This window comes from Aminobacter anthyllidis (assembly GCF_018555685.1).
Classification (GTDB): Bacteria; Pseudomonadota; Alphaproteobacteria; order Rhizobiales; family Rhizobiaceae; genus Aminobacter; species Aminobacter anthyllidis.
Genome location: NZ_JAFLWW010000002.1, coordinates 171,235 through 227,242, shown reverse-complemented (window position 1 = coordinate 227,242; position 56,008 = coordinate 171,235). Strand labels below are relative to the sequence as shown.

The 56,008-nt window shown below is 63.5% G+C and carries 54 protein-coding genes (2 of these 54 running past the window's edge); 30 read left to right on the top strand and 24 right to left on the bottom strand.

The features are described from left to right. Positions 1 to 474 carry the 3' portion of an SOS response-associated peptidase gene (locus tag J1C56_RS06240; RefSeq protein ID WP_214387078.1) on the top strand. It extends 297 nt beyond the left edge of the window, so only the last 474 of its 771 coding nucleotides appear in the window; the start codon falls outside the window, past its left edge; it ends in the stop codon at positions 472 to 474. Between the two features lie 32 nt (positions 475 to 506). Continuing rightward, complete coding sequence (locus J1C56_RS06235; RefSeq protein ID WP_214388253.1) at positions 507 to 1,115, top strand: LysE/ArgO family amino acid transporter; 609 nt, start codon at positions 507 to 509, stop codon at positions 1,113 to 1,115. Here the strand turns inward: J1C56_RS06235 and J1C56_RS06230 are convergent. Next, on the bottom strand, positions 1,098 to 1,253 hold the full coding sequence (locus J1C56_RS06230; RefSeq protein ID WP_214387076.1) for a transcriptional regulator: 156 nt from the start codon (positions 1,251 to 1,253) through the stop codon (positions 1,098 to 1,100). The genes J1C56_RS06235 and J1C56_RS06230 overlap by 18 nt on opposite strands. 364 nt (positions 1,254 to 1,617) lie before the next feature. Between J1C56_RS06230 and cysS the strand changes: the two genes are divergently transcribed. The 9 genes from cysS (at position 1,618) to rarD (ending at position 9,175) form a co-directional block, all read left to right on the top strand. Then, positions 1,618 to 3,039, top strand: a complete 1,422-nt coding sequence (cysS, locus tag J1C56_RS06225) for a cysteine--tRNA ligase (protein ID WP_214388251.1) — start codon at positions 1,618 to 1,620, stop codon at positions 3,037 to 3,039. Between the two features lie 313 nt (positions 3,040 to 3,352). Continuing rightward, positions 3,353 to 3,742 carry an endonuclease domain-containing protein gene (locus tag J1C56_RS06220; RefSeq protein WP_214387074.1) on the top strand — a complete coding sequence of 130 codons (390 nt, stop codon included), beginning with the start codon at positions 3,353 to 3,355 and terminating at the stop codon, positions 3,740 to 3,742. Continuing rightward, on the top strand, positions 3,739 to 4,119 hold the full coding sequence (locus tag J1C56_RS06215; RefSeq protein ID WP_214387072.1) for a VOC family protein: 381 nt from the start codon (positions 3,739 to 3,741) through the stop codon (positions 4,117 to 4,119). Before J1C56_RS06220 ends, J1C56_RS06215 begins: the two co-directional genes overlap by 4 nt. Before the next feature lie 12 nt (positions 4,120 to 4,131). Beyond that, complete coding sequence (locus tag J1C56_RS06210; RefSeq protein WP_214387070.1) at positions 4,132 to 4,623, top strand: GFA family protein; 492 nt, start codon at positions 4,132 to 4,134, stop codon at positions 4,621 to 4,623. Continuing rightward, complete coding sequence (locus J1C56_RS06205) at positions 4,620 to 5,093, top strand: GFA family protein (RefSeq protein ID WP_246591191.1); 474 nt, start codon at positions 4,620 to 4,622, stop codon at positions 5,091 to 5,093. Before J1C56_RS06210 ends, J1C56_RS06205 begins: the two co-directional genes overlap by 4 nt. Continuing rightward, positions 5,090 to 5,566 (top strand): GFA family protein, encoded by a 477-nt coding sequence (locus J1C56_RS06200; RefSeq protein WP_214387066.1) that lies wholly within the window; start codon positions 5,090 to 5,092, stop codon positions 5,564 to 5,566. Before J1C56_RS06205 ends, J1C56_RS06200 begins: the two co-directional genes overlap by 4 nt. After that, entirely contained in the window at positions 5,563 to 6,519 is a 957-nt protein-coding gene (pip, locus tag J1C56_RS06195) for a prolyl aminopeptidase (protein ID WP_214387064.1), read from the top strand. The genes J1C56_RS06200 and pip overlap by 4 nt, the downstream gene beginning before the upstream one ends. Then, positions 6,516 to 8,138, top strand: coding sequence for a citramalate synthase (gene cimA, locus J1C56_RS06190; protein ID WP_214387062.1), 1,623 nt, complete (start codon positions 6,516 to 6,518; stop codon positions 8,136 to 8,138). The genes pip and cimA overlap by 4 nt, the downstream gene beginning before the upstream one ends. A 128-nt stretch (positions 8,139 to 8,266) precedes the next feature. Then, positions 8,267 to 9,175, top strand: a complete 909-nt coding sequence (rarD, locus tag J1C56_RS06185) for an EamA family transporter RarD (RefSeq protein ID WP_214387060.1) — start codon at positions 8,267 to 8,269, stop codon at positions 9,173 to 9,175. 129 nt (positions 9,176 to 9,304) lie between these two features. Here rarD and J1C56_RS06180 read toward each other — a convergent pair whose 3' ends face one another. Beyond that, the gene (locus tag J1C56_RS06180; protein ID WP_214387058.1) at positions 9,305 to 9,916 is read right to left on the bottom strand and encodes an LOG family protein; all 612 of its coding nucleotides are present in this window, start codon (positions 9,914 to 9,916) and stop codon (positions 9,305 to 9,307) included. A 110-nt stretch (positions 9,917 to 10,026) separates the two neighbouring features. Here J1C56_RS06180 and J1C56_RS06175 point away from each other — a divergent pair, with 110 nt between their 5' ends. The 5 genes from J1C56_RS06175 to pssA all read left to right on the top strand — a co-directional run bounded on the left by J1C56_RS06175 (position 10,027) and on the right by pssA (position 15,490). Then, entirely contained in the window at positions 10,027 to 11,457 is a 1,431-nt protein-coding gene (locus J1C56_RS06175; protein WP_214387056.1) for a LysM peptidoglycan-binding domain-containing protein, read from the top strand. A 68-nt stretch (positions 11,458 to 11,525) separates the two neighbouring features. Beyond that, complete coding sequence (locus J1C56_RS06170) at positions 11,526 to 11,861, top strand: ArsR/SmtB family transcription factor (RefSeq protein WP_214387054.1); 336 nt, start codon at positions 11,526 to 11,528, stop codon at positions 11,859 to 11,861. A gap of 14 nt (positions 11,862 to 11,875) precedes the next feature. Continuing rightward, the gene (locus J1C56_RS06165) at positions 11,876 to 13,774 is read left to right on the top strand and encodes an ABCB family ABC transporter ATP-binding protein/permease (protein WP_214387052.1); all 1,899 of its coding nucleotides are present in this window, start codon (positions 11,876 to 11,878) and stop codon (positions 13,772 to 13,774) included. 163 nt (positions 13,775 to 13,937) lie between these two features. Further along, entirely contained in the window at positions 13,938 to 14,636 is a 699-nt protein-coding gene (locus J1C56_RS06160) for a phosphatidylserine decarboxylase (protein WP_214387050.1), read from the top strand. A gap of 80 nt (positions 14,637 to 14,716) precedes the next feature. Continuing rightward, entirely contained in the window at positions 14,717 to 15,490 is a 774-nt protein-coding gene (gene pssA / locus J1C56_RS06155; RefSeq protein ID WP_214388249.1) for a CDP-diacylglycerol--serine O-phosphatidyltransferase, read from the top strand. Here pssA and J1C56_RS06150 read toward each other — a convergent pair. Further along, complete coding sequence (locus J1C56_RS06150; protein ID WP_214387048.1) at positions 15,487 to 17,706, bottom strand: AMP-binding protein; 2,220 nt, start codon at positions 17,704 to 17,706, stop codon at positions 15,487 to 15,489. The two genes, pssA and J1C56_RS06150, sit on opposite strands and share 4 nt — an antisense overlap. Positions 17,707 to 17,930: 224 nt before the next feature. Then, positions 17,931 to 18,845 (bottom strand): DMT family transporter, encoded by a 915-nt coding sequence (locus J1C56_RS06145; RefSeq protein WP_214387046.1) that lies wholly within the window; start codon positions 18,843 to 18,845, stop codon positions 17,931 to 17,933. A 116-nt stretch (positions 18,846 to 18,961) separates the two neighbouring features. Between J1C56_RS06145 and J1C56_RS06140 the strand changes: the two genes are divergently transcribed. After that, positions 18,962 to 19,468, top strand: a complete 507-nt coding sequence (locus J1C56_RS06140; RefSeq protein WP_214387044.1) for an OsmC family protein — start codon at positions 18,962 to 18,964, stop codon at positions 19,466 to 19,468. 10 nt (positions 19,469 to 19,478) lie between these two features. Here J1C56_RS06140 and J1C56_RS06135 read toward each other — a convergent pair whose 3' ends face one another. From J1C56_RS06135 to J1C56_RS06105, 7 genes are all read right to left on the bottom strand, one after another. Further along, positions 19,479 to 20,105 carry a hypothetical protein gene (locus J1C56_RS06135; RefSeq protein WP_214387042.1) on the bottom strand — a complete coding sequence of 209 codons (627 nt, stop codon included), beginning with the start codon at positions 20,103 to 20,105 and terminating at the stop codon, positions 19,479 to 19,481. A gap of 85 nt (positions 20,106 to 20,190) precedes the next feature. Beyond that, positions 20,191 to 21,957 carry an SLC13 family permease gene (locus tag J1C56_RS06130; protein WP_214387040.1) on the bottom strand — a complete coding sequence of 589 codons (1,767 nt, stop codon included), beginning with the start codon at positions 21,955 to 21,957 and terminating at the stop codon, positions 20,191 to 20,193. A 115-nt stretch (positions 21,958 to 22,072) separates the two neighbouring features. After that, positions 22,073 to 22,819 carry an SDR family NAD(P)-dependent oxidoreductase gene (locus J1C56_RS06125; protein ID WP_192566029.1) on the bottom strand — a complete coding sequence of 249 codons (747 nt, stop codon included), beginning with the start codon at positions 22,817 to 22,819 and terminating at the stop codon, positions 22,073 to 22,075. 211 nt (positions 22,820 to 23,030) lie between these two features. After that, positions 23,031 to 24,500, bottom strand: coding sequence for an amidophosphoribosyltransferase (purF, locus tag J1C56_RS06120; protein WP_214387038.1), 1,470 nt, complete (start codon positions 24,498 to 24,500; stop codon positions 23,031 to 23,033). 81 nt (positions 24,501 to 24,581) lie between these two features. Then, positions 24,582 to 25,184, bottom strand: coding sequence for a CvpA family protein (locus J1C56_RS06115; RefSeq protein ID WP_214387036.1), 603 nt, complete (start codon positions 25,182 to 25,184; stop codon positions 24,582 to 24,584). A 28-nt stretch (positions 25,185 to 25,212) separates the two neighbouring features. After that, positions 25,213 to 26,616, bottom strand: coding sequence for a DNA repair protein RadA (radA, locus tag J1C56_RS06110; protein ID WP_214387034.1), 1,404 nt, complete (start codon positions 26,614 to 26,616; stop codon positions 25,213 to 25,215). A gap of 247 nt (positions 26,617 to 26,863) precedes the next feature. Continuing rightward, on the bottom strand, positions 26,864 to 28,363 hold the full coding sequence (locus tag J1C56_RS06105; protein ID WP_214387032.1) for a replicative DNA helicase: 1,500 nt from the start codon (positions 28,361 to 28,363) through the stop codon (positions 26,864 to 26,866). Between the two features lie 402 nt (positions 28,364 to 28,765). Here J1C56_RS06105 and J1C56_RS06100 point away from each other — a divergent pair, with 402 nt between their 5' ends. Then, entirely contained in the window at positions 28,766 to 31,102 is a 2,337-nt protein-coding gene (locus tag J1C56_RS06100; RefSeq protein ID WP_214387030.1) for an autotransporter family protein, read from the top strand. 39 nt (positions 31,103 to 31,141) lie between these two features. On the opposite strand, the gene J1C56_RS06095 is transcribed toward J1C56_RS06100, so the two are convergent. The 6 genes from J1C56_RS06095 to J1C56_RS06070 form a co-directional block, all read right to left on the bottom strand. Further along, positions 31,142 to 31,465 (bottom strand): YnfA family protein, encoded by a 324-nt coding sequence (locus tag J1C56_RS06095; RefSeq protein WP_214387028.1) that lies wholly within the window; start codon positions 31,463 to 31,465, stop codon positions 31,142 to 31,144. A 437-nt stretch (positions 31,466 to 31,902) separates the two neighbouring features. Then, positions 31,903 to 33,201, bottom strand: coding sequence for an SAM-dependent methyltransferase (locus tag J1C56_RS06090; protein WP_214387026.1), 1,299 nt, complete (start codon positions 33,199 to 33,201; stop codon positions 31,903 to 31,905). 142 nt (positions 33,202 to 33,343) lie between these two features. Further along, entirely contained in the window at positions 33,344 to 33,922 is a 579-nt protein-coding gene (gene rplI / locus J1C56_RS06085) for a 50S ribosomal protein L9 (RefSeq protein ID WP_214387024.1), read from the bottom strand. A gap of 215 nt (positions 33,923 to 34,137) precedes the next feature. Then, entirely contained in the window at positions 34,138 to 34,386 is a 249-nt protein-coding gene (gene rpsR / locus J1C56_RS06080) for a 30S ribosomal protein S18 (RefSeq protein ID WP_018427106.1), read from the bottom strand. Further along, a complete protein-coding gene (gene rpsF / locus J1C56_RS06075) occupies positions 34,386 to 34,874 on the bottom strand; it encodes a 30S ribosomal protein S6 (RefSeq protein ID WP_184773813.1) in 489 nt (162 codons plus the stop codon). The genes rpsR and rpsF overlap by 1 nt, the downstream gene beginning before the upstream one ends. A gap of 306 nt (positions 34,875 to 35,180) precedes the next feature. Further along, on the bottom strand, positions 35,181 to 37,037 hold the full coding sequence (locus tag J1C56_RS06070; RefSeq protein WP_214388247.1) for an LTA synthase family protein: 1,857 nt from the start codon (positions 37,035 to 37,037) through the stop codon (positions 35,181 to 35,183). Between the two features lie 427 nt (positions 37,038 to 37,464). Between J1C56_RS06070 and fabD the strand changes: the two genes are divergently transcribed. From fabD to gmk, 7 genes are all read left to right on the top strand, one after another. Further along, entirely contained in the window at positions 37,465 to 38,406 is a 942-nt protein-coding gene (gene fabD / locus J1C56_RS06065; protein WP_214387022.1) for an ACP S-malonyltransferase, read from the top strand. Between the two features lie 54 nt (positions 38,407 to 38,460). After that, positions 38,461 to 39,198 (top strand): 3-oxoacyl-[acyl-carrier-protein] reductase, encoded by a 738-nt coding sequence (gene fabG, locus J1C56_RS06060; RefSeq protein ID WP_214387020.1) that lies wholly within the window; start codon positions 38,461 to 38,463, stop codon positions 39,196 to 39,198. A 197-nt stretch (positions 39,199 to 39,395) separates the two neighbouring features. Beyond that, entirely contained in the window at positions 39,396 to 39,632 is a 237-nt protein-coding gene (locus tag J1C56_RS06055) for an acyl carrier protein (RefSeq protein WP_055978681.1), read from the top strand. A 29-nt stretch (positions 39,633 to 39,661) separates the two neighbouring features. Further along, a complete protein-coding gene (gene fabF / locus J1C56_RS06050) occupies positions 39,662 to 40,924 on the top strand; it encodes a beta-ketoacyl-ACP synthase II (RefSeq protein WP_214387018.1) in 1,263 nt (420 codons plus the stop codon). Between the two features lie 107 nt (positions 40,925 to 41,031). Beyond that, entirely contained in the window at positions 41,032 to 42,228 is a 1,197-nt protein-coding gene (gene mltG, locus J1C56_RS06045) for an endolytic transglycosylase MltG (RefSeq protein ID WP_214387016.1), read from the top strand. Positions 42,229 to 42,292: 64 nt separating this feature from the next. Next, on the top strand, positions 42,293 to 43,183 hold the full coding sequence (locus J1C56_RS06040) for a YicC/YloC family endoribonuclease (protein WP_214387014.1): 891 nt from the start codon (positions 42,293 to 42,295) through the stop codon (positions 43,181 to 43,183). Between the two features lie 3 nt (positions 43,184 to 43,186). Then, on the top strand, positions 43,187 to 43,843 hold the full coding sequence (gene gmk, locus J1C56_RS06035; RefSeq protein ID WP_214387012.1) for a guanylate kinase: 657 nt from the start codon (positions 43,187 to 43,189) through the stop codon (positions 43,841 to 43,843). Between the two features lie 66 nt (positions 43,844 to 43,909). Here the strand turns inward: gmk and rsmA are convergent, their stop codons facing one another. The 6 genes from rsmA to lptF form a co-directional block, all read right to left on the bottom strand. Beyond that, positions 43,910 to 44,746, bottom strand: a complete 837-nt coding sequence (rsmA, locus tag J1C56_RS06030; protein ID WP_214387010.1) for a 16S rRNA (adenine(1518)-N(6)/adenine(1519)-N(6))-dimethyltransferase RsmA — start codon at positions 44,744 to 44,746, stop codon at positions 43,910 to 43,912. Between the two features lie 2 nt (positions 44,747 to 44,748). After that, complete coding sequence (gene pdxA, locus J1C56_RS06025) at positions 44,749 to 45,765, bottom strand: 4-hydroxythreonine-4-phosphate dehydrogenase PdxA (RefSeq protein ID WP_214387008.1); 1,017 nt, start codon at positions 45,763 to 45,765, stop codon at positions 44,749 to 44,751. Between the two features lie 3 nt (positions 45,766 to 45,768). Beyond that, positions 45,769 to 46,704, bottom strand: a complete 936-nt coding sequence (locus J1C56_RS06020; protein WP_214387006.1) for a peptidylprolyl isomerase — start codon at positions 46,702 to 46,704, stop codon at positions 45,769 to 45,771. 118 nt (positions 46,705 to 46,822) lie between these two features. Beyond that, on the bottom strand, positions 46,823 to 49,198 hold the full coding sequence (locus J1C56_RS06015; RefSeq protein WP_214387004.1) for an LPS-assembly protein LptD: 2,376 nt from the start codon (positions 49,196 to 49,198) through the stop codon (positions 46,823 to 46,825). 12 nt (positions 49,199 to 49,210) lie between these two features. Then, positions 49,211 to 50,299: an LPS export ABC transporter permease LptG gene (gene lptG, locus J1C56_RS06010; protein ID WP_214387002.1), complete on the bottom strand. Its 1,089-nt coding sequence runs from the start codon at positions 50,297 to 50,299 to the stop codon at positions 49,211 to 49,213. After that, positions 50,296 to 51,495 carry an LPS export ABC transporter permease LptF gene (gene lptF / locus J1C56_RS06005; protein WP_214387000.1) on the bottom strand — a complete coding sequence of 400 codons (1,200 nt, stop codon included), beginning with the start codon at positions 51,493 to 51,495 and terminating at the stop codon, positions 50,296 to 50,298. Before lptF ends, lptG begins: the two co-directional genes overlap by 4 nt. A gap of 304 nt (positions 51,496 to 51,799) precedes the next feature. Between lptF and J1C56_RS06000 the strand changes: the two genes are divergently transcribed. After that, a complete protein-coding gene (locus tag J1C56_RS06000) occupies positions 51,800 to 53,296 on the top strand; it encodes a leucyl aminopeptidase (RefSeq protein ID WP_214386998.1) in 1,497 nt (498 codons plus the stop codon). A gap of 155 nt (positions 53,297 to 53,451) precedes the next feature. Then, entirely contained in the window at positions 53,452 to 53,901 is a 450-nt protein-coding gene (locus J1C56_RS05995) for a DNA polymerase III subunit chi (RefSeq protein WP_214386996.1), read from the top strand. Positions 53,902 to 53,936: 35 nt separating this feature from the next. On the opposite strand, the gene J1C56_RS05990 is transcribed toward J1C56_RS05995, so the two are convergent. Continuing rightward, entirely contained in the window at positions 53,937 to 54,419 is a 483-nt protein-coding gene (locus J1C56_RS05990) for a carboxymuconolactone decarboxylase family protein (RefSeq protein WP_214386994.1), read from the bottom strand. A 91-nt stretch (positions 54,420 to 54,510) separates the two neighbouring features. Here J1C56_RS05990 and J1C56_RS05985 point away from each other — a divergent pair, with 91 nt between their 5' ends. The 3 genes from J1C56_RS05985 to J1C56_RS05975 form a co-directional block, all read left to right on the top strand. Then, entirely contained in the window at positions 54,511 to 55,182 is a 672-nt protein-coding gene (locus J1C56_RS05985) for a TetR/AcrR family transcriptional regulator (protein ID WP_214386992.1), read from the top strand. Between the two features lie 68 nt (positions 55,183 to 55,250). Continuing rightward, complete coding sequence (locus J1C56_RS05980) at positions 55,251 to 55,871, top strand: hypothetical protein (protein WP_214386991.1); 621 nt, start codon at positions 55,251 to 55,253, stop codon at positions 55,869 to 55,871. Further along, positions 55,868 to 56,008 carry the 5' portion of a 23S rRNA (adenine(2030)-N(6))-methyltransferase RlmJ gene (locus tag J1C56_RS05975; protein WP_214386989.1) on the top strand. It continues 720 nt past the right edge of the window, so only the first 141 of its 861 coding nucleotides appear in the window; it begins with the start codon at positions 55,868 to 55,870; its stop codon lies off the right edge, out of view. Before J1C56_RS05980 ends, J1C56_RS05975 begins: the two co-directional genes overlap by 4 nt.

Genomic DNA, 56,008 nt, shown 5'->3' with positions numbered 1-56,008 from the left:
AGGCGTGCGCTGATCCCTGTTTCGGGTTTCTACGAATGGAAAAAGCTGCCGGGCAACCGGCGCCAGGCCTATTGGCTGAAGCCGCGCAAGGGCGGGCTGGTGGCGCTGGCCGGGCTCATGGAGACGTGGAGCGAGCCCGGCGGCTCGGAAATGGATACGGCTGCGATCCTGACCACCGGGGCGAGTGCCGATATCCTGCACATCCACGACCGCATGCCGGTGGTGATCCAGCCCGAGGACTTTGCCCGCTGGCTCGACTGCCGTACCCAGGAGCCGCGCGACGTTGCAGCATTGATGCGGCCGGCGCAGCCCGACTTCTTCGAGCAGATCCCGGTGTCGGAACTGGTCAACAAGGTCGCCAATGTCGGACCGGAGATCCAGCAGCGGGTCGAGCCGCTGCCAGAGGCTGCGCCGGCGAAACCAAAAGTGGAAAAGCGTAAGTCCAGCGACGACGACCAGATGAAACTGTTCTGAGGTCAAGCTAGAACGGCGGCGTGACCCAGTCGATCTTTTCCGCCGCAATCTCCGGTTTCCTGCTTGGCGCGTCGCTGATCATAGCGATCGGCGCGCAGAACGCGTTCATCCTGCGCCAGGGCCTGTTGCGCCAGCACGTCTTCATACTGAGCCTGATCTGCGCCGCCTCGGATGCGCTGCTGATCGGCCTTGGCGTCGCCGGGCTCGGCACGCTGATCGCCCAGTCGCCGCGCCTGATCACAGGGGTGACCGCGGGCGGCGCTCTCTTCTTGTTCACCTATGCTGCTATCGCCTTCCGACGAGCGATGAAGCCGGAAGTGCTGCAGGCAGCCAAGTCTGGCGAAGCCAGGCTCTGGCCAGCCGTCGCCGCCTGCCTCGCCTTCACCTTCCTCAACCCGCATGTCTATCTCGACACGGTGGTGCTGCTTGGCGGCCTTTCGGCCGCCTACGAGGGACAGGCACGCCTGGCCTATGGCCTGGGTGCTGCGTCGGCGTCGTTTGTCTGGTTCTTCGGGCTCGGCTATGGCGCCCGGCTTCTGGAGCCGGTCTTTGCCCGGCCTGCCGCGTGGCGCGTGCTCGACGTCCTGATCGGCCTGGTGATGGCCGCGATCGGCCTGAGCCTGCTAAGCCGCCTTGTTTAGCTTGAGCGGCGTCTTTTCTTTCTTCGGTGCGCAGATCAGCGCAGCCAAAATAGCGGCGGGGCCGATGGCCCGGTAGTGCTTGGTGAGTTCGGCGTGCTGGGCACGCGCTCGTTCGGCTTCGGCTTGTTTTCGTTTCATTGGTCTCTTCCCTAAAGTCAGCTCTATTGAGAGCGGCTGCATTTGCTTACGGATTCGGTCTAATTCGTGGCAGTGCGGCGCCTTTTATCCGGGCGATGTTTCATTACGGTGCCGGGATGTTTAACAAAGTGTTTCAGTACTGCTTCCGTTCCGGTTCCAGCGGTAAAGTTTCATATCGATGCGTCTTGACGGCAACAGCTTCGTGAGGCGATAAAGCCCGTGATGAAAACGTCTTTCGCCATTTCCGGCATTTGCATTATTGGCTAGCGTTCGCGCTGGTCAGGACGTTTTCGCCTCATCTTCACCAAAGACAGGTTGAACGCCCAGGCCAGCAGGCCAGGGGAGTTTTATGTCCGATTCAACGATGAAATCCGGTGCGTTTAGGGGCCTTCGCCTTACCAACACGCTGACGCGCGCGAAGGAAGACTTCGTGCCGATCGATCCGCAAAACGTGCGCATGTATGTCTGCGGGCCGACGGTCTACGACTTCGCCCATATCGGCAATGCGCGCCCGGCGATCGTCTTCGACGTGCTGTTCCGGCTGCTGCGCCATGTCTATGGCGAGGATGCCGTCACCTATGTGCGCAACCTCACCGACCTCGACGACAAGATCAACGCACGCGCGCTTCGCGATTTCCCCGACCTGCCGCTCAACGAGGCGATCAGGCGCGTCACCGAAAAGACGGCCAACCAGTACCAGGCCGACGTCAAGGCGCTTGGCTGCTTGGAGCCGACGGTGGAGCCGCGCGCGACCGAATTCGTGCAGCCGCGCGCCGACGGCCGCGCCGACATGATCACCTTGATTCTGAGCCTCATCGAACGCGGCCATGCCTATGAAGCGCAAGGCGAAGTGCTGTTCGACACCGGCTCGATGGCCGACTACGGGCAATTGTCGAAGCGCAATCTCGACGAACAGCAGGCCGGCGCCCGCGTCGAGGTCGAGGCGCACAAGAAGAACCCCGGCGATTTCGTGCTTTGGAAAGCGTCCTCGGCGGAAGAGCCGGGCTGGGAAAGCCCCTGGGGCCGCGGCCGTCCGGGCTGGCACATCGAGTGCTCGGCGATGGCGTCGGCCTATCTCGGCGAGGTCTTCGACATCCATGGCGGCGGGCTCGACCTGATCTTCCCGCACCATGAGAACGAGATCGCCCAGTCGCGCTGCGCCCACGGCACCGAGGTGATGGCCAACTACTGGATGCATAATGGCTTCCTGCAGGTCGAGGGCCAGAAGATGTCCAAGAGCCTGGGCAACTTCTTCACCATCCAGGAACTGCTGGAGACCGAGAGTTTCGGTGGCCGCAAATGGCCGGGCGAGGTGCTCAGGCTGGCGATGTTGATGACGCATTATCGCGAGCCGATCGACTTCTCCGTGCGCAAGCTGGAAGAGGCGGAGAACACGCTGCGCAAGTGGAAGCGCGCGGCGGATGCTGCGGGCGAGGCGGAAGGCGAGGTGCCCGAGGCGCTGGTTGCCGCGCTGAGCGATGATCTGGCGACGGCAGCGGCGTTCCAGGGGCTGTCGCAACTGGCGGGCGAGGCAAGCGGGAATGTCGAAGCGGCGGCCAATTTGAAGTCTGCGCTGCTGTTCCTGGGCTTTACGTTGGATGCCGTTGAGGTGGACGAGGGGGACGTTGCTGCAATGATCACGCGCCGGCTGGAGCTGATCAACGCCAAGAACTGGGCCGAGGCTGATCGCATCCGCGACGAACTGCTGGCTCGGGGCGTGCAGCTGAGGGACGGCAAGGACCCGGTGAGTGGCGAGCGCGTGACCACCTGGGAAGTGAAGCGGTGATGATGGTGGGGCCGGGCGTGGATAGGGCGGGGCAGTTCGCCCTTCTCTGCCCTGCCTGGTATCTCTCGTCTGAGGGGAGAGATCGCGCTGTGGATTCGGCGGATGGGTTTGTGGGACAGCGCCCCCCTCTGTCCTGCCGGACATCTCCCCCACAAGGGGGGAGATTGGCTGTCACGCCGGTCTTCGCCAATCGCCAACGTTGCAGGAAGGGCGATGTGAGCGCAGCTGCCAATCTCCCCCCTCGTGGGGGAGATGCCCGGCAGGGCAGAGGGGGGCAACGTAGGGCGTCGACCTCACCAAGAGGGCATTGCTGATGCCACACACACCGGTCGCGCCCGCCAACCGCAAGAATGCCAAGTCGATGCGTCGGAAGATGACCGACGCAGAGTTGAAGCTGTGGAATGAGCTGCGTGCACACCGGCTGATGGGGCTCGCATTTCGTCGCCAGTATCCTGTCGCAGGCTACATCGTCGATTTCGCTTGTCCGGCACACAAGCTGATCGTTGAACTGGACGGCTCGCAGCATGCTGAACCGGCCAACGCAGAGGTCGACGCCATCCGAACCCAGCGCCTTGAACAAGACGGCTGGACCATTCTCCGGTTCTGGAACGACGACGTTGTTCGCGATATGGATAGCGTCTGCCAGCACATCGTGATCTCGGCCGGGACGGCCGTCCGCATGAAGGAGGAGTTCGTGCAATGATCGACCATACTGGAATTTCAGTCGCCGATTTCGACAAGGCTCAGGCGTTTTACGACAAGGCTTTCGCGCCGCTGGGCGCGTCGCTGCTGATGATGGTGCCGAGCGAGTATACCGGCGGGGTGAAGGTCGGCGGTTATGGCCGCGAGCGACCGGTGTTCTGGCTGCATGAGGCGGACGCGGGGCCGGGGCGGCACTATGCGTTTACGGCGCGAAGCCGTGCCGAAGTTGATGCGTTTTATGCGGCGGCGATTGCCGCCGGTGGCAAGGACAATGGCGGGCCGGGTCCGCGGCCGCATTATCATCCCGATTACTACGCCGCTTTCGTCTTCGATCCTGACGGCAACAACATCGAGGCGGTGTGCCATGCGCCGGCGTGAGGGAATGTTGCCATGAGCCTGGATAACAAGCCGGTCTATAGCGGCGGCTGCCAGTGCGGCGCGGTGCGCTTTCACGTCGAGGGCGCGCTCGGCGATGCGTCTGTGTGCCATTGCCGCATGTGCCAGAAGGCATTCGGCAATTTTTATGCCCCGCTGGTCTCGGTGCGACAGGCGAAACTGACATGGACGCGTGGCGAGCCGAAGAAATTCCGCTCGTCGAACTTTGCCTTTCGCGGTTTCTGCGGTGAGTGCGGCACGCCGCTGAGCTATGAGGCGCCCGACGGCGTGGCGCTGGCCATCGCCGCCTTCGACGAGCCTGCGGAAATCGCGCCGGCCGTGCAATGGGGTCTCGAGGGCAAGCTGCCTTATGTCGACCACATCCATGAAATGCCTGGCTATTCGACCGAGGACGATCCGGACGCGGCCGATTTCGTCAACGACATCGTGTCGTTCCAGCATCCTGACCACGACACCGACCAATGGCCCCCGGAGGAGCGCAAATGACTGTGATGACCGGTGGGTGTCAGTGCGGTGCGGTACGCTACCGCATCGACCAGGCGCTGGAGAATGCGCATATCTGCCATTGCCGCATGTGCCAGAAGGCATCGGGCAACTACTTCCAGCCGCTGGCGCGCACGCCCAAGGCGAAGTTCTCGGTCACGCGCGGCGAGATCGGCTGGTTCCAGTCGTCCGACATCGTGCGCCGCGGCTTCTGCCGCGACTGCGGCACGCCCTTGCTGTTCGAGGTCGTTGCGCGTGACACGATCAATGTCGTGCTCGGCGCGCTCGACGATCCGGGAGCGGTGAAGCCGACATTCCAGTGCGGATCGGCTGAGAAGATGCCATGGTTCGGCGAACTCGACGCGGTGGAATTGTCGGCGGACGAGAGCGCCTGGTACGCCGCGGTCGCCCCTTCGAACCACCAGCATCCGGACCACGACACTGAACAATGGCCAGCGGAGAAAAGGTCATGACCGAGACTGCAAGGACAGGCGGGTGCCAGTGCGGCGCCGTTCGCTTCCGTATCCACGGAGCGTTGGGGCGCAGCTCGATCTGCCATTGCCGCATGTGCCAGAAACAGTTCGGCTCGTTTTTCGGCGCCTTCGTCGCGGTGCCGGTGGATGGCGTCGAGTGGATCCGCGAGGAGCCGAGCTACTTCCAGTCGTCGATCAACATCGCGCGCGGCTTCTGCCAGCGTTGTGGCACGCCGATGGCCTACAGGCATGCGGAAGGCCTGGAACTGTCGATCGGCTCGTTCGACGACCGTTCCGACCTGGCGCCGACGATCCAGATCAACCACGGCTTTCGCCTGCCGTGGGTCGAGACGATCTTCGACCAGCCCGTGCTCGACAATCCCGACTACTACCAGCGGCAGGAGCAGATCATCTCCTTCCAGCATCCCGATGAAGAAACGGCCAACTGGCCGGAGCATGGACTGAAACTATGAGCGACGAACTGCGCGGCCTCTATCCCGAGATCGAACCCTTCGACAGCGGCATGCTCGATGTCGGCGACGGCCATCAGGTCTATTGGGAGCGTTCGGGCACCAAGGGCGGCAAGCCGGCGGTGTTCCTGCATGGCGGCCCGGGCGGCGCGACCTCGCCAAAGCATCGTCGGCTGTTCGATCCAGCCCTGTACGACATCATGCTGTTTGACCAGCGCGGCTGCGGCAAATCGGTGCCGAATGCCTCGCTCGAGGCCAATACGACCTGGCACCTGGTCGCCGACATCGAGCGGCTGCGCGAGATGGCCGGCCACGACCAATGGCTGGTGTTCGGCGGCTCGTGGGGATCGACACTGGCGCTTGCCTATGCCGAGACTCACCCCGAGCGCGTCAGCGAACTGGTGGTGCGTGGCATCTACACGCTGACCCGCGCCGAGCTCGACTGGTATTACCAGTTCGGCGTCTCCGAGATGTTTCCCGACAAGTGGGAGCGTTTTGTCGCCCCGATCCCCGAGGCGGAACGCGGCGACATGATGGGCGCATACCGCAAGCGCCTCGTTGGCGACGACCGCAAGGCCAAGGTCGAGGCGGCGCTGGCATGGAGCCTGTGGGAAGGCGAGACGATCACGCTGCTGCCCGACCCCGATACCAGCGGCAAGTTCGGCGAGGATGACTTCGCTGTCGCTTTCGCTCGCATCGAAAACCACTATTTCGTCCATGCCGGCTGGATGGACGAAGGCCAGCTGATCCGCGACGCCCACAAGCTGCATGACATTCCCGGCGTCATCGTCCATGGGCGTTATGACATGCCGTGCCCGGCCAAATATGCCTGGGCGCTGCACAAGGCATGGCCGCAAGCCGAGTTCCATCTCATCGAGGGCGCCGGTCACGCTTATTCGGAGCCGGGCATACTGAACCAACTGGTCAGGGCGACCGACAGGTTCGCAGGGAAATGACAATGGCACGCGAACGCATCTATCTTTTCGACACGACATTGCGCGACGGCCAGCAGACGCCGGGCATCGACTTTTCCGTCGAGGACAAGATCGCGATCGCCGATATGCTCGACGAGTTCGGCCTCGATTATGTCGAGGGCGGCTATCCCGGCGCCAACCCGACCGACACGGCGTTCTTCCAGGAGAAGCGGACGAAGCGGGCAAAGTTCGTCGCCTTCGGCATGACCAAGCGGGCAGGGGTGTCGGCTTCCAACGACCCGGGCCTCGCCACATTGCTGCAGGCGAAGGCTGACGGCATCTGCTACGTCGCCAAGAGCTGGGATTATCACGTGCGCGTCGCCCTCGGCGTGACCAATGAGGAGAACCTCGAGTCGATCCGCGCTTCGGTCGAGGCGGCCGGCGCCGCCGGCAAGGAGCCGATGGTCGACTGCGAGCATTTCTTCGACGGCTTCAAGGCCAATCCCGACTACGCGCTGGCCTGCGCGCGGACGGCCTATGACGCCGGCGCGCGCTGGGTGGTGCTGTGCGACACCAATGGCGGCACCCAGCCGTCGGAGGTGCGCGAAATCGTTGCCAGGGTGATCGCTTCAGGTATTCCGGGCGCCCATCTCGGCATCCATGCCCATGACGACACCGGCCAGGCGGTGGCCAATTCCCTGGCCGCCATCGAGGCCGGCGTGCGCCAGGTGCAAGGCACAATCAACGGCATCGGCGAGCGTTGCGGCAACGCCAATCTGATCACCATCGTGCCGACGCTGGCGCTGAAACCGCATTTTGCCGAGCGTTTCGAGACAGGCATCTCGGCTGAGGCTTTGGCTGGCATCTCCCGCCTTTCGCGCGCGTTCGACGAACTGCTCAACCGCGCGCCCGAAGCGCAGTCGCCTTATGTCGGGGCATCGGCCTTTGCCACCAAGGCGGGTATCCACGCCTCGGCCATCGCCAAGGAGCCCAAGACCTACGAGCACGTGCCGCCGGAGATGGTCGGCAACCGCCGCAAGGTGATGGTGTCGGACCAGGGCGGCAAGGCCAATTTCATCGCCGAACTCAGGCGGCGCGGCATCGACGTGCCCAAGGACGACCGCCGGCTCGACTCGCTGATTGCAGTGGTCAAGGAGCGCGAGGCTGAGGGCTATGCCTATGAAGGGGCGGACGCCAGCTTCGAGCTTCTGGCACGGAGCATGCTGCACACGGTTCCGGAATTCTTTCGGGTGACCTCGTTCCGCTGCCTCGTCGAGCGGCGCTTCGATGCCAACGGCAATCTCAAGACCGTTTCGGAAGCCGTGGTGAAGGTCATGGTCGACGGCGGGGAGAAAATGTCGGTGGCCGAGGGCGACGGGCCGATAAATGCGATCGACATCGCGCTGCGCAAGGATCTGGGCAAGTTCCAGGACGAGATCGGCGACCTCGAACTCGTCGACTACAAGGTGCGTATCCTCAACGGCGGCACCGAGGCGATAACGCGCGTCCTCATAGAATCGCATGACAGCACCGGCGCGCGCTGGTGGACGGTCGGCGTGTCGACCAACATCATCGACGCCTCGTTCCAGGCGCTGATGGATTCGATCATCTACAAGCTGATGAAGAACCGCGAGATGGCCGGGCTGGTGGCCGCGGAATAGCCACTGCTTAAGGGGTATGGGCCAGCGATACATGCTGGCCCGACTGATTGATCCATCAACGAAAAGCGGCTGGACCATCAGTATTTTGAAATGGCTTGCGTAGCCGGGCGGGCGCATAGGTTCGCGCCATGAGCACGAGCACGCCTGCGATCACCAAGGACGAAGCCACCCGCGGCTTCCTGTTTGCCCTTTCGGCCTATCTGATGTGGGGCTTTTTGCCCTTCTACATGAAGGCCGTGGCCCATATTCCAGCGCCTGAAGTCATCGCGCACCGCATCACCTGGTCGATTCCGATCGCGGCTCTGTTGTTGTGGTGGCTTGGCCGAACTGCCGACATCGGAACGGCCCTGCGCACCCCGCGCACGCTGGCCATGGGCACGCTGACGGCAACGCTGATCACCATCAACTGGGGCGTCTATGTCTGGGCGATCGGCAACGACCGGGCGCTCGAAACAGCGCTCGGCTATTACATCAACCCGCTGTTTTCCGTATTCCTGGGCGCCATCGTGCTGGGCGAAAAGCTGACCCGCGCGCAGATGGTGGCGATCGGTCTGGCAACGGTTGCGGTCGCGCTTTTGACCTGGGAAACGGGCGGCTTGCCCTGGGTGTCGATCGTGCTCGCGCTGTCCTGGGGCTTCTACGCCCTGTTCAAGAAGACGTTGCCGATCGGCCCCGCACAGGGCTTCTTCCTCGAAGTGCTGATCCTCGGCATCCCGGCGCTCATCTACATCGTCTACCTGCAGGCGACCGGCGTCGGCCATTTCGGCACCACCGGCATGACCGACGTCTGGCTGATGCTCGGCTGTGGCATTGTCACCGCCGTGCCGCTGATCCTGTTTGCCAATGGCGCCAAGCTTTTGAGGATGTCGACGATCGGCATCATGCAATACATCGCCCCGACGATGATCTTCGTCATCGCCATCTTCATCTTCAAGGAGCCATTCTCGAGCGAACGCGCTGTGGCGTTCGGCCTGATCTGGGCGGCACTGGCGATCTATACGTGGTCGATGTTTTCGGAGCGTGGCAAGAACGGCTGATGTTCAGGCGAGGCCGGCCTGCAAAGGTCGGCTTCCTGCGATTCCGGTACTCGCGTAGCTGAATGCAGGCATTTTGGGCTCGGCCTGACCTGAAACAGACCGAGCTTGCTTCCGCTTCGGCGCGGAAGCCTACATCTTGTCGATGAGCGACTGCACGCCTTCGGTCGGGGTCGAGTCGGAGCCGGCCGCGACCATGATGGCCGAGACCACCGCTTCCGGCTCGTCGACAACCAGCGGCTGCACGAGATGTGCGGTGTGGACAAAGCCCTCGGTCTTCATGTGATCGAGCAGCGACAGCATCGGATCCCAGAACCCCTTGACGTTGGCGAACACGATCGGCTTGCGGTGATGGCCGAGCTGCGCCCAGGTCATGATCTCGACGATCTCCTCGACCGTGCCGATGCCGCCGGGCAATGCCACGAATGCGTCCGATTTCTCGAACATCATGTGCTTGCGCTCGTGCATGTTGTCGGTGATGACGAGCTCGTCGAGCCGGGTCAGCGCACTTTCCGTCGCTTCCTTGTTCATCAGGAAGCGCGGAATGATGCCGGTGACCTTGCCACCGGCGCGCAGCGCGCCATCGGCAACCGCGCCCATGATGCCCTTGGTGCCGCCGCCGTAGACCAGCCTGACGCCAGCCTTGGCGATCGAATGACCGAGCAGGTGCCCGGCCTTGATGTAGACCTCGTCGCGGCCCGGCGAGGAGCCACAATAGACGCAGATGGATCGAATCTTGTTCATCGGTTGATTGGGTATTGCCTCCACAGTCAGGGTCAAGCCCGAACGGGGCTTTTTCTTGTCGCTGCCGGCAAAACAAGGTAGACCCGGCGGGCGGCTAGGGGCAGAGAAATATGGCTATTAATCCGTTGAAGATATTCCTACTCGCAGCAGGCGGCTCGGCCGCTGCTGCGACTGTTGCGTATGTGTCCGGGGCACTCGATCCCTATCTTGCGCCGCCCGCCGCGATCGCGTCCCTGCCGGCACCCGCGGCAACGACGCCAACCGGCGACAAGCCGGCAGCCGGCGCGCCGGCTACGACCACGGTCGCGCCGGCGCCAGCTGCGCCTGCCGCTGCGGCCGCCGCAGTGGTTGCGCCGTCGTTCGATGTGGTGCGTGTCGAAAACAACGGCTCCGTTGTCATCGCCGGCAAGGCTGCCGGAAATTCCAAGGTCGAGATCGTGACTGGCTCGAAGGTCATCGGCGCGGCGGTTGCCGGCGCCGACGGCGACTTCGCCGTCGTGCTCGACGATCCGCTCAAGCCTGGCGACTACCAGATCGTGCTGCGCGCGACTGCCCCCGACAATGTGGTGGCGACTTCGACCGAGACGGCAGTAGTGTCGGTGCCGTCGGATCCCAGCGGCCAGGTACTGGCCCTGGTCGAGGAACCTGGCAAGCCATCCCAACTGATCACCGTGCCTAAGCCGGCCGATGCGCCCTCGGCACCGGCGACGCCGGAGCAGCAGGCAAGCGCACCGTCAGCCACTCCGGCGGCGCCTGTTACGGCGGAGCCCGCGCCGGCGAAATCGGAAGCGCCGGCTGCGCAGGTCAAGGTGGCCGTCGAGGCCGTCGAGATCGAAGGCAAGAAGATCTTCATCGCCGGTTCGGCGGATGCCGGGCGCAAGGTGCGCGCCTATGCCAACGAGATCCTGATCGGCGAGACGCTGACGTCGCCCGAAGGCCGCTTCCTGATCGAGGCCGAGCGCGATTTGCCTGTCGGCGACTACATCATCCGCGTCGACGCGCTCGAGCCCAATGGCGCCAAGGTCGTGGCGCGCGCCGCCGTGCCGTTCCAGCGCGAGCCGGGCGAAGCAGTGGCAGCCGTTGCGCCGCAGCCGAAGGCACCTGCAGCTCCAGCCGATGCCACTGCTGCGCCAGCGGCCGAAGCCAAGACGACGATGTCGGGCGAAGTGCCGGCAGCTCCATCCACGGTTGCGCCAGCGGCGGAAGCCACGGCACCGGCTCAGGCACCGGCTGCAACGGCCGACAAGCCGGCCGAGGTTGCCGCAGCATCGGCAGCGCCAGAAACGACGGCGCCCAAGCTCGAGGCGGTCGATGGCGCCGTCATCATCCGTCGCGGCGATTCGCTGTGGCGCATCTCGCGCCGTGTCTATGGCCACGGCGTGCGTTATTCGAACATCTATCTCGCCAACCAGGATCAGATTCGCGATCCCGACCGCATCTGGCCGGGGCAGGTGTTCCGCGTGCCTGAAAAGTCCAAGGAAGGCGAGGCCGCCGACATGGGCGCCATGGGCGCGCAGGCGATGCCGGCGCCCAAGCCGTAAGCGCAGGAACGGCTTTCCGGACAATCCGGGTTGATTGGAAAGAGTTCATCGTCTATCGTCGATATACGATGAACTCTTTCTCTGACACCTCATCCTGCTGCGCGCCCGTCAAGGACGTGACCCAAAAGCTTGCCGCGCTGTCGCATCCAGCACGGCTCGAAATCCTGAGATGCCTGGCCGGCGGCAGGTCATGCTGCTGCAAGGAAGTGGTCGATCAGCTCGACCTCGCCCAGTCGACCGTCTCGCAACATCTGAAAATCCTCGTCGAGGCCGGACTGGTCCGCTACGCGCCGGAGCGGCAACGCTCGCGCTATCAGATCGACCAGGCGGCATTGGCCGCCGTCTCGGCGTCCGTGTCGGCGCTCGTCGACTCCTGCTGCGCTGTCGAAGGCGCGGACATCTAATCAAGGCAAGCACAGTGGCCAGCAAAACAGTATCCGCCGAACGCGGCTCGACCTTCAGCACCATCAGGAACCTCTGGCCCTATATGTGGCCGGAAGACAGGCCGGACCTCAGGGCGCGGGTGGTGTGGGCGACAGTGTTCCTGTTCGTCGCCAAGCTGACGCTGGTGGCCGGGCCATACTTCTTCAAATGGGCGACGGACGCGCTCGCCGGCGACCAGCGCACGCCGCTGCCGCTGCCGGCTTTCCTGGTGGCGCCGGTGATGCTGGTGATCGCCTATAATTTCGTGCGCATTGTCCAGCTTGGCTTCAACCAGCTGCGCGACGCGCTGTTTGCCCGCGTCGGCCAGTATGCGGTGCGGCAGCTTGCACACCGCACCTTCGTGCATATGCACCAGTTGTCTCTGCGCTTCCATCTCGAGCGTCGCACCGGCGGGCTGTCGCGCATCATCGAACGCGGCACCAAGGGCATCGAGACGATCGTCCGCTTCACCATCCTGAACACTGCGCCGACGGTGCTGGAATTCGGGCTGACCGCCGGCATCTTCGGCTTCGCCTATGGTTGGAAATATGTGGCGGTGGTGGCGGTGACGGTGTGGCTCTACACCTGGTTCACGGTGTGGGCGAGCGACTGGCGCATCGGCATCCGTCGCGAGATGAACGATTCCGACACCGACGCCAACACCAAGGCGATCGATTCGCTGCTCAACTTCGAGACGGTGAAATACTTCAACAACGAGAGCATGGAAGCCGAGCGCTTCGACCGCTCGATGGCGCGCTACGAGACGGCGGCGACCAGGATCTGGACCTCGCTTGGCTGGCTCAACTTTGGCCAGGGCGTCATCTTCGGCATCGGCATGACCATTGTCATGGCCATGTCGGCGATGGAGGTAATGGCCGGCACCCAGACCGTCGGCGATTTCGTCTTCATCAACGCCATGCTGATGCAGCTTTCGGTGCCGCTCAATTTCATCGGCTTCATCTATCGCGAAATCCGCCAGGGCCTGACAGACATCGAGCAGATGTTCGACCTGCTCGACGTGAGCCAGGAAGTGGTCGACAAGCCTGATGCCAAGGCGCTTGTCGTCGGCTCGGGCCGGGTCGAGTTCCGCGACGTGCATTTCGCCTACGATCCGAACCGCCAGATCCTGAAGGGCGTGAGCTTCGAGGTGCCGGCGGGCAAGACGGTGGCAATCGTCGGGCCGTCGGGCGCCGGCAAGTCGACGATCTCCAGGCTCCTGTTCCGCTTCTACGATATCCAGCAGGGCGCGATCCTGATCGACGGCCAGGATATCCGCGATGTCAGCCAGCAGAGTCTGCGCGGCGCGATCGGCATGGTGCCGCAGGACACGGTGCTGTTTAACGACACCATCGCCTACAACATCCGCTATGGCCGGGTGAACGCCGACGAGGAGGATGTGCGCAAGGCAGCCGATCTGGCGCAGATTTCGAGCTTCATCCAGCGTCTGCCCGACGGCTACAAGGCGATGGTCGGCGAACGCGGGCTGAAGCTCTCGGGTGGCGAAAAGCAGCGCGTGGCGATAGCGCGCACCATCCTCAAGGCGCCGCCGATCCTGATGCTGGACGAGGCGACTTCGGCGCTCGACACCCAGACCGAGCAGGAAATCCAGAGCGCGCTCGACCAGGTCAGCAAGGGCCGCACCACGATCGTCATCGCGCATCGCCTGTCGACGGTGATTTCCGCCGACGAGATCATCGTGCTCGCCGATGGCGGCATCGCCGAACGTGGCACCCATGCCGAGCTCATGGGGAAGGGCGGGCTTTATGCCGCGATGTGGGATCGCCAGCGCGAGGCGACCGAAGCCGAGGAGCGCCTGCGCCAGGCCCGCGAAGGCGACGAGCTTGGCGTCGTCGTGCGCCGCCGCACGCCCGAGGTCGCGAACGAAGCGGAGTGAGTGGCCGTTCCGGGCCGCCGGGTTCGCGTGATCAATTGTAATGCGAGCGGCGATAACGCCGCTCGTGGCCCGCGATAGCGGTGGGCGCTGCCAATGCCGCGTTGCGGCTAGTCGTCGTTTCCGGTAAGCACTCCGGGACTTCAACAGCAACGGCCTCCACTTCATGAGCATAGCCGACACGATCCGCAACGCCTTCGTTCCGGTCCATCGCGAGGGGTATCCCTTCATTGCCGGATTTGCGGCGGTTGCCGTCCTGCTGGGCTTCTTTTCCACTTCGCTGTTCTGGATCGGGGCGATTCTCACCGCCTGGTGCGCCTATTTCTACCGTGACCCCGAGCGCGTGACGCCTGTCGACGACAAGCTCGTGGTAAGCCCCGCCGATGGCGTAGTCTCGGCCGTGGGCCCCGCCGTGCCGCCGCGCGAGCTCAATCTCGGCACCGCGGAAATGACCCGTATCTCGGTGTTCATGAATGTCTTTTCCGTCCACGTGAACCGGGCGCCGGTGCGTGGCAAGATCGTGCGAATTGAACACCGTCCGGGCAAGTTCCTCAACGCCGAGCTCGACAAGGCAAGCCAGGAAAACGAGCGCAACGGCATCGTCATCGACAGCCCCAACGGGCAGGTGGCGGCAGTGCAGATCGCCGGTCTCGTGGCTCGCCGCATCCTGTGCTGGGCCGATGTTGGCGGCAACATCGCCGTTGGCGAGCGTTTCGGCCTTATCCGCTTCGGCTCGCGCGTCGACGTATTCCTGCCCACCAACGCAGTCGTCCGCGTCGCCGTCGGCCAGACTGCCGTTGCCGGCGAAACCATCCTCGCCGAATTCGGCGGCACGAGCCACGCACCTTTGGTGCGGGTCTCCTGAGGGCGGCGGCGGTGTCATCCTTCAAACCCTTTGAGCCCCATGGCCGCGGCGGCCCGCGCATCCGCGAAATCCCGCTGCGCATGGTCCTGCCCAACCTGATCACCGTGCTGGCGATCTGCGCCGGCCTGTCGGGCATCAGGCTCGCCTTCGAGGGCCGGTTCGAATCGGCTGTGGTGATGGTGCTGCTGGCGGCTTTTCTCGATGGCATCGACGGCCGCCTGGCACGGATGCTGAAGGCGACGTCGAAGTTCGGCGCGCAGATGGATTCGCTCGCCGACATCGTCAATTTCGGCGTCGTGCCGGCGCTGGTGCTGTATGCCTACCTGCTCGACAAGGCCGGTTCGCTTGGCTGGATCGGCACGCTGTTGTTCGTCATCGCCTGCGGCCTCAGGCTTGCGCGCTTCAACGTGCTCGACGAGGATCTCGATCGCCCGGCCTGGCAAGCGGAGTATTTCGTCGGCATTCCTGCGCCGGCCGGCGCCCTTGTGGTGATGCTGCCGATGTATATCGGCTTCCTGGGGGTCGAAGGCACCCGTACGCTAGCCTACGTCGCCACCGCCTTCACCATTCTCATCGCCTTCCTGCTGGTCAGCCGGCTGCCGATCTATTCCGGCAAGAAACTGAAGATTAAACGCGAGCACCTTCTGCCGGTAATGCTGCTGGCGGTGTTTTATGTGCTGCTCGTGACAGTCTATCCCTGGCAGACATTGTCGGCCTCGGTGGGCGCCTACCTGCTGTTTTTGCCGCTCAGTGCCAGCGCCTATGCGCGCCGCGCCAAGATCGAGGGTGCCTCCGCGGCAGCGGCCGAAGCGGCAGCAGCCGAAGCCCCCGTCGAACCCAAGCCCGAGGCCTAGGCAGCCAGCCCGAGTTGGTCGAGCGCCAGGCGGCGGGCGGCGACATAGTCGGTCTTGCCCGAGCCGAGCACCGGGATCTCGTGTACCTTGATGATGTCGTGCGGCACCATCAGCTCAGGGGCGCCGGCCTGCTTGCCATAGACGCGCAACGCTTCGGGATCGGCATTGCCGGCGGTTGTGACCAGAACGATGCGCTCGCCCCGGCGCTTGTCGGGCACGGCGACCGCGGCGTGACGCTGTTCCGGCCATAGCGCCTGCACCAGCATCTCGACGGCACCCAGCGACACCATCTCGCCGGCGATCTTGGCAAAGCGCTTGGCCCGGCCACGTATTGTGACAAAGCCCTCGCGATCGACAGAAACGATATCGCCGGTATCGAGCCAGCCTTCGAGCGGCTGCAATTCGCCCGGCCGGTCTGATGTCATGTAGCCCATCATCAGATTGGGGCCGGTGAGCCATAGCTGGCCGCCATCGGCAACGCCCTCGACCTCTTCGAGCCGCATCCGCATGGCAGGCAACAGGCGTCCGACCGTACCGTCGCGGCCATGCGTCGCCGTATTGACGGCAACGACGGGGGCGGCCTCGGTCAAGCCGAAACCCTCGATGATCTCGGCGTTGAAGCGGGTGCGCCAGACCCGGCGCGTCTCTGCCCGGACCGGCTCGGCACCGGCAACGATGAAGCGCAGGCTGGAAAAGTCGCCATCCTCGGCGGTGCGGGCATAAGCGGCGAGGAAGGTGTCGGTGCCGAACATGATCGTCGGACGGATCTTGCGCGCGACATCGGGGATGATCTTGTAGTGCAGCGGCGAGGGATAGAGGAACAGCCTGATGCCGGTCAGAAGCGGCAGGATGGTGCCGCCGGTGAGGCCGAAGGAGTGGAATACCGGCAACACGTTGAACAGCTTGTCTTCAGGCGAGATGCTGATGCGCGCCTCGGCCTGCATGGCGTTGGCGACGAGGTTGCGATGTGACAGGACAACCGCCTTGGGTGTGCCTTCCGAGCCTGAGGTGAACAGGATGACGGCGGGCTTCGACGCGTCCTGCTGATATAGCGGGCGGCGCCACTGCAAAGCGGCGGAGAGCTTTTCCGAGGTCGTTATGCTGTCGCGCAGCTCTTCCAGCCAGACGATCCTTGCGCCGGCCTGCTCGGCGGCAGCGACCACGTCGCCGAGATCGGCCTTCTGGATGAAGGCGCGCGAGGAGACGATGGTCTTGATCACGGCTGTCTTCACCGCCGAGGCGACGTTGGCGCTGCCTGCGGTGTAGTTGATCATCGCGGCGACGCGACCCGCCGAGATCAGGCCGAGCATGGCCAGGACAACGCCGTTGGCGTTGGGCAGCAGGATGCCGACAGCCTCGCCTGGGCTGGACAGCGCTTCGAAACGCCTGCCGAGCACGCGCGCGCCGGTCAAAAGCTTAAGGTAGCTCAAGGCGCCGGTGACCACGTCCTCGACGATCAGCCGCGAGGGGCCGTAGCGGTTGGCGGCGTCGACCATCGAGCCGAACACGCCCCGGTCGAGATCGGTGCCGGCAAGCCGCGCTTCGGCAACGCGGTCGAACAGGGCGTTTGCCGTTGTGGTCTGGCTGTAGCCGGCGCGCTGCAGCAGTTCGGCCATGGTCATTGGCGCCAGTGCGACGATCCTGAGCCGCTGGAACCACTGGCGCGGCGCGCGTTCGGCAGGTGTCAGTGAAAACGGCAGGTGGCGGGCACCGCTGACGAAGATCGGCACGATGCGGGCATCGGCCTGCATGGCGATGCGGGCGACGGCGCGGAACAGCCGGAACGCCTTGACGTCAGGCTCGACGGTATCGGGCAGGTAGACGGCGAGGCGACCTTTGCCGCGCAGCACGCGCACCAGGCGGCGGCTGACGAAGACATGCTCGGCGTTGAAGGCGATGGTTCGGCCAAGCTCACGCCACGGCTCGAGCCAGAAGGCTTTGGCCGAGGCGTCGTCGAGGATGTGCAGCGTCTGCTCGGGCAGCAGCGAAAGCATCAGCGCCGGTTCGAGGCGCGACTGGTGCGAGATGACGTAGATGACCGGAGCGTCGGCGTCGCGCGCCTGACGCATGGCGCCATCTTGCACCCGGTAGATCAGCTTGAGCGGCAGATAAAGCAGGGCCTGGCGGAAGCGGATGCCGCGTCCGTGCATCAAAACACCGGCGGCAAGCATCCATGCCGCGATGAAGCCGAGCACAATTGCACTGGCCAGGACCATGCCGCACCTCCCAATGCACGCGAAGCCCACCGCGCGCACCGAAACTAGACGATGACGACGCAAGGTCAATGCGCATCATCATCCCACCATCCTCCTCGACGTCAGGACAGGAAAAAGCCGGTCTTGCGACCGGCTTAAGCAAAGGGACGGGTGGAGGGGATGGGGGATGGGGCAACCCGTCCTGAGCACAAGAACGCGGTCGCTAACATTTGGTTCCGCGCTGATCAGGCTTTTTGCGATTCTTTTTCGATCAGGCGGGGTGGAGTGGCTGTGTCGCGGGCATTTGCCCAGTCGCGCCAGGCGTGCCAGAACACCGCCGCAAGCACGATAGCCCCGCCGACAAGGCTCGCCACCGGTGGCAATTCAGCCAGGAACAGCCAGGCAAAGAAGATGCCGCATGGCACTTCGGCTGTACCGAGCAAGCCGGCTTCGGCTGCGGGAATGCGGCGCGCGCCCTCGGTCCACAAGACGACGGCCAGTGCGAAGGTGAAGCCAAAAATGATGAGCGGTGGAATGCTGCCTTGCGGCACGGCGAGCGGATCGGTGACGAACCAGGCCGGAATGATGCCGAGAAAGGCCGAAACTGCGCCTGCCCAGACGACCGGGGCGTTGCGAAAACGACGGACAAGGGCGGCGTAGAGCGCAAACAGGAAGGTCATCAGCAGTGCCAATGTGTCGCCGAAGGCATGGCCGCCACCGAGCCCGGACCAGACCATGACCGCGACACCGACAAGGCACACGACGGCGGCTGCTGCTGTCTGGCGCCGGAACACTTCGCCGACGATCAGCCAGGCGAGCAGGGCGACGACAAACGGCACGGTGGCGTAGATGACCACGACATTGGCGACATAGGTGTTCTTGAAGGCGGCGATGAAGGCGATGCTGGAGATAGTACCAAGCACGGCCAACACCCAGCCTTGCCAGCCGAGATGCAGGCTTTCGCCGGCGCCGTTTCGCCGCCGCCACAGGACATAGGCCAAGATCAGCAGGCCGCCGATCAGCCCGCGCCAGGAGGTGATGGTCAGCGGGTCGGCGTCGATCGACTTTGTCAGGATGCCGGCAAGGCCGAACACGGCGGCTGACGAGGCGACAAGCACCATGCCAAGCCGTTGCTGTGCAGCGGTGTCGGTCGCGGTCATTACCATTGCCTCCCTGAAGGTGAGCCTAACCTATCCCCGCGCCACTGACAGCCTCCTGTCAGGAGACCGGCGCAGCTGTGCTAGGATGGCGCGACTTGTCTGTCCGGGAGAAAGTGATGGATGCCGCACAGTTGAAGGCGCTTCAGACGCCGATGAAGGATGCCTATCGCGAGGACGCCGGGCGCGCTCTGATCACGCTTCGGGCACGCGGTAACGTCGACGATCAGTCGATTTCCTGCAAGGTCGATACCGGCCGGGCGATCGTCACCGCCGGCCTGCATCCGGCGACGGGTGGCAGCGGCATGGAGCTGTGCTCGGGCGACATGCTGCTCGAAGCGCTGGTGGCCTGTGCCGGCGTGACCTTGAAGGCAGTGGCGACGGCGCTCGAATTCCGCCTTGGCCAAGCAGTGGTGTCGGCCGAGGGCGATCTCGATTTTCGCGGCACCCTCGGTGTCGCCAAGGATGCTCCGGTCGGCTTCCGCGCCATCCGGCTCACCTTCAAGCTCGACACCGACGAGCCGCAGGAGCGCATCGATGCGCTGATCAAGCTGACTGAACGCTACTGCGTTGTGTTCCAGACGCTGAACGTCCGGCCGGAACTGTCGGTTTCGGCCGAACGCTAGCTGTGTCGGCCTAATTGGCGGCGAAGCAGTAGAACAGGCCGTCGCCGCCGGTTCCCTTCAGCGCTTCCTGGCTGCAGCCGCCGCGCGAGGCATGCGATGAGTTCCACGATTTGGCGGCCGCCGAATCGTCGAGACCCATGCGGTCGTGGTGGCCCATCATGGCCGCACCCTCGGTGCCGTCGAGGGTCCAGTCGCCGCAGGATTGGTCGGCTGCCTTGGTGCCGTCGGGCATCGAGCCGGTCAGGATGTCGTGCTTGTTGGGCTGGTCGCCGCGGCCATTGATGGAATTGCCCTTCTCGTCGAGGGCGGTTTCCTTGTTGATGTTGTTGGCGTCGCTGTGCAGCGAGGCGACGTCGTCGGCGATCTTCTGTCCCTTGGCGTTGACCCATGGGCCTTTGCCGATGCGGTCCTTGGCGTCAGCATCCTTGGTCGAGAGATAGGCGTGCCAGGTCTTGCCGGTGGAGCCGGCAGCTTCGGCCAGGCTCTGGCAATGGGCATCGGCACCGGCGAGGCCGCCGAGATTGGCGCCCTTGCCGAGGCCGGCGCTGGTGACGAAGAAGCTCATCGTGCCGTCCTGGGCACTGGCGGCCGACAGACTGGCGAACAGCACCGCAGACATGACGAGAATGCGTTTCATGAAGTGGTCCTCCCTCATTTTCTTGATTGAGGGCTGCAAAACTAGGACTGGCCGAAATCACCGGCCAATCACGCTTGCGTGTCGCCTACATCGGCCAGACGAGCATCAGCATCGGCACGGCGACAATGATCACCAGCAGCGACAGGGGCAGGCCAAGGCGCGGATAGTCGGAGAAGCGGTAGCCGCCGGGGCCCATCACCAGCGTGTTGCACTGGTGCCCGATGGGGGTCAGGAAGTCGCAGCCGGCGCCGATCGCCACCGCCATCAGGAAGGCTTCGGGGCGAAAGCCCAGCGTGGTGGCGAAGCTCGCAGCAATGGGGGCGACCACCAGAACGGTCGCGGCATTGTTGAGGAAGGGCGTGACCGCCATGGCGACGATGAGGATCAGCCCCAGTGCGCCGGCAGGCGGCAGTGTCGAGGCGAATTCGGCGAGCCAGGCGGAAATGATGTCGGTGGCCCCAGTCCGCCGCAACGAGTCGCTGACGGGAATGAGGGCTGCCAGCATGACAAGTATCGGGCCGTCGATGGCACCATAGACCTCGCGCAATGGGATGACGCGGAACAGGACCATGGCGACCGCAGCCGTGAAGAAGGCGAGCGCCACCGGCAACAGGCCAAGGGCGGTAGCGGCCATCGCCGCGACCAGGATGGCGAGCGGAACAATGCCACGGCGAACGCTGCCGAGCAGGATAGACCTTTCGGCCAGCGGCAGGCAGCCGAGCTCGCGCAAGATGTCGGGCAGGGTCTGCCGATTGCCCTGGAGCACCACCACGTCGCCCATGCGCAGCGTGACCGCGCCGAGCCGCTCCTGGATGCGCTCGCCCTTGCGGCTGACGGCGAGCAGATTGACGTTGAAGCGGTCGTAAAGCGCAAGACGCTGCGCCGAGCCGCCGATCAGGCTGGAGTTTTCGCCGATCACCGCTTCGACTGCCGCCGCGGCGTGCTTGCCGCCGGCGGAGTCGCGGCTGCCGGTGACGCTGAGCTTTGCCTGGGTGACGATGCTGTCCAGCGCCTCTGGCACGCCTTCGATCAGCAGGATATCGCCTTCGCGCAGCACCACGTCGGGGAACGGTGTGACATGCAGCGCGCGCGAGCGCAGGATCGAGGTGACGACAGCGCGGCTGCCGCCGAGCTTGAGCAGATCAGCCAGCGTCTTGCCGACGATGGTGGAATCGGCGACGAGCCGAGCCTCGGTGACGTAGTTGTTGGCGTCGAGGGCTTCGTGGATCGACGCCGAGGCGCGGGTGCGGATGGGCAAAAGCCAGTAAAACAGCACCAGGAAAACGATGCCGGCCGCGGCGAGCGTCGCGCCCACGGCGGTGAAGTCGAACATCGAGAACGCCTCGCCAGTCATCTCCTGGCGCACCCGCGAGACGACGATGTTCGGCGAGGTGCCGATGAGGGTCATCAGGCCGCCGAGTAGCGAGCCGAATGCCATCGGCATCAGGAACACTGACGGCGAAACGTTGGACCGGCGAGCGAACTGGAACGCGATGGGGATCATGATCGCCAGCGCGCCGATGTTTTTCACGAACGCCGAGAGGATGGTGACGATGATGACCAGCAGCGCAAGCTGGGCTCTTACACTCGAAACGTCGGGGGCGAAGCGCTGGATGGCATATTCCATGATGCCCGATCGGGCGACGCCGGCGCTGACCAGAAGGGCTGAGCCAACGATGATGACGATGTCGTCGCTGAAACCGCTGAACGCTTCCGCCTGCGGCACGATACCGATGGCGACCGCCGTGATAAGGGCAGCACAGGCGACCAGATCATAACGAAACCGGCCCCAGACGAATGCCACCATCATCAGCGCGATGACGGCGAAGGACATCAGCTGGTCGGTGGTCATGCAGCCGATGTCCTCGTATTGGTCTGGCGATGGTCAACGCGGCAACCGCCATATCGTTGCTTCGGCATTGCTTGCGCTATGCTGCCGGACATCTCTCCGTCAGTTGGGCGAGCGCTCAGGCTGGCTTCTGGTGGGAGACCCAGCGCTGTTCGCGGATCTGGTAGATCTGGCCGGTACGGGTGAGCGCAGGGTCGACCATCTGCAGGATATGGCTTGCCGTCTCGGAGGGATGGGCGACGGTTGCCGGATCCTCACCCGGTACGGCCAGAGCGCGCATCGCGGTGCGGCTGGTGCCGGGGTCGAAGATGTTGACGCGCAGGGCGGTGTTCTTGGTCTCGTCGGCCCAGGAGCGGGCGAGCGCCTCGACCGCCGCCTTGGAGGCCGCATAGGGTGCCCAGAAGGCGCGGGCGGAATGGGCGGAGCCGGAGCTGACGATGACGGCACGGCCGGCATCCGACTTGCGCAGCAGCGGATCGACCGAACGGATCAGCCGCCAGGTGCCGGTGACGTTGACCGCCATGACCTTGTCGAAGACCTTGGCCTCGACATGGCCGATGGGCGCGATGACGCCGAGCACGGCGGCGTTGGCGACCAGGATGTCGAGCTTGCCCCAGCGATCGTTGATCGAGCTGCCGAGGCGGTCGATGCCGGCCATGTCGGTGAGATCGAGCGGTACCAGCGTCGCCTGGCCGCCGGCTGCCTTGATCTCGTCGTCGAGCTCCTCAAGTCCGCCGACGGTGCGCGCGACGGCGATGACATGGGCGCCGGCAGCGGCGAGCTGCTTGGCGGTGTTGTAGCCGATGCCGCGCGATGCCCCGGTGACGAGGGCGATGCGGCCGGAAAGGTCGGGAGTGGTCGTCATGTCTTGCTTATCGCCGCTGCTGTTCGAACATCTTTATTGTGCGTCCTTCGAGGCGCGCTGCGCTCGCACCTCAGGATGAGGGCCGTAGCAGCAGTCGTCGCTCGCCCGGTCGGAGAGCGCAGTATTGCCAGGCCCCAATCTGAGAAGCAGGCGCAGACCTTCCTCATCGTGAGGTGCGAGCGCAGCGAGCCTCGAAGGACGCACTAACTACCTACAGTCCGCCGGTGGCCAGCAGCGACAGCGAACGCACGTTGTCGGTGCCTTCGTGGTCGAGCAGGCGGGTCGGATATTGGCCGGAGAAGCAGGCGTCGCAATATTGCGGTTGCTCGGCGTTACGGCTCGTCTCGCCAACAGCGCGGTAGAGGCCATCCATCGACAGGAAGCCGAGCGAGTCGACGCGGATGAACTCGGCCATCTCCTCGATCGTCATGCGCGAGGCCAGGAGCTTCGATTTTTCCGGCGTGTCGACGCCGTAGAAGCACGAGGCGCGGGTGGGCGGGGAGGCGATGCGCATGTGCACCTCCTTGGCGCCGGCGTCGCGCACCATCTGCACGATCTTCTGGCTGGTGGTGCCGCGGACGATGGAATCGTCGACCAGAACGATGCGCTTGCCCTCGATCATGCGGCGGTTGGCATTGTGCTTGAGCTTGACGCCCATGTGGCGAATGGAATCGCCGGGCGAAATGAAGGTACGGCCGACATAGTGGTTGCGGATGATGCCGAGTTCGAAGGGTATGCCCGCCTGCTGCGAGAAACCGATCGCGGCCGGGGTGCCGGAATCCGGCACCGGCACGACGATATCGGCGTCGACGGGGCTTTCGATGGCGAGTTCCGCACCGATGCTCTTGCGCACGTCATAGACGTTGCGGCCTTCGACCGAGGAATCGGGACGGGCGAAATAGACATATTCGAAGATGCAGAAGCGCGACTTCTGCGGCTCGAACGGGAAGATGCTCTCGATGCCCTTGGAGGTGACGATGACCATCTCGCCGGGCTTGAGGTCGCGTACGAAACGCGCACCGATGATGTCGAGCGCACAGGTTTCCGAGGCAAGGATCCAGGAGCCGTCGAGGTCGCCGAGCACGAGCGGGCGAATGCCGAGCGGATCGCGGCAGCCGATCATCTTCTTCGACGACAGCGCAACCAGCGAGAACGCGCCCTCGACCTGGCGCACCGCATCGATGAAGCGTGCGTTGAGGTCGCGTTCCTTGGAGGTGGCGACCAGGTGCAGGATGGTTTCGGTGTCGGAGGTCGACGAGAAGATCGAGCCCTGCTTCTGCAGTGCGCGCTGCACGGTCATGGCATTGGTCAGGTTGCCGTTGTGCGCGACCGCGAAACCGCCATCGGCGAGCTCGGCGAAGAAAGGCTGGATATTGCGGACGCCCGCGCCGCCTGTCGTGGCGTAGCGGGTGTGGCCAATGGCGCGGTTGCCCTTGAGGCTGTCGATGACGCGCTGCTTGGTGAAGGTGTCGCCGATCAGGCCGACATGGCGCTCGACATGGAACTGGCTGCCGTCATAGCTGACGATGCCGGCGGCCTCCTGGCCGCGATGCTGGAGCGCATGTAGCCCCAGCGTGACGATTGCCGCGGCGTCCTGTCGGCCGAAAATGCCGAACACGCCGCATTCGTCGTGGAAATGATCATCGGCTTCCGCGGAAAGCACGTCAGCTGCGTCTGCCATCGGGGGCGGCCTCTTGTCGCAAAAACGCTATATAGTGCGATGAGGCGGGAAGGGCAACGCGCTATCCCGCCTCATGCGAAATCAGTTGTTGGTCGGCGCCGGTTCGGCGGGCGTGTCGCCTTCGGCTGGAGCGTCGGCCGGCGGCGTTGTGGTTCCGGCCTCGGGCTCGCCGCTCTGCGAATTGAGCTTCTTGAGGATCGAGTTCTCGGGGTCCTCGGGCAGCAGGTTTTCGATCGAAGTGCCGATGCTCTCGAGCAGCGGGCGCGATTTCGCTTCGGCGACCCAAGCCGGCGCGTTGGTGCCGACAAGCCAGTTGAAGAACAACAGGCCGACGGCAACGACGAGGATGCCGCGGGCAGCACCGTAGAGGAAGCCGAGCGTGCGATCGAGCGCGCCGATGCGGCTGTCGATGATGAAATCGGCGATCTTCATGGTGATGATGGTGACGACGATCAGCGCGATGACGAAGACGATGCCGGCGGCAGCGGCCATGGCGATCTTTTCATTGTCGATATAGGGCTGAACGTACGGCACCACCGGCTTGTAGAAGAAGAAGGCGGCAGCTGCGGCGGCCGCCCATGAGGCGACCGAAAGCACTTCGCGTGAAAATCCGCGCACCATGGCGAGCATCGCCGAAACCAGGGTGAAGCCGACAAGAATTCCGTCAAGCAGCGTAATCGGCATCGTGTCCACTCACTCCATGGCGACGGTTTCAGTCCGTCTCTTCCGCGCGGCTTCGCCTTGAGCCGGCTATCCGCGCCACCAGATCCGCGAGTGCGGTCGGCTGGAACGATCCGGCTCCGATTCCACCTGCGAGCTCCCCGCTGCCGGAGGGCAGCACGGCCCTTCCGAAGCCCAACTTTTCGGCCTCTTTAAGGCGCTGCTGCGCATGCGCAACCGGCCTTACGGCGCCTGAAAGGCTGATTTCGCCGAAATAGACGCAATCAGCGGGCAGAGCAAGGCCGGTAAGCGATGAAACCAGTGCGGAAGCCACAGCCAGATCGGCAGCCGGCTCGGAAATGCGGTAGCCGCCCGCGACGTTGAGATAGACGTCATGTTGGCCGAAGCGCACGCCGCAATGGGCTTCGAGCACGGCGAGGATCATCGACAGGCGCGAGGAATCCCAGCCGACGACCGCGCGGCGCGGCGTGCCCAGCGTGGAGGCGGCGACAAGCGCCTGGATCTCGACCAGCACCGGCCGCGTGCCTTCTATCGCTGCAAAGACGGCCGCTCCCGGAGCCGTGGCATGGCGTTCGCCCAGAAACAGTTCGGAGGGGTTGGCGACTTCGCGCAGGCCCTTGTCGGACATCTCGAAGACGCCGATCTCGTCGGTCGGGCCGAAGCGGTTCTTGACGGTGCGCAGGATGCGGAAGTGGTGGCCGCCTTCGCCTTCGAAATAGAGCACGCCGTCGACCATGTGCTCGACGACGCGAGGGCCGGCAATCTGGCCTTCTTTGGTGACGTGGCCGACAAGCACGACTGCGGCACCGGTCGACTTGGCGTAGCGGATCATCGCCTGCGACGAGGCGCGCACCTGCGTGACGGTGCCGGGTGCTGAATCGGCGAGGTCGGTCCACAGAGTCTGGATCGAATCGATGATGACAAGGTCTGGCCGCTTGCCCTCGGCGATGGTGGCCAGGATGTCCTCGACATTGGTCTCGGCGGCGAGTTCGACCGGCGAGGAGGCGACGCCGAGGCGTTGGGCGCGCAGCCTGATCTGGGCGACCGCTTCTTCGCCTGAAACGTATACGACGCGGTGGCCGCGCGATGCCAGCGCCGCCGCTGCCTGGGTCAGCAGCGTCGACTTGCCGATGCCGGGATCGCCGCCGATCAGCAGTGCCGAACCGCGCACGAAGCCACCGCCGGTGGCGCGGTCGAGCTCGCCGATGCCCGAGACGATGCGCGGCGCGTCCTCGATGTCGCCGTCAAGCGAGGTCAGGGTAACGGGGCGGCCCGTGCGTGCGCTCTTGAGCGAACCGGGGCCGGAGCCGATGCCGCCCGACGTGCCTTCCTCGACGAGCGTGTTCCACTCGCCGCAGGAATCGCACTTGCCGGCCCAGCGCTGATGCGCGGCGCCGCAGTTCTGGCAGATGAATTGGACGCGTGCTTTAGCCATGGGTACGACGCAATGCTTGGGAGATGCCGTGTGCTTTCGCACCTCCCTGTGGCCTGTCGGCCATCTCGCCCGCAAGGGGGGAGATCACGTTGTCATTGGCGCCGCGGCCAATCACCAACGTTACGATGCCTGCAGTTGCGAACGCGCAGGATGACCGCCGCTGGTGACGCAACCAATCTCCCCCCTTGCTGGGGAGATGGCCGGCAGGCCAGAGGGGGGTGGGAAGAGGTGCTGCGCTTGACAAAGCCTACTGTTCTCCAAACCTCTCCGGCAAATGATGCTCGGGTGCGAGGTCGAAGAAGCGGGTGAATTCGCCTTGGAAGCCAAGGCTGACGGTGCCGGTGGGGCCGTGGCGCTGCTTGGCGATGATGACTTCGGCCTTGCCACGCACTTCGGCCATGTCGCCTTCCCACTTCAGATACTCGTCGGTGCCGGGCTTCGGCTCCTTGTTCTTGAGATAGTACTCTTCACGGTAAACGAAGATCACGACGTCGGCGTCCTGCTCGATCGAGCCCGATTCACGAAGGTCGGACAGCTGCGGGCGCTTGTCGTCGCGGCTTTCGACCTGGCGCGACAGCTGCGACAGCGCGATGATCGGGACGTTGAGTTCCTTGGCCAGTGCCTTGAGGCCGGTGGTGATCTCGGTGATTTCCTGGACGCGGTTCTGCGACGACTTGGCCGACGAGCCCTGCATCAGCTGGATATAGTCGATGATGATCACGTCGAGGCCGCGCTGGCGCTTGAGGCGGCGGGCGCGCGCTGCGAGCTGGGCGATGGAAATACCACCGGTCGAGTCGATGAACAGCGGGATCTTCTGCAGCGTCTGGGTACAGCTGACCAGCTTTTCGAAGTCGGCCTCGGTGAGATCGCCGCGGCGGATCTTGGAGGAGGGCACTTCGGCCTGCTCGGAAATGATACGGGTGGCGAGCTGCTCGGACGACATTTCGAGCGAGAAGAAGCCGACGACGCCGCCGTTTTCGGCCTTGAACGAGCCATCCGCCTGCTGCGCGGGCACATAGGCATGGGCGACGTTGAAGGCGATGTTGGTGACGAGCGAGGTCTTGCCCATGCCGGGGCGGCCAGCGAGCACGATCAAGTCGGAAGACTGCAGACCGCCCATGCGGGCGTCGAGATCCTGCAGGCCGCTGGCGACGCCCGAGAGATGGCCGTCGCGCATATAGGCCGCGCTGGCCATGTCGATCGCGGTCTTGACCGCGTCGGAGAAGCTTTCGAAACCGCCGTCATAGCGGCCGGTCTCGGCGAGTTCGAACAGGCGGCGCTCGGCGTCCTCGATCTGGTCGGAGGGCGACATGTCGACAGGCGCGTCATAGGCGATGTTGACCATGTCCTCGCCGACCGTGATCAGCGCGCGGCGGGTGGCGAGATCGTAGACGGCGCGGCCGTAGTCCGAAGCATTGATGACCGTCACGGCGTTGGCGGCAAGCGCGACGAGATACTGCATGACCGTCATGTCGCCGACCTTCTCGTCGGTCGGCAGGAAGGTCTTGAGGGTCACCGGGTTTGCCATCTTGCCCATGCGGATGAGCTCGGACGAAACCTCGAAAATCTTGCGGTGCAGCGGCTCGTAGAAGTGGGTCGGCTTGAGGAAGTCGGAGACGCGGTAGAAGGCGTCATTATTGACCAGCATGGCGCCGAGCAAAGCCTGCTCGGCCTCGATGTTGTTGGGGGCTTCCCGGTAGAGCGGGGTCGCTTCCGCCACTTCGAACTTGCGCGCTGCCTCTGCCAATGTCGTCCCCAATCCGTTGCCGAACGTTCCCAGTAGCAGAGCCCGGACCAAAAGCGCCCATCGTCATTTCAACTGGCCACGCTATCCACACTCGTCCACAGGGACGGGCGGTACGATGACGAAACTCGGTTGACGCGAGTCGGGGTGATTCTAGCCGCATACCGACAGGAACAAAACGGGAAAATTCAAACGGGACCGCGAATTTACCAAGAAAGTGTCCAGCACAATAAAGAGGTAATTTGTATACATTGGGTTGTTGATTTTATTCAGGCATTCGGTGATCTTTGCTTTCCCTGGAGCCTGTTCATCGCGATGCGGCACATGGCGATGCATATGCTCGGAGGGCCCTGGGGGCGAATCCGCGCTGCTGCGGCATCGGCCTCATCTGCTTGAGGAGGCAATATGCACATTCTTCGCCCTGCACCGGCTCGGATAGGCTGGCTGGCATCCACCGCCATGGTTTTGTTGGGTTCGACGCAGGCCGGCTTTGCCGCTTGCGACCTGACGCCGACCGCCGGTAACAGCATCTATGTCTGCGACAGCGGCGCGAGCGGGGGACTGACCGATACCGACGGCACCAATTCGCTGACCATGCCAGGTGGTGGTACGGGAACCATCACCGGCGATGTGGTGTTCGGAAATTTTGTTGATCGCGTCGAAATCCACAGCGGCACGATTGACGGCGCGGTCAATCAGAGTGGCGGCGCCGATGTGTTCATCATGACCGGTGGCGTGATCAACTCGCTCAATCAGGGCAGCGCCCTGGACACCGCGACGATCAGCGGCGGCCGCATCATCGGCGAGTTCTTCGCCGGTGATTTCGTGACCATGACCGGCGGGCGTATTGGCAACGTCGATCTGGAGCAGGCCAACAACGAGATGCGGATGTCGGGAGGCACGATCGATACCTCGATCGAAGCAGTCCAGGGCAACGATCTGCTGGAGGTTTCCGGTACCGCGTCAATTGGCACGTTTGTAGATCTCGGCAACGGCAACAACACTTTCCGTTGGTTGGGAGGCGGCAGCATTGGCGGCAATGTCGTGATGGGCAACGGTCGGGACACGGCGCTGCTGCGCGGCCTGACGGAGGCGAGCTTTGCCGCAGGCCAGGTCATCAATGGCGGCACGAGTGCAAGTATCGACACGCTGACATTCGAGGGCAGCAGCTCTTCGAGCGTTGGCCGTTACATCAACTGGGAAACCGTCAACCTCAATCAGGGCTCCGCGTTCACGCTCGACGGCGATTTCGTGCTTGGCGATGCGCTGTCAGCCACTGGTAGCCTCGGCATAGACGCGTCGAGCAGGCTGCTTGCCGGCGCAGGCGTCAATGCCGCCGTGCGCGCCTTCACTTCAGGCAACGCCGTGACGCTGACCAATGCCGGGACCATCGACCTGACCAATGGCGCTGCCAGTGCTACCGACACGTTCACGGTGGTGGGCAACTACATTGGCGCCGGCGGCTATCTCAGGCTCGACATGGTCGTTGCTGGCGACGGCGCACCCTCCGACAAGCTGGTCATCGAAGGCGGCAACGCCAGCGGTTCGACCGGTATCGTCGTTGTCAATCTTGGCGGTACGGGCCAGCAGACCAATGCCGACGGCATCCTGGTCGTCGAGACGACTTCAGGCGGGACGACAGACGCCGGTGCTTTCACGCTTGCCAGCCCGGTAGCCTATGGCGCCTACGAATACTTGCTGTTCCGGGGCGATGCCACAGGCCTTGGCGACAATTGGTACCTGCGCTCGGAGCTGGTCAATCCGGTCGATCCAGCCGAGCCGGGCATTCCGCTGATCCGGCCTGAAACGGCTGTCTATTCGGTGATGCCGCCGATGGCCCGCGACGTCGCGATGGCGACGCTCGGCACTTTCCACGAGCGCCGGGGCGAGCAGGGTTTCCTTGCCGGCGGCGATGATTTTTCAACGACATGGGGACGGGTGTTCGGCTCCGGCGCCGAGCAGAACTGGTCTGGGACGGTGTCGCCTTCGGCTGACAGCACGACACTGGGCATCCAGGCCGGGCTTGATTTCTGGCGTGGCGAGACCGAGGCGGGAGGGCGCAATGTCGCCGGCCTGTTCCTCGGCTATGCCAGCCTCAATGCGGATGTCCGCGGCGCGGTCCAGGGGCAGGCAGATCTTGCTGCTGGCAAGCTCGATCTCGATGCCTACAGCGTCGGCGGCTATTACACCCATGTCGGAGCCAGTGGCTGGTATCTCGATGCCGTGCTGATGGGAACCTGGTTCGGTGGCGATGCAAACTCGGACCGTTCCATCGGCATCGATGCCGACGGCCGCGTCTTGACCGCCTCGCTGGAAGCCGGCGTCCCGCTCGCCTTGAGCGAGAACTGGGTGTTCGAGCCTCAGGCCCAGATCATCTGGCAGGATGTGTCCTTCGACGATGCCGACGATACCTTGTCCACTGTCCGTTTCGACGAGGGGCGCGGCGTCACCGGCCGTGTTGGTGCGCGCCTGCAAGGCACGTTCCAAACGTCGTCTGGCCAGCTCAAGCCTTATCTCAAGGCCAATCTCTGGCATGGCTTCGATGGCGAAGACGTCACTTACTTCGACAGCGACGCGATCCGCGTCGAGACAGGCGGAACCAGGCTTGAGCTTGGCGCCGGCATAACCCACGCCTTCACCGACAAGGTCAGCGCCTTTGCGGTGGCCGACTACACCGTCAATCTCGGCGGCGAGCGCAGCCGCGTCTTCGAAGGCAATATCGGCCTGCAGGTCAAATGGTGATGAGGTCGCGCCCGGCTTCGGTCGGGTGCCCGAAATCCGCTAAGCTCCCCTTGGCGCGAGCAGGATGATCGAGGCGCCGAGGATGCAGATGACGGCGCCGATCATGTCCCAGCGGTCGGGCCGGATGCCTTCGGCGAACCATAGCCAGCCGAGCGAGGCGGCGATGTAGATGCCGCCATAGGCGGCATAGGCGCGGCCGGCGGCGTTGGCCTCGACCAATGCCAAAAGCCAGGCGAAGGCAGTGAGCGAGACAAGGCCTGGCACGAGCCAGAGCGGGGACTTCTCAAGCCGCCACCAGGCCCAGAAAGCAAAGCAGCCGGCGATCTCGGCAAGGGCTGCGGCTGCATAGATGGCGTAGGTCATGGCAAGGTCTGCGGATGCGTTGGGATCAGTCGGTCAATCATTGAAATCAGGTGTGTCGTCAATAAGCCGATTCCTGATTTGCATTGAAAGCAGTATCAATGACAGAACTATAGCGCCAAACATAAGTAAAAATGAAAATTTGCTTACGACAACAAAAGTTGAACTTATTCCGACAATAAAAACGGATGACGCTGTGTACCCAAGGATAGTCATCATCCGTTCGTGCCAGTGAATTGAATACCATGTTTGGAATGTATGTATATTGGCAATCAATAGGAAAAACGGAATGACGAAAAGCGAAAATAACAGCTCTCCGTCTTTGACGAGCGGTATCGAGATTATGTAAATCAACCCGAAGAAATTGGTAGCCAAGGCCATCGCGGCCCACATAAAATAAAGAAAGCCATCATCATTTCGGTTAGTAGAATTTTCCAGGGCTAAACCTCTCTCTTTCTTCTCATGCTGCCTGATGCTTTTGATTTTTTCAATGGTGGCTCAGTCTGACGATGCGCCATCTCGTGCATGGCAAGCGCCTTTTCGCACTTGCCGATATAGTCGCGGGTCAGCGGCAGCGTGTCGTTGCGGTGGGCGAGCTGGATCTGGAAGACCATCAGGTCCTGCCAGCGGAAGGCGGCTTCGGATGCCGCGAGATAAAACTCCCACATCCGGCAGAAACGCTCGTCATAGATCGCCTTGGCCTTGTCACGGTTGGCGGCAAAACGCAGGCTCCAGTGCCTGAGCGTATCAGCGTAGTGCAGCCGCAAAATCTCGACGTCTGTGACCATCAGGCCGGCCTTTTCGATTGCCGGCAGTACCTCCGACAGAGCGGGGATATAGCCGCCGGGGAAGATGTGCTTGCGGATGAAGGCGCTTGTCGCTGCCGGCGGACCGGCGCGGCCGATCGAATGCAGCACCATGACGCCGTCGGGCTTCAGGCGCTTGGCGACGTTGTCGAAGAAGGTCCGGTAGTGGTTGACGCCGACATGCTCGAACATGCCGACCGAAACGATTCGGTCGAACCGCTCGACGAGGTCGCGATAGTCCCTGATCTCGAAATGAACCTGGTTTTCCAGCCCCTCTGCCTGGGCCCGTTCGGTTGCGACCGCGTGCTGCTCGCTCGACAGCGTGACGCCGAGCACCTGGGCCTCGAAGGTCCGGGCGAGATAAAGCCCGAGCCCGCCCCAGCCGGAGCCGATGTCGAGCACCGACTGGCCCGGCCGCAGTCGCATCTTGGCGGCGATATGCGCCTTCTTGGCGATCTGGGCTTCTTCCAGCGTCATGTCGGGGTCGGCGAAATAGGCGCAGGAATATTGCATGTCGGTGTCGAGGAAGAGCCGGTAGAGATCGCCAGACAGGTCATAGTGGCGCTGCACGTTGCGCTTGGCGCGCGCCGCGGTGTTGACCTGCTGGAAGCGGCGGAACGCGAGCCGGAGGTTGTCGAGCGCCTTGGTCCAGGCTGTGTCGATGCTGCCGTTGCCGAGGTTCTGGAAGACGACCCGCATCAATCCAAGCACGTCGCCTTCGACGATGTCGAGATCGCCGTCCATATAGGCTTCGGGCAGGGCGAGCATCGGGTCGAGGGTGATGGCGTTTTCGGCGCGCCGCGTCTTGATCAGAAGGTGGACCGGATCGCCCGTGTCATCGCCGAAACGGTGCGACCGCCCGCTGGAGCCGGTGACTGTCAGGCTGCCGGTGCGCACAAGCTTCCCGACGATGCGTTGCAACAACATATTCATGGCGTGCTCGCGAAAAGGTCAGTCGTGTAGTCCGATCTTGAAGATAGGAGCGACGCTGGCAAGTTCCACGCCTGGCACAAAAAAAGCCCGGATGTTGCCATCCGGGCTTGGTCCAGAAAACTGGATTGGGACGGGGCCTGGATCAGCCCTCGTCGCCTTCGCCGTCTTCGTTCGGATCAAAGAAGCTGTCCGGACGGGCGTTTTCGTTGATGTCGTCGCCGTAGATGGCTTCGGCGGTCGTCAGCGTCTCGCCCTTCGACTGACGCTCGGCTTCGTCGGCCGTGCGCGCGATGTTCAGCGTGATGGTGACTTCGACTTCGGCGTGCAGCGCGATCGCCACGTTGGTCAGGCCGATGTTCTTGATCGGCTGGTTGAGCTCGACCTGGTTGCGGCCAACCGTGAAGCCGTCGGCAATCAGCAGATCGGCGATGTCGCGGGTCGAGACCGAACCGTAGAGCTGGCCGGTTTCGCCTGCCGAACGCACGATCACGAACGTCTTGCCGTCGAGCTTGTCGGCGACCTGCTGGGCTTCCGACTTGCGCTCGAGGTTGCGGGCTTCGAGCTGGGCGCGCTGGCCTTCGAACTTCTTCTTGTTGGCTTCGTTGGCACGAAGCGCCTTGCCCTTGGGCAGCAGGAAGTTACGGGCAAAGCCGTCCTTGACCTTGACGGTGTCGCCCATCTGGCCGAGGCGGGAAATACGTTCGAGGAGAATGACGTCCATTTTCCTTGTCCTTTCGTTGGCTGCAAAGGCAGCAAATTGATTTCAACGGGCAAGGAAGCAGGGAAGGGCGTTGCCGCCGGTTTCGCTGTCCTGCCTGTCGCGGCAGTTAGGATTTCCTGAGAAATCCAACCCGGGATTTGAGGCTCACCCGACCGCGCCCGTCGCGGAGGGGAGTATTCCGGCCCGGGGCAGGTGCCACCGGGCCGGAACGAATATCACTTCACCACGTAGGGCAGTAGGCCGAGGAAGCGGGCGCGCTTGATCGCTTGGGCGAGTTCACGCTGCTTCTTCTGGCTGACGGCGGTGATGCGCGAAGGAACGATCTTGCCGCGCTCGGAAATGTAGCGCTGCAGCAGACGCACGTCCTTGTAGTCGATCTTCGGTGCGTTGGCGCCGGAGAACGGGCAGGTCTTGCGGCGGCGATGGAAGGGACGACGGGTCGGGATCTGATTGATGTCGACCATTATTCTGCACCCCCTTCAACACCTTCGCGCGGACGGCGCGGGCCACGATCACCACCGCCATCGCGGTCGCCGAAGCTGCGCGGGCCGCGATCGCCACGGTCACGGTCGCCGAAGCTGCGCGGACGGTCGCCGAAGCCACCGCGTTCGCCACGCTCGGAGCGCTCTTCGCGCTTCTGCATCATGGCGGAGACGCCTTCTTCATGCGCGTCGACCTTGATGGTCAGGAAGCGCAGAACGTCTTCGGACAGGCCCTGCTGGCGCTCGACTTCCTTGACGGCAGCCGACGGAGCGGTGATGTCCATAAGCGTGTAGTACGCCTTGCGGTTCTTGTTAACGCGGTAGGTGAGGGACTTCAGTCCCCAGTTCTCGACCCGGCCAACCGATCCACCAGCTGCAGTGATGATGCCCTTGTAGTGTTCGACAAGTGCATCGACCTGCTGCTGCGAGAGGTCCTGGCGGGCAAGAAACACATGTTCATAAAGAGCCATAGTTTTTGCCTTTCTTCGTTTCCATCTTCCGGTCCCGGCGGCTAGAGCCTCTGCGACCTCCCTGTTCCATCGAAGGCCTAAGCCATCTCAGGAGAAGAAAGGAGCACGACGAGACGGTCGAGAGCGGAGACACGGGAGGCGGAAGCGTTTTCGCTTCACACGGCGACTTCCAAGGAAGCCTCCGGCCCTCCGTTCAGCCCCCAGCTGGGACCGGCAGATGGCGGGCGTCTACATGCTAAGTCTGGCTAAGGCAAGGGGCGAGGCCGAGATTCTCAGGAAAACCGGCCTTTTGCGGCCGATTTTGACTCAGCCGAATGCCTGGTCGCGGAGGAAAAGCGGCGAACGCGTGCGGTTGGCGACAACCTTGTCGACCGTCTCGGGGAAGAAGCCCTTGGCGCCACGGCGCTTGCCGAACATCATGTCGTATTGCAGCCAGCGGAAATCGCGGATCGCCGGGTCGAGCTCCTTCTGGCGCGACCAGTCGAAGACCGACTCGCCTTGCCGCGGCAGCAGCATGTTGCGGTCGACGACCCGGAAGCGGTCATGCAGGTCGCCAAGGAAGCCAGTGTAATAGGGGTGGCTGATGCCGGCGGTCTCAAGCACATGCAGTGGCAGGAAGGCGGGGCTGATCGAGCCGATGTCGCGCGCCGGGCCTGTCCGGTTCGACCAGACCACAAGCGGCGTCTCGTGCTGGACCAGCATCTCGTCGATCGGTGCCTTGCGCTTGGCGACCGGCTCTTTCATGAAGCCGGTCTCGACATAGACGGGGCCGAGCGGCGGCAGGTGGTCGCCGAAGAAGGCGATCACTGTCGGACGCTTGCGCTTGCTTGCCCAGTCCATCAGCCGCTTGAGGCCACGGTCCGCATCGGACGCGCCTTCGGCATAGGTCAGGATCGAATCGCGCGCCCAGGGCGTCGTGGCCGCGTCGACCTTGTGGGTGGTGTCGCTGTAGCGGTTCGGCTCGTAGGGGCCGTGGCTCTGCAGCGAGACGGCAAAGAAGAAGAATGGATGCTCGGTGGCATCGGCCTCGCGGATGATCTCTTCGGTAAGCGCCGCGTCCGACGCCAAGGGGCCGCGCTTTGCCAGAGGCGGAAGGTTTTCCTCCGACATGAACTGGTCGAAGCCGAAAGCCTTGTAGACGGGCGCTCGGTTCCAGAACCAGCCGCCGAAGGGGTGGATGGCCTTGGTTTCGTAGCCTTCGCTCTTGAAGAAGGTGGCAAGCGAGGGCACCGGTGCACGGACATACTGCTGGTAGGGGATCGAGCCGGCGGGCAGGAAGGCGTTGGAGAAGCCGGTCAGCGCCTCGAACTCGACATTGGCGGTCATGCCGCCGAACTCCGGCGAAAAGACATGGCCGGACTGCGAGGCGCGCACGTTCTGGATCGGGTCGGGCGTGATCTTGACGCCGGGCAGCAACGTTGGATCCCAGAAGGATTCGCTCATCACGATGATGACGTCGGGCTTTTCCTCGGGCAGGACTGCGGCCGCCTGCTCGGGCTTGGCGATGGCGTCGATGGCCTTGTCGGAATAGCCCTGCGGCGCCTTGACCTTGGCCATCGGCACGTTGAGCGCAAAGGCAATGGCAAAGCCGTTGGAGGCGTAGTTTTCCTTCTGGTCCCACATCATCGGTATGATCTGGAGGCGGTCGCGCGTCCACGAGAAGGTCGCGTAGTCCATGATCGACACGAAGAAGGCGAGGGCCGGAATGGCGATGGCGAGGCGCGACATGCGCGCCCAGAACGACAGCGCCGGCATGCGGCGGCGCCAGTAGCGCCAGGCAAAGACGAACAAGGAGATGCCGGCGACAAGACCTACGACGATCCCGATGCCGGCGAGCGGCCGCTCGCGTACCAGCAGCGGCATCAATTCGACGATCTGGCGGGCATAGAGGAAATCGGTCGGGTAGAGCGGGTCGCCGAGATAGAGCGACTTCTGGTGGCCGACGAAGGCCAGAAACAGCGCCACGGGCGCGACGATCAAAAGACCATTATAGGGCCGACCGAGCAGAGCATCGAAACCGATGATCAGCAGTGCGAACAGCGCGACGGTGGTCCAGCTCGGCTTGAACGGCTGCTGGAAGAAGTTGAGGGTGTCGACGAAGGAGCCGCGCGCGACGAACTCAATGGCAAAGACCAGGACCGCCGAGACGGCGAGCGTGATCATGACCGAGCGCAGGACGCCCAGGGCATAGGCACGCCGGCTGAGCGCTTCAGCCTCGTTTTCCCCGTCATTGGCGACGGCCTTGCCAGTCGCGATCAACTTTGCCAACTCAACTTCCCCGAGCGCTCGACAGCGGCGTCACGCAACCGTCACAGAACTGTCATCGAAAACCTAGCGCATATGGCAAAATTGAGAAGGATGGGGCAAACAAAACGTGTTTCGCATTAATTGTCCGTGATTATTTGCCCCAGCCGGGTCCCAAAGCCCTCAAGACTTGACTTGACGGTATCCATTGCGCCAGAGGCACAACGATATGGCGCGCTGCTTGTTCCCCAACCTGCAAGGGCGCTCCACGTGATAAGTCTGCGCATCGTACCCGGCGAAACCGATTCCGGTTCGGGCCGATGCGGCAAGTAGCCAGGAGACCAACATGGCCATTGCATTCACTTTTCCGGGGCAGGGCAGCCAGGCCGTCGGCATGGGCAAGGAACTGGCCGATGCCTTTCCAGAGGCACGTCGCGTCTTCGAGGAAGTCGATGATGCGCTCGGCGAAAAGCTTTCGAAGCTGATCTGGGAAGGGCCTGAAGAGACACTGACGCTGACCGCCAACGCCCAGCCGGCGCTGATGGCGGTGTCGATGGCTGCCTTCCGGGCGCTGGAAGCGCGCGGCCTGTCGCTGAAGGACAAGGTTTCCTATGTCGCTGGCCATTCGCTTGGCGAATATTCGGCGCTCGCTGCGGCAGGCTTTGTTTCGGTTGCCGACGCGGCACGCCTGCTGCGCATACGCGGCGACGCCATGCAGGCAGCGGTGCCGGCGGGCCAGGGCGCGATGGCTGCGATCATTGGCCTCGAACAGGCAGATGTTGACGCTGCCTGTGCCGAGGCTGCTCAAGGCTCGGTCTGCCAGATCGCCAACGACAATGGCGGCGGGCAACTGGTCATCTCCGGCGAGAAGGCAGCCGTCGAGCGCGCGGCAAAACTGTGCACCGAAAAGGGTGCCAAGCGCGCCTTGATGCTGCAGGTTTCCGCCCCGTTCCATTCGGCGCTGATGGCGCCGGCGGCCGAGAAGATGCGCGAGGCGCTTGCCGGCGTGAAAAAGCATGCGCCGATCGTTCCTGTCGTCGCCAATGTTTCGGTCCAGCCGATCACCGATCCGGAGGAGATCGCCGCCCGCCTCGTCGAGCAGGTCACCGGTCGCGTCCGCTGGCGCGAGACCGTCGAATGGTTCGGCAACAACGGCGTGACCACGCTTTATGAAGTCGGCGCCGGCAAGGTGCTGTCGGGCCTTGCCCGCCGCATCAACAAGGACATCGCGACAGTCGCGGTCAACAACCCGGCCGACGTCGACGCAGCAATCGCTTCGCTCGTCTGAACAATTCAAACGACCCCACCCGTGTGAAGGGTGTTCTCTCAGAGGGATTGAAAAATGCTCGATCTGACCGGCCGCAAGGCACTCGTCACCGGCGCATCCGGGGGCATCGGCGAAGAGATCGCCCGCATCCTCCACAAGCAGGGCGCCATCGTTGGCCTGCACGGCACCCGCGTTGAAAAGCTCGAAGCCTTGGCCAATGAGCTCGGCGACCGCGTCAAGCTGTTTCCGGCCAATCTCGCCGACCGCGACGAGGTCAAGGCGCTGGGCCAGAAGGCCGAGGCCGATCTCGAAGGCGTCGACATTCTGGTCAACAATGCCGGTATCACCAAGGACGGCCTGTTCGTGCGCATGTCGGACGCCGACTGGGACAGCGTCATCGAGATCAACCTGACGGCGATGTTCCGCCTGACGCGCGAGCTGACGCATCCGATGATGCGCCGCCGCCATGGCCGCATCATCAACATCACCTCGATCGTTGGCGTCACCGGCAATCCCGGCCAGACCAACTACTGCGCGTCGAAGGCCGGCATGATCGGTTTCTCGAAGTCGCTGGCCCAGGAGATCGCGACCCGCAACATCACTGTCAACTGCGTGGCGCCCGGCTTCATCGAATCGGCGATGACCGAGAAGCTCAACGACAAGCAGAAAGAGACGATCATGGCCGCGATCCCGGCCAAGCGCATGGGCACCGGCAAGGAAGTTGCCTCCGCCGTCGCCTATCTCGCTTCGGACGAGGCGGCCTACGTCACCGGCCAGACGATCCATGTAAATGGCGGCATGGCAATGATCTGATTGGGCTGATAGGCCGGGATAACCGGCCGTTTTGCCTTGGACGCGGTGAAGTTTTCGTGTATTGCCGCGCTCCATCAGGTGGCCGGGCCGAGACCGGACCGCCACCCGAGCGCTTGGGAAAGCGTAGATTACAGCTTGATTAGCGGCATTCCGCCCGCTAACGAAGACCTAACAAACACCAGACTGAGGATGCCCACATGAGTGACACCGCAGAGCGCGTCAAGAAGATCGTCATCGAACATCTTGGCGTTGACGCCGACAAGGTGACTGAAGCTGCAAGCTTCATCGACGACCTGGGCGCGGACAGCCTCGACACGGTCGAGCTCGTTATGGCGTTCGAAGAAGAATTCGGCGTCGAGATCCCCGATGACGCGGCCGAGACCATCCTCACCGTTGGCGACGCTGTGAAGTACATCGACAAGGCTTCGGCCTGAGCGATCTTGAATTATCAGGGATGCCTGCGATGAGGCGTGTGGTCGTCACGGGCCTTGGCCTGCTTTCACCGTTCGGCATGGGCTACGAGCACGGCTGGAAAGAACTTCTTTCCGGCCGTAGCGCCGCAAGGCGCATCTCGGAGTTCGAGGTCGAAGATCTCCCCTGCAAGATTGCCAACGTCATCCCCCGGGGTGACGGCACTGCAAATACCTTCAATCCCGAAGCGTTCCTTGAGCCCAAGGAACTGCGCAAGATCGGCGACTTCATCCTGTACGGGATCGCGGCCGCCGACGAGGCATTGAAGGATTCGGGCTGGCAGCCCAAGACGCCGCAGGAGCAATATGCGACCGGCGTCATGATCGGCTCGGGCATCGGCGGCATCGACGGCATCGCCGAAAATGCGCTGATCCTCAAGGAACGCGGCCCCCGCCGCATCAGCCCCTTCTTCATTCCAGGCCAGATCATCAATCTGGTTTCGGGCCAGGTTTCGATCCGGCACGGGCTCAAGGGCCCCAACCATGCCGTGGTCACCGCCTGCTCGACCGGCGCGCACGCCATAGGCGACGCGGCCCGCCTGATCATGTTCGGCGATGCCGACGTGATGCTGGCCGGCGGTGCCGAAGCACCTGTCACCCGCCTGTCGCTCGCCGGCTTTGCCGCCTGCAAGGCACTGTCGACCGACCGCAACGACGAGCCCGAGAAGGCCTCGCGCCCTTATGACCGCGACCGCGATGGTTTCGTCATGGGCGAGGGTGCTGGCGTTGTCGTTCTCGAAGAGCTCGAGCACGCCAAGGCGCGTGGCGCAAAGATCTACGCCGAAGTCGTCGGCTATGGCTTGACCGGCGATGCCCATCACATCACGGCACCCGCCGAAGATGGCGATGGCGCCTTCCGCTGCATGACGGCCGCCCTCAAGCGCGCCAACCTGTCGCCTGCCGATATCGACTACATCAACGCCCATGGCACTTCGACCATGGCCGATACGATCGAACTGGGTGCTGTCGAGCGCCTCGTTGGCGATGCCGCCTCCAAGATCTCGATGTCGTCGACAAAGTCGTCGATCGGCCACCTCTTGGGTGCCGCCGGTGCTGCCGAGGCGATCTTCTCGATCCTCGCCATTCGCGACAACATCGTGCCGGCGACGATCAACCTCGACAATCCCGAGCGCGAGACCGCCATCGATCTCGTGCCTCACAAGCCGCGCGCCAAGCAGGTCGACGTCGCCTTGTCGAACTCCTTCGGCTTCGGCGGAACCAACGCATCGCTGGTCTTCCAGCGCTATAACGGCTGATCGCCTGTGGGTAGGGGGCCCTTTGAGGGCCCTTTGCCGTGATTTCTGCCACATTCGGGCCTAGTCTCCCGGCGGGGATTCGACGCAAGAGGGAGTGGCGAGGCAAGATGAGCATCAATACGCCAGATCAGGGGCAAGGCGCACAGCGCGCTGCAAATCCGATCGTTCCAAAGACCGCGCAGGAAGCGTTGCGGCCCGAAATCGGTACGCCGCCGCCCAAGCGTTCGCGCGCCTCGCGCAACCAGATCGTCGTGTTCATGAATTTCATGATGTCGACGGCGGTGCTGGTGGTCCTGGCCGGTGGTGCCGCACTTTATTTCGGCAAGCAGGAATTCAATGGCGAGGGTCCCTCGGCCGCCCCCACGACATTCCTGGTCAAGGAAAAGACTGGCGTGCAGGACATCGCCGACCAGCTCGAGCGACGTGGGTTGGTCAGCGATGCCCGCATCTTCCGCATGGGTGTCCGCGCCTATGGCAATGACGGCTCGCTGAAGGCCGGCGAATACGAGATCCAGGCCGGCGCTTCGATGCACGAGATCATGGAGCTGCTGAAGAGCGGCAAGTCAGTGCAATATTCGCTGACGATCCCGGAAGGACTGACCGTCGAGCAGGCGTGGAAGCGCATTGCCGAGCAGGAAGCACTGAGCGGCGACATGCCGGCAGAGATGCCCGCCGAGGGTGCGCTTGCCGCCGATACGCAGCGCTTTACGCGTGGCCTGACGCGCCAGCAGATCGTCAACAAGATGCTGGCTGACCAGAAGGAACTGGTCGAGACCATCTGGGCCCGGCGCTCGCCCGACCTGCCGCTTGCCGACGTCAACGAGTTCGTGACGCTGGCTTCGATCGTCGAGAAGGAAACGGCGCGCGGCGACGAGCGCTCGCGTGTCGCGGCCGTGTTCATCAACCGCCTCAACAAGGGCATGCGGCTGCAGTCGGATCCGACGATCATCTATGGCCTCTTCGGCGGCAAGGGTAAGCCCGCCGACCGGCCGATCTACCGTTCCGACATCGACAAGCCGACGCCCTACAACACCTATACCATCAAGGGTCTGCCGCCGACGCCGATCGCCAATCCTGGCAAGGCTTCGCTGGAGGCAGTGGCCAATCCGTCGAAGACCAAGGACCTCTACTTCGTTGCCGACGGTTCGGGCGGGCACGTCTTTGCCGAAACGCTGGACGAGCACAACGAAAATGTTGCTCGCTGGCGCGCCTTCCAGCGCAAGGTTGTCGAAGACGAGAAGGCGGCAGACGAGGTCGATCCGGCCAAGAAAGACGCAGCGACAACCAACGCCGTCAAGAAGTAAGAACAAGCCTCGCCTTGCGCCCAATTGGGGGGCGGGCACGCTGCAAACAGGGACGCGCTGCCAGATGAACCTGCAGAGCATGACAGGCTTCGCCCGCGTAGCCGCCGAGCACGACGGAACGGCGATCGCCTGGGAAGTGAAGTCGGTCAATGGCAAGAGCGTCGACGTGCGCCTGCGCCTGCCGCAGGGCTTCGAGCGGCTCGAGCCCGCGGTCAGGCAAGCCATCCAGAAGCGCTTTTCGCGCGGCAACGTGCAAGCGACGCTGACCGTCAACCGCACTGGTGGTGCGATGGTGCAGCCTGTGATCAACGAAGTGTTTCTGCGCGACGTGGCCGAACTCGCCACGCGCCTGGTCAAGCAATATGGCGCGGCACCCGCCAGTGCCGACGGGCTGCTTGGCCTGCGCGGCGTGTTTGACGTGCCCGAGGCTGTCGAGACGGAAGAGCAGCGGGCGGCGATCGACGCGGTGGTCATGAACGGCCTTGAAGCCGCCCTGGCTGGTCTCGTCGAGGCGCGCAAGGCCGAGGGCGAAGCTCTGCGGTCGTTGCTGTCGGATCACATCGCGGCCATCGAGACGCTGACTTTGCAGGCCGAGGCCGATCCGTCGCGCGAGCCGGCGCAGATCCGCCAGCGCCTTGCCGAACAGGTTCGCCTGCTGCTCGAGGCATCGCCTGCGCTCGACGAGGCGCGGCTCAACATGGAGGCGGCGTTCCTTGCCACCAAGGCCGATATCCGCGAGGAGATCGACCGGCTGAAGACGCACATCGCCTCGGGGCGGACGCTGCTTGCGGGCGGTGGTGCAATCGGCCGGAAGCTCGATTTTCTGGCGCAGGAATTCAACCGCGAATCGAATACTTTGTGTTCGAAGTCGAACGCCGCCGCAGTGACCGCCGTCGGGCTGGAACTGAAGGCCGTCGTCGACCAGTTTCGCGAGCAAGTTCAGAATCTGGAGTAGCGCATGAGCGCCGAGACCCCATCAATTACGATCAAGCGGCGCGGCTTGATGCTGGTATTGTCTTCGCCGTCGGGCGCGGGCAAGTCGACCATCTCGCGCAACCTGATCGAAACCGATCCGGAGCTGAAGCTGTCGGTCAGCGTCACCACCCGTCCGCGCCGTGGCAGCGAGATCGACGGCGCCCACTACCACTTCACCACCAAGCGCGAATTCGAGCTGCTGCGCGACAACGACGCGCTGCTCGAATGGGCCGAGGTCCACGGCAATTTCTACGCGACGCCGCGCGAGCCGGTGGAACTGGCGATGTCGCAGGGCCGCGACATGCTGTTCGACATCGACTGGCAGGGCGCAAAGCAGCTCAAGGAAAAGATGCGCGGCGACATCGTCTCGATCTTCATCCTGCCACCATCGATGGGCGAGTTGAAGGCTCGCCTCAAGCGCCGCGCCGAAGACCAGGACGCTGTGATCGAGACGCGGTTGAAGAATGCCCGTGACGAGATCGAGCACTGGGGCGAATACGACTATGTCGTGATCAATGAAGATCTCAACCGTGCCTTTGGCGAAGTGCGCGCGATCGTGGCGGCCGAGCGCCTGCGCCGCGACCGCCGGCCCGGCCTGTTCGATTTCGTTTCGAAATTGCTCGACGAGAAGACGTCGTAACTCTGAATCAGCCCGGAAAGCCTGTACGCCGGCGCTTATCAGCCGGCGTGACGTGCATGACGATCGTCAGACAGCTCTTGCCAGCGCGACGAATTCCTCGACGCTGAGCGTTTCGGCGCGGCGGGTCGGGTCGATGCCGACTGTTTCCAGAAGCTTTTCGCCGCCCATGCTTTTCAAGCTCTGGCGCAGCATCTTGCGGCGCTGGCCGAAGGCTGCCTCGGTAACCCGGCCAAGCACCTTCACATCGGCCGAAAGCGGCTCCCGGCGCGGTTCCAGATGGATGACCGACGAGGTTACCTTGGGCGGCGGCGTGAAAGCCTGCGCCGGCACGTCGAAGGCGATGCGCGCATCGGTGCGCCATCCCGCGAGAACGCCGAGCCGGCCAAAGGCCGAACTTGCCGGACGCGCCACGATGCGCTCGGCGACCTCACGCTGGAACATCAGCGTCAGCGACTGGTAGAATGGCGGCCAGGTCTCGACGGTCAGCCAGCGGACCAACAATTCGGTGCCGATGTTGTAGGGCAGGTTGGCGACGATCTTGACCGGCTGGCCAGCGGCGAGGCCTGCGAAATCGGTCTTCAGCGCATCGCCCCACACCACCTCGAGCCGTCCCGGATAGTGGTTGGAGACCTCGGCCAGAGCAGCCAGGCAGCGCTCGTCGCGCTCGATGGCGATGACACGCTTGGCACCATGCATGAGGAGCGCGCGCGTCAACCCGCCGGGGCCGGGGCCGACCTCGATGACGGTGACGCCGGAGAGGTCGCCCGCGGCGCGCGCCACCTTGCCGGTGAGATTTAGGTCGAGCAGGAAATTCTGGCCAAGCGCCTTCTTGGCCTGAAGGCCGTGACGTTCGATGACGTCGCGAAGCGGTGGCAGGCCGTCGATACTGGTGGCAGCGCTCATGGTCATTTGCCCTCGACGTCAGCAAGCTGCTGCGCCAGCTTGAGTGCGGCGATCAGGCTGTCGGGCCGGGCGATGCCCTTGCCCGCGATGTCGAAAGCGGTGCCGTGATCGGGCGATGTTCGGATGAAGGGCAACCCCAGCGTGACGTTGACCGTCTCGTCGAATGCAAGTGCCTTGGCGGGGATCAGCGCCTGATCGTGATACATGCAGATGGCCGCATCGTAGCCCGCGCGCGCCCGGGCGTGGAACATGGTGTCGGCGGGCAGGGGGCCGAAAGCATCGATGCCTTCCGCCTTGAGGAACTCGACGGCGGGACGGATGACGCGTTCGTCCTCGTGGCCCATGGCTCCGCCTTCACCGGCATGCGGATTGAGCCCCGACACGGCGATGCGCGGTTTGGGGATGCCGAAGCGGGTGCGCAGGTCATGCGCCGTGATGCGCACGGTTTCGACGATGGCTTCCGTCGTCAGCGCCTTGGGCACGTCTGATAGCGCAATGTGAATGGTAACCGGCACGGCGCGCAGCTCGGGCCCGGCTAGCATCATCACTGGAGTCGTGTCGACGCCGGTCCTGGCGGTCGCCAGATGGGCGAGATACTCGGTGTGGCCGGGAAAGCGGAAGCCGGCGTCGTAGAGCGGCTTCTTGGCGATCGGGCAGGTGACGACGGCGGCCGCGCGGCCTTCGAAGGTATCGGCGACGGCGCGGTCGATGGCCTCGATGATACCGGTGGCGTTGCGCTTGTCAGGCTGGCCTGGCGTGTCGGTCAGTGTGGCGGCGAGCGGAACCACGGGCAGGGCATTTGCGAAGGCTTCGGCCGCGCCGGCAGGATTGGTCTCGACGATGGCGACGTCGATACCCAGGGCGCGCGCACGCGCGGCAATCAGCTTCGGGTCGGCGAGGAGATAGAAGGGCGGCACGGCGGCCGCGCCACGCAGCCGCCAGGCGGCGACTGCTATTTCGGGACCAATGCCGGAGGGATCGCCTACAGTCAGCGCCAGCGGCACGCTATGGGCAGCCACGGCCTAGCGGGTGACGATGCGAGCCTTGGCCCGCAGTTCTTCGAGATACTTCTTGTTGAGTTCGTCGGCCTTTGCGTCGCCCTGCTTGCCCGCACCCTCGGCCTGGAAGACCATCTGGGCGACCTTGTCGTCGGAGACCTCGCGCGAGCTGCAGACGCCGATGAACTCGACGCCGCGATCGGTTTCGCGAACCGGTGTTGCGCCTCCGACCTTGAGCTTCTTGATCTCCTCCGCCCATTCCGGCGGCAATTGAGGGGCGATGACCCGGCCGAGGTCGCGCACGGTGACGTCGAGCAGGCCCTTGGCGAATTCACGCGTCTGTTCGCAGCCATTGAAGCGGCCGCGCATGGCATCCGCCTCGCGCTTGCGCTTGCCGATCGACCCGCGCTCGGAGGCGGGCACGACGAAGATCACCTGCTGCAGCATGTACTCGGTCGCGCTTGGCTTGGCGCCGCCCTGCTGCAGCATGCGGCGGACGGCATCCTGTTCGCTGGAGCCACCACCACCGCCTTCGCCCGAGCGGAAGCGGGCGCCGAGCGCCTGGTTCCAGCCCATCTGGGCGCGGATGTAGTCCTTGAAGTGGCTGGCCGTCACGCCGGCCTGGCCCAGGATCTGGTCCATCTGCGCGGGCTTGAGCTTGTTGGAGCCGGCGAAGCGCGCATAGGCGTCCTCGACCTGCTTGTCGGAAACGCGGATGTTGAGCCGCTTCATCTCCGCCACGCGCAACGTCTGCTCGATCATTTCCTGGCCGGCATCGCCCTTGCGCTTCTGCAGCTTGAGGAAAGCCGCCCGGCGCTGGATGTCGTAGCTGGTGATCGGCACATCGTTGACGATGTACTTGATTTCACTGGCCTGGGCCGGAGGCGCGTAGGCGGTGATCGAAAGCGACGTCGCCGCCACGAGCAGGGCCAGACCTGCTGAAAAGAGGTGCTTGCGCATAAGAATAAGTCCCGTTCAAACCCCAGATCCGGACATTGCCCGGATACGTGCCCCGTCATTGGCCGCGTTATGCGGCAAAACGATGTCAGGCCGCCCCCGCCGCCGTTCGGTCGCTGCCTTAGAAGGCGCTCGTCGCGTTGCCGAAGTCGCCGATCGTACGGAACGAGATGTTGAAGCCGACGGTGCGCGAGACATCGTCCGGCTTATTGTGATCGCGGCTTTCGGAATAGGACATCATGTAGGTGAAGCACTCGTCGTCATAAGCGAAGCCGAGGCCATTCTTGACGAGCAGGTCACCCTTGATGTCGTAGGTGCCGGAGCCGAACACGCGCCACTCGTCGTTGAAGCGTGCCGTGGCACCGAGCGTGACTTCGTGACGATCGTCGGCAAAGCCGTAGAGTGGCTGGGCCTGGATGTAGGCATAGCGCGCTGAGACAGCAAGCGGACGCGCATCCAGGCCGACCTTCATCTCGGCGCGGCGAACATCGAAGGTGCGCTCGTCGAAACGGCCGCTGACCGAGGCCGAGAAGCCGTTCGGGCTGGCGATGCCGGCCAGGGCCACGTAGTCGGACGTATCGGTCTCTAGCCCAGAATAAGCGCCGGCATTGACGAGATCAGGCGCGGCAAACGAGTTGTCGCCGGCAAGATGATACGACTGGCCGACAAGCGCGTTGGTGGTCCAGCCGTTGTTGTAGCTGCCGGAATAGCGCAGGCCGAGATTGGCGCGGGTGCCGCCTTCCATGCGGTCGTAGCCGGAGAACTTGTCGCGCTCGAACAGCGAGGCCGCGTCGAAGACGAAGCTCTGTGCATCCTCGTTCGGGATGCCGAGCCCGCTGATGTGGCTTTCGCTCGGGCGGGCAAAGACCTGAGCCATCGGCTCGAGCACATGGGTCGAGCTTGTCGACGAGAACAGCACCGGCCAGCGCAGCTCAAGGCCGAGGGTGGCCATGTAGCGGAACAGTGACGAGCGCACGTCGTCGGCAACGTTGATCCGCGGATCTGCCGCCATGTTGTCGATGGCGGTAAGCGAGGCGGCTGACGCATCGACATAGCTGCTGTCTGCGCGGAAGGCGAGCAGGGGCGTTACCAGCAGGCCGCCATCGGTGATGATGGTCCGTTTCCACTCGGCTTCGGCGGTGATGCGGCTCGATGTGCCTTCGATACCGTGAACGGTCGGGCCGTTCGCCGCTGCAAGGCCCGCATCCAGATCCGAACGCTGGATGACGCGTGCGTTGAGGTCGACCGAGAGCTCGCCTCCGGCCACCGGCGTGTCGGGGATATAGGCGTAGTCGAGCGACGGCAGCACCCAGGGCTGCTTGTCGGCGCGCGCATTCGGATCGCTGTCGAGCGCTTCTTCCTGGACCTGGAAGCGCATGGCGCGCAGGTCGAAATAGTTCCGGTCGTTGAGGCCGGTCAGGTAGACCTCCGAGCGGTGCGTGCTGTCGGAGAATCCGTTGATGCCATAGGTGCGCGAAAAATTCTTGTCCGTCTGGGCAAGGATGTTCCAGCCAAAGGCCCAGCGCGGATTGAGGTCGAAATGACCCTTCGTGCCGACCATGCCGCGCAGCTTGTTTTCGTCGCCGGCCGGCCCACGGTCGACGGTATTGGCATCGAACTTGTCCGGATTCATCTGGTAGATGCCGGCCATCTTCAGGCTGTATTCGCCATTGTTGAAGCGCTGGCGCCATTCGGCCTCGCCCAGGAACCCCTGGCGGGTGTAGCCGGTGCCCTTGACGGTGAGGTCATAGGTTGGCGAGAGGGCGAAGTAATACGGGATCGACACGCCGACGCCGAGCTCGCTCTTGTAGCTGACGCCGGGCATCAGGAAGCCGCTCTTGCGCTTGACCGTCGGGTCGGCAATCTCGAAGGCCGGCAGGAAGGCGATCGGGAAGCCGAAAAACTCGAAATTCGAGTTTTCGAATCGCACCGTCTTCTTCTGGCCGTTCCAGATGATCTTCTGCGCCTTGACGCGCCAGATCGGCGCCTTGTCGGGCTTCTGCTCGCAAGGCTCGCAGGCGGTGTAGACGCCGTTGTTGAACGTCGTCAGGAAGCCGCCTTCGCGCTTGGCGCTTTCGGCGGCGAAATAGGTCTTGTCGACGGTCTCGATGCGCAGCGTGTTGACGAAGCCGTCGGCGAAGTCGTCGGTGATGTCGATCTCTTGCGAGAAGATCTTGGTGCCGTCCGAATTGACGACCTCGACATTGCCGCTGGCGACCAGCCGCGACGTCTTGCGGTCATAGGTGACGCGCTGGGCGACGAGACGGTTGCCGGCATAGTCGATCTGCACGCCGCCCACCGCTGTCACGGTGCTGGCGTCGTTGTCATAGACGAGCGTGTCCGCCTCGAGCAGCATCTGCGAGCCTTCGGGCACGCTGAGTGCGAGGTCCGCGACAGTCTGTGCGAAAGCAGGAGCGGACGGCAGCGCGACCGCAAACAGGCACGCGAGCGCAGTCGCACCCAAAAGGCCTGCCATATGGGCCCTGCGGTTGGCCATTGCGCCCCTCACCTAACCGTCCTCTTTGTAGAGCAGGAAAGTCACCCCGAAAAACATTGCGACGACTACTGGAAACCACGCCGCAATATAAGTCGGCACGAATCCCGCATTGCCAAATGCTTTGACCAGAACCGAAACGACATAAAGCAGAAAGCCGGCGACGACGCCACCCAAAATCATCGTTGCAGACTGCCCCATACGTGCAAATCGCATCGACACTGTTGCAGCAATGAGAGTCATTGCAACCAAAAGGAACGGAAGGGCGACAAGTGAATGAAATTGCATGGCGAATGCGTTGGCCCTGAGGCCGAAGGAACGCGCCACTTCGATCTTTGAAGGCAGCTCGAAGAACGGAATCGTTTCCGGCCGAGCCAGCCGTTCCTGGACGAATTCAGGCTTCAGATTGGTTGGCACCTGATCGACCGGCTGCGAGGTGAAATTCTGGCTGCCCTTCATGCTGCGGACGTTGACCAGTTCCCAGTGGCCGTCACGCAGATAAGCGCGCTCGGCGTCCTTGCGCTCGACCATGTCGCCATTGGCGTCGAAGATGAAAAACACTGCGTCCGACAGTTCGAGGCCCTGATTGAGCACGGCCCGGGCGCCGATGATGACTTCGGTGCCCTCGGCCTTCTGGCGCAGCCAAGGTGCCGAAAACGCCGAAACTGAATTCGACTGGCGCGAGCGCAGCTCGGACTCGATCGTTTCCGAGTGCGAGAAGCCATAGGCTGCGATCGGGTTGAGGATGCCGACCGTGACCAGGCCGAAAAGCAGCGCGCCGACGCAGCATGGCACCAGGAACTGCCAGGCCGAGATGCCGGCGGCGCGCGCGATGACGAGTTCATAGCGCCGGTTGAGCGAAACCAGCGTCGCCATGGCGCTGAACAGGGCAACGAACGGCACCGTCTGCTGCATGATCATCGGCACGCGAAGTGCTGAAACAGTCATCGCGATCGAGAACTTGAAGCCCGGCAGGCCGCCGACATTGCTGGAGAATTCGGTGACGTCGATGATGAAGATCAGCGCGTAGATGCCGATGAAGAACCACGTCGTGATGACGGCGTAGCGGACGAGGAAATAGCGGCCAAGCGTCCAGCCCATCATGCCGCTCCCTGGCCGGAGGCGCGGCCGGTAAGCCGTTGGCGCAGCGCCGCGAAGCCGTCGCGAACCCGCGCTGCCGTCGCTGCCATGCGGTCGGCGACCGAAACAGGCAATTCCATGGTGCGGTGGCTGCGGATGAACCAGAGGGCAAACAGCGAGGCGCCGATGGGAATGGCGTAGACGACGTAGCCGATCCAGGCCGCGGCTTCGGCCTTGCTGTTGGCGAAGAAACCGAGCCAGCGGAAGAACAGCGCGATCGTCACCGTCGTCACCAGCGGATGGATGCGTGCCTCGCGGTGGGACCGCGCATCGCCGGCAACCGCGAGCGCGATGAAGGCGAAAGCGATCGAATAGAGCCAGTCGGAGAAGCGGCGGTTGAGCTCGGCGTCGAACAGGCGCGGGTTGCGCTGGTAGAACTTGTCGTCGTGCTGCGGCTGCATCAGGTAGGACGTCGAGCGGTCTTTCGGCTGCATGGTGACTTCGTTGGCTGCAGCGGAAAATTCACTGAGATCAAAGGCATAGGAATCGAAGCTGATCACTGACACCTCGCCGCCGGGCGCCTTGCGGTGGATGACGCCTTCGTTCATCACCAGCATCTGCTTCTTGTTGCGTTCGATGAACGAGCCGTCCTTGGCGTAATAGACGAGATCGATATTGGGCTCGCGCGAATCGGCAACGAAGATGCCGCCCAGACCGCCATTTGGAAGGCGTTCGGCGACCTGCACGAACAGGCCTTCGTCGACCTTGCGGAACGTGCCTTCCTGGATGATCAGCGACAAAAGGTCGGCGCGTGAGGTGGCGATCAGTTCGCGGTTGCGCTGGCGCGCCATCGGATTGGCGACGTTGTCGACGACGAACGAAAACAGGCTGGCGCAGATGGCCAGGATGAGGATCGGCCGAATGACGGTGAGCCGCGAGGCGCCTGCGGCGTTGAGGATCACCAGTTCGGAGTCGCTGTTCATCGTGCTCAGCGTCAACGCCACGGCAATGATGACGGCGAAGGGCACGACGATGGGAATGACCGTTGGCAGGATCAGGGCTGCGACCTCGAAGAAGGTCAGTGCCGACTGGCCACTGTCGGTGACAAGGTCGATTCGACCGAGCACCTGGGTGGTCCAGACGATCGCCAAAGTCCACGTCAACGCCGCGATGAAAACCGCGAACGTACGACGCAGGATATAGCGCTCAACAACCTTCATCGATGATCAGGATTCCGTGTTTCCGACTTGGCCGGCCGACAGGATGCCGCGTGGCCGGTGGGTGTCTAAGGTATATTCCAAGGCAAGCCGGCACAACTGCCCGTCACGCCGTCAACACTGTCTCCCGCGCTTCGGAGTCTCGTTCCTAATGGCTAAGAAACGCCGAAGAGAGGTGGTTAACGCAAGGTTTCCCACCGCTTTTCACTTTTAGCCATAGCTAGTCAAGATGACGGGAGGCTTGCCAAACTTGTGAAAACGACGAAATGTCGCGCACCATCTGAACGGGATCCGAAAGCAGGATATCATGACTTCTAAGCCGTCGATCAGTTTCGCCAAGCCGGGCACGCCGAAAAAGGGCAGCGTCGTTGTCTTCTCCGCCGACGATGGCGGGCTGAGCGATGCGGCGCGTGCCAACGATCCGGCCAAGGCGCTCGATCGGGCATTTCCGGTGGCCGACTTCAACGGCAAGTTCGGCGGCGTTGTCGAGGTGCTGGCGCCTGAAGGCACGACGGTCGACCGGCTTGTCGCCATCGGCACAGGCAAGACCACGGCACTTGACGAATATGCCTGGCTGAAGCTTGGCGGTGTGGTTGCGGCGCAGCTGCGCAAGGCAACCGAAGTGGCCGTGATCCTCGACATTCCAGGCGTGAAAGTAGATGGCGCCGCCGCGGCAGGCGTTGCCGCCGGCATCCTGCTGAGGAGCTACAACTTCGACAAGTACAAGACCAAGAAGGACAATGGCGACGGCAAGGACGACGACAAGAAGCCGGCCAAGATCACCATCCATTGCGCCGATCCGGCTGCTGCCAAGAAAGCCTTTGCGGACGCCGAGGCTGTCGTCGGCGGCGTCTTGCTTGCTCGCGACCTTGTCAACGAGCCGGCCAACATCCTCGGCCCGGTCGAGTTCGCCGCCCAGGCCAAGGAACTCGAGAAACTCGGCGTGAAGGTCGAGATCCTGACCGAGAAGGAAATGAAGAAGCTCGGCATGGGCTCGCTGCTCGGCGTCGCCCAGGGCTCGGTGCGTCCGCCGCGCCTCGCGATCATGCAGTGGAACGGCGGCAAGGCCAAGGACAAGCCGGTTGCCTTCGTCGGCAAGGGCGTGGTCTTCGATTCGGGTGGCGTGTCGATCAAGCCGGCCGCCGGCATGGAAGACATGAAGGGGGACATGGGCGGTGCTGCCGCCGTCACCGGGCTGATGCACGCGCTCGCCGCGCGCAAAGCCAAGGTCAACGTTGTCGGTATCATTGGCCTTGTCGAAAACATGGTCGACGGCAATGCTCAGCGTCCCGGCGACATCGTCACCTCGATGTCGGGCCAGACGATCGAAGTGCTCAACACCGACGCCGAAGGCCGCCTCGTACTTGCCGACGCGCTCTGGTACTGCAACCAGCGTTTCGAGCCGAAGTTCATGGTCAATCTGGCGACGCTGACTGGCGCGATCATGGTGGCACTTGGCCAAAGCCACGCCGGCCTGTTCTCCAACAACGATGAACTGGCCGAGCGCCTGACGTCGTCTGGTACGGCAACCCAGGAGAAGCTGTGGCGCATGCCGCTCGGCTCGGAATACGACAAGCTGATCGATTCCAAGAATGCCGACATGAAGAACATCGGCGGCCGCTATGGTGGCTCGATCACCGCGGCACAGTTCCTGCAGCGCTTCGTCAAGGAAACGCCCTGGGCGCATCTCGACATCGCCGGCACCGCGATGGGCTCGCCGAGCAACGAGATCAACCAGTCCTGGGGCTCGGGCTACGGCGTGCGGCTGCTCGACAGGCTGGTGCGCGACCACTACGAGGGGTAAGGCTGGATAAATCCGCCCCGGCGGCCATCTGAAGCAGTTTTCTCCGCTCCTGATCTCACGGACCACATGTCCGCTGCGCTCCGGTTCTCGAAAACCACTCCATATGGCGCGCCGGGCCGAATTTCTCCACGCCTTCCCGGGACAGCAACTGAACTATGGCCGAAGTCCTTTTCTACCACCTGACCGAATCGACCCTTGAGGATGCCTTGCCGGGCCTGCTCGAGCGCAGCCTGCAGCGGGGGTGGAAGGCAGTGGTCCAGACCGGCAGCGAAGAGCGCCGTGACGCGCTCGACCAGCATCTGTGGACCTTCCGGGACGATTCGTTCCTTGCCCATGGCAGCGACCGCGAAGCCCATGCCGCCGAGCAGCCGGTGGTACTGACGGTGACCGAAGCCAATCCCAACGCCGCCGAGATCCGCTTCCTCGTCGACGGCGCGGTACCGCCCGACATCGCGCCCTACCAGCGGGCGGTGTTCCTGTTCGACGGCCATGACGCGGCACAGCTTGAAGGGGCGAGGGAGCACTGGAAGACGATGAAGACTGCCGGCCACGAGGTGACCTACTGGCAGCAGACGCCCGACCGGCGCTGGGAGCGCAAGGCCTAGAGGCGCGGCCCGCACGAGCCGCGCCTTGGCATCAGCTACTTGGCAGCGCTCATCTCGCCGCCAAGCTCTTTCTTGAACGTTTCAAAGTCGACCTGCATGCCGTTGAAGACGGTGCTCCAGTGGCGGGTCAGCGCCGCCATGGCGACGGCTTCCTGGATTTCCTGGTCGGTGGCACCCGCCTGTTTGGCGCTCTGCGTATCGGCCCAAATGCAATAGGTGCAAGGGATCTGCGCTGCGACGGCGAGCGAGATCAGCGCCTTGGTCTTGGGCGGCAGGGCGGTCTTGTCGCTGAACTCGAGTGCCTTGAGCTCGGACCATGCGCCCGGCAGGCCGGACTTGGGGAACTGCTTGATGAAGCTCGGCACGCCGCCCATCGACTTCTCGATGTCCTGGATGGTTGCGTCATAGTCGTCGGCATGAGCGGGCAAGGGCATGAATGCGAGCGTGGCTGAACAGGCTGCGGCGCCGGCCAGGACCGTCAGTGTGCGGCGGAACGAGGCGAGGGCGGATGGATGCATTGGCACGACTTCCTCCTCTGGATCATTTTTCCCTTACGGTGTAAGGTATGCAAATTGATGATCCTTACAGTGTAAGTTGTCAAGCGAGGCCATGGAAAAGGCGATCAACAAAAAGCGAGCGAAGCTGTCGCGCGACATGATCGAAACAGCCGCTTTCGAGGTGATCGAGCGCGAGGGACTGGTAGGCTTCTCGATGCGCAAGCTGGCTCAGGCGCTCGGCTGCGAGGCGATGAGCATCTATCACCACTATCCGTCGCAGGCGCATCTGTTCGAAGCGCTTGTCGAGAGGCTGATCTGCGAACTCGAGATTCCGCCCCACGACCTGCCGTGGCGACACCGTGCCAAGGCTGTCGTCAGCGACTATCGCGCCATGGCGCGTGCGCACCCCGCCTTTGCGCCCTTTCTCGTGACCTATCGCATGAACTCGCCAAAATGCCTGAAGTGGCTGGATGGGGTCATCGGCCTGTTCGAGGACGGCGGCTTCGGCAAGGAGCGCTCGGCGCGGATGTTCAGGGCGCTCGGATATTATCTGATGGGCGCGATCCTCGACGAGACGGCGGGATATGCCAGGGGACCGTCGGCGGTGACGACCGTCGATGACGAGCAGCTGCGCCGCGAGTTTCCCTATGTGGCGGCTGCTGGCACTTATTTCTCGACGGGCGAGTTCGACAAGACCTTCGAGATGGGCCTCGACATGCTGCTCGACGAAATGGAGCGGGAAGTTGCCGGCAGTGGCAGGCCGACACTTTCCGCCGCGCGGTAAAAGCCGTAGTACGGCAAACGTCTTCTGATCCCGCCAACGGACATTTCCGGCACAGAGTTTCGAGCGCCATGCGGTTCCTGTTTCTTCTCATCCTGCTCGGGGGCACTGGCCTCGGCATCGTCTACCCCTGGGCGACGACCAATTTCACCGGACACGAGATCGGCACCTATCGCGCCTATGATCGCACCGGTGGCTTTCGCCCGGTCGAGGTAGCCTTGGTGACGGCTGACGCGCCGGTGCGCGTGCTTGTCGACCTGACGACGCTGGCACCGCCAGTGGTCAAGCCGGCGAGTGCGGTGTTGACCATTACTGCCTCGACACGCGGCGAAACCGTGCTGGCCGAGGCGCTGAATTTCTATGACACGACGCCGCGCGAGCGCAGCCCGCAACTGCCCGATCCGATCTTCCGCGACGACGCCGGGCTGATCCGCGACGTGCAGCCGGGAACCTATCGCTTCGTCATCGAGCAGGGCGACGCCGACAACATCCAAATCCAGAGCGTCGACCTCATCCTGCGCTCCGGCGGCGGCGAGGCAGATGCGCGTGCCCAGCCGATCGGGCTGTCGCTGATGGCGGTGGGCTTCATCGGCCTGGTGCTGTCGCTGCGGCGCGGCAAGGGCGGTCGCCCCGATAATCCCAATTCGCAACCGCCGGCACCGCGCTGGGGCAGGGATGCAGACAAGTCATGAACTATCGCCACGCCTATCATGCCGGAAATTTCGCCGACGTGGTCAAGCACGCTGTGCTTGCCCGGCTCGTCGAATATCTCAAGCGCAAGGACAAGGCGTTCCGCGTCATCGATACGCATGCCGGTATCGGCCTCTAC

Excerpts from the sequence above, each read along its gene's own strand:
- J1C56_RS06020 (WP_214387006.1), bottom strand. The coding sequence starts at position 46,704 with ATGCGCAAGCACCTCTTTTCAGCAGGTCTGGCCCTGCTCGTGGCGGCG.
- lptF (WP_214387000.1), bottom strand. The coding sequence starts at position 51,495 with ATGAAGGTTGTTGAGCGCTATATCCTGCGTCGTACGTTCGCGGTTTTC.
- pssA (WP_214388249.1), top strand. The coding sequence starts at position 14,717 with ATGGTCCTGCCCAACCTGATCACCGTGCTGGCGATCTGCGCCGGCCTG.
- J1C56_RS06100 (WP_214387030.1), top strand. The coding sequence starts at position 28,766 with ATGCACATTCTTCGCCCTGCACCGGCTCGGATAGGCTGGCTGGCATCC.
- rpsR (WP_018427106.1), bottom strand. The coding sequence starts at position 34,386 with ATGGTCGACATCAATCAGATCCCGACCCGTCGTCCCTTCCATCGCCGC.
- gmk (WP_214387012.1), top strand. The coding sequence starts at position 43,187 with ATGAGCGCCGAGACCCCATCAATTACGATCAAGCGGCGCGGCTTGATG.
- rarD (WP_214387060.1), top strand. The coding sequence starts at position 8,267 with ATGAGCACGAGCACGCCTGCGATCACCAAGGACGAAGCCACCCGCGGC.
- J1C56_RS06130 (WP_214387040.1), bottom strand. The coding sequence starts at position 21,957 with ATGACCACCGACCAGCTGATGTCCTTCGCCGTCATCGCGCTGATGATG.
- J1C56_RS06170 (WP_214387054.1), top strand. The coding sequence starts at position 11,526 with ATGAACTCTTTCTCTGACACCTCATCCTGCTGCGCGCCCGTCAAGGAC.
- J1C56_RS06175 (WP_214387056.1), top strand. The coding sequence starts at position 10,027 with ATGGCTATTAATCCGTTGAAGATATTCCTACTCGCAGCAGGCGGCTCG.
- J1C56_RS05985 (WP_214386992.1), top strand. The coding sequence starts at position 54,511 with ATGGAAAAGGCGATCAACAAAAAGCGAGCGAAGCTGTCGCGCGACATG.
- J1C56_RS06200 (WP_214387066.1), top strand. The coding sequence starts at position 5,090 with ATGACCGAGACTGCAAGGACAGGCGGGTGCCAGTGCGGCGCCGTTCGC.
- J1C56_RS06220 (WP_214387074.1), top strand. The coding sequence starts at position 3,353 with ATGCCACACACACCGGTCGCGCCCGCCAACCGCAAGAATGCCAAGTCG.
- J1C56_RS06160 (WP_214387050.1), top strand. The coding sequence starts at position 13,938 with ATGAGCATAGCCGACACGATCCGCAACGCCTTCGTTCCGGTCCATCGC.
- J1C56_RS06090 (WP_214387026.1), bottom strand. The coding sequence starts at position 33,201 with ATGAATATGTTGTTGCAACGCATCGTCGGGAAGCTTGTGCGCACCGGC.
- mltG (WP_214387016.1), top strand. The coding sequence starts at position 41,032 with ATGAGCATCAATACGCCAGATCAGGGGCAAGGCGCACAGCGCGCTGCA.
- fabF (WP_214387018.1), top strand. The coding sequence starts at position 39,662 with ATGAGGCGTGTGGTCGTCACGGGCCTTGGCCTGCTTTCACCGTTCGGC.
- J1C56_RS06215 (WP_214387072.1), top strand. The coding sequence starts at position 3,739 with ATGATCGACCATACTGGAATTTCAGTCGCCGATTTCGACAAGGCTCAG.
- J1C56_RS06015 (WP_214387004.1), bottom strand. The coding sequence starts at position 49,198 with ATGGCCAACCGCAGGGCCCATATGGCAGGCCTTTTGGGTGCGACTGCG.
- cimA (WP_214387062.1), top strand. The coding sequence starts at position 6,516 with ATGACAATGGCACGCGAACGCATCTATCTTTTCGACACGACATTGCGC.
- pip (WP_214387064.1), top strand. The coding sequence starts at position 5,563 with ATGAGCGACGAACTGCGCGGCCTCTATCCCGAGATCGAACCCTTCGAC.
- J1C56_RS05990 (WP_214386994.1), bottom strand. The coding sequence starts at position 54,419 with ATGCATCCATCCGCCCTCGCCTCGTTCCGCCGCACACTGACGGTCCTG.
- J1C56_RS06115 (WP_214387036.1), bottom strand. The coding sequence starts at position 25,184 with ATGCCGATTACGCTGCTTGACGGAATTCTTGTCGGCTTCACCCTGGTT.
- J1C56_RS06055 (WP_055978681.1), top strand. The coding sequence starts at position 39,396 with ATGAGTGACACCGCAGAGCGCGTCAAGAAGATCGTCATCGAACATCTT.
- purF (WP_214387038.1), bottom strand. The coding sequence starts at position 24,500 with ATGGCAGACGCAGCTGACGTGCTTTCCGCGGAAGCCGATGATCATTTC.
- rpsF (WP_184773813.1), bottom strand. The coding sequence starts at position 34,874 with ATGGCTCTTTATGAACATGTGTTTCTTGCCCGCCAGGACCTCTCGCAG.
- J1C56_RS06135 (WP_214387042.1), bottom strand. The coding sequence starts at position 20,105 with ATGAAACGCATTCTCGTCATGTCTGCGGTGCTGTTCGCCAGTCTGTCG.
- J1C56_RS06000 (WP_214386998.1), top strand. The coding sequence starts at position 51,800 with ATGACTTCTAAGCCGTCGATCAGTTTCGCCAAGCCGGGCACGCCGAAA.
- J1C56_RS06145 (WP_214387046.1), bottom strand. The coding sequence starts at position 18,845 with ATGACCGCGACCGACACCGCTGCACAGCAACGGCTTGGCATGGTGCTT.
- rsmA (WP_214387010.1), bottom strand. The coding sequence starts at position 44,746 with ATGAGCGCTGCCACCAGTATCGACGGCCTGCCACCGCTTCGCGACGTC.
- J1C56_RS06095 (WP_214387028.1), bottom strand. The coding sequence starts at position 31,465 with ATGACCTACGCCATCTATGCAGCCGCAGCCCTTGCCGAGATCGCCGGC.
- radA (WP_214387034.1), bottom strand. The coding sequence starts at position 26,616 with ATGGCTAAAGCACGCGTCCAATTCATCTGCCAGAACTGCGGCGCCGCG.
- J1C56_RS06125 (WP_192566029.1), bottom strand. The coding sequence starts at position 22,819 with ATGACGACCACTCCCGACCTTTCCGGCCGCATCGCCCTCGTCACCGGG.
- J1C56_RS05980 (WP_214386991.1), top strand. The coding sequence starts at position 55,251 with ATGCGGTTCCTGTTTCTTCTCATCCTGCTCGGGGGCACTGGCCTCGGC.
- J1C56_RS06205 (WP_246591191.1), top strand. The coding sequence starts at position 4,620 with ATGACTGTGATGACCGGTGGGTGTCAGTGCGGTGCGGTACGCTACCGC.
- rplI (WP_214387024.1), bottom strand. The coding sequence starts at position 33,922 with ATGGACGTCATTCTCCTCGAACGTATTTCCCGCCTCGGCCAGATGGGC.
- J1C56_RS05995 (WP_214386996.1), top strand. The coding sequence starts at position 53,452 with ATGGCCGAAGTCCTTTTCTACCACCTGACCGAATCGACCCTTGAGGAT.
- J1C56_RS06210 (WP_214387070.1), top strand. The coding sequence starts at position 4,132 with ATGAGCCTGGATAACAAGCCGGTCTATAGCGGCGGCTGCCAGTGCGGC.
- J1C56_RS06040 (WP_214387014.1), top strand. The coding sequence starts at position 42,293 with ATGAACCTGCAGAGCATGACAGGCTTCGCCCGCGTAGCCGCCGAGCAC.
- cysS (WP_214388251.1), top strand. The coding sequence starts at position 1,618 with ATGAAATCCGGTGCGTTTAGGGGCCTTCGCCTTACCAACACGCTGACG.
- J1C56_RS06150 (WP_214387048.1), bottom strand. The coding sequence starts at position 17,706 with ATGGTCCTGGCCAGTGCAATTGTGCTCGGCTTCATCGCGGCATGGATG.
- J1C56_RS06230 (WP_214387076.1), bottom strand. The coding sequence starts at position 1,253 with ATGAAACGAAAACAAGCCGAAGCCGAACGAGCGCGTGCCCAGCACGCC.
- lptG (WP_214387002.1), bottom strand. The coding sequence starts at position 50,299 with ATGATGGGCTGGACGCTTGGCCGCTATTTCCTCGTCCGCTACGCCGTC.
- J1C56_RS06180 (WP_214387058.1), bottom strand. The coding sequence starts at position 9,916 with ATGAACAAGATTCGATCCATCTGCGTCTATTGTGGCTCCTCGCCGGGC.
- fabG (WP_214387020.1), top strand. The coding sequence starts at position 38,461 with ATGCTCGATCTGACCGGCCGCAAGGCACTCGTCACCGGCGCATCCGGG.
- J1C56_RS06140 (WP_214387044.1), top strand. The coding sequence starts at position 18,962 with ATGGATGCCGCACAGTTGAAGGCGCTTCAGACGCCGATGAAGGATGCC.
- fabD (WP_214387022.1), top strand. The coding sequence starts at position 37,465 with ATGGCCATTGCATTCACTTTTCCGGGGCAGGGCAGCCAGGCCGTCGGC.
- J1C56_RS06070 (WP_214388247.1), bottom strand. The coding sequence starts at position 37,037 with ATGATCACGCTCGCCGTCTCGGCGGTCCTGGTCTTTGCCATTGAGTTC.